General features: G+C 73.9%; 47 protein-coding genes and 1 pseudogene (2 of these 48 only partly in view). 19 read left to right on the plus strand and 29 right to left on the minus strand.

Annotated features, from left to right (window positions below; all coding sequences use genetic code 11):
- Positions 1–58, minus strand: partial view of an SAV_915 family protein gene (locus ACF1AK_RS09085; RefSeq protein WP_391498104.1) — the 5' portion only. 269 nt of this gene lie to the left of the window's left edge; only the first 58 of its 327 coding nucleotides appear in the window; the start codon lies at positions 56–58; its stop codon lies beyond the left edge, outside the window.
- A gap of 407 nt (positions 59–465) precedes the next feature.
- Between ACF1AK_RS09085 and ACF1AK_RS09090 the strand changes: the two genes are divergently transcribed.
- Positions 466–2,691, plus strand: coding sequence for an NADP-dependent isocitrate dehydrogenase (locus tag ACF1AK_RS09090; RefSeq protein WP_391498105.1), 2,226 nt, complete (start codon positions 466–468; stop codon positions 2,689–2,691).
- A gap of 99 nt (positions 2,692–2,790) precedes the next feature.
- Here ACF1AK_RS09090 and ACF1AK_RS09095 read toward each other — a convergent pair whose 3' ends face one another.
- Complete coding sequence (locus tag ACF1AK_RS09095) at positions 2,791–4,251, minus strand: MFS transporter (protein WP_391498106.1); 1,461 nt, start codon at positions 4,249–4,251, stop codon at positions 2,791–2,793.
- Between the two features lie 141 nt (positions 4,252–4,392).
- Between ACF1AK_RS09095 and ACF1AK_RS09100 the strand changes: the two genes are divergently transcribed.
- Entirely contained in the window at positions 4,393–5,106 is a 714-nt protein-coding gene (locus ACF1AK_RS09100; RefSeq protein WP_391498107.1) for a TetR/AcrR family transcriptional regulator, read from the plus strand.
- Positions 5,107–5,217: 111 nt separating this feature from the next.
- Here ACF1AK_RS09100 and ACF1AK_RS09105 read toward each other — a convergent pair whose 3' ends face one another.
- The 8 genes from ACF1AK_RS09105 to ACF1AK_RS09140 all read right to left on the minus strand — a co-directional run bounded on the left by ACF1AK_RS09105 (position 5,218) and on the right by ACF1AK_RS09140 (position 15,152).
- Positions 5,218–6,186 carry a cytochrome c oxidase assembly protein gene (locus ACF1AK_RS09105; protein ID WP_391498108.1) on the minus strand — a complete coding sequence of 323 codons (969 nt, stop codon included), beginning with the start codon at positions 6,184–6,186 and terminating at the stop codon, positions 5,218–5,220.
- Between the two features lie 188 nt (positions 6,187–6,374).
- Positions 6,375–8,219: an FAD-dependent monooxygenase gene (locus ACF1AK_RS09110; protein ID WP_391498109.1), complete on the minus strand. Its 1,845-nt coding sequence runs from the start codon at positions 8,217–8,219 to the stop codon at positions 6,375–6,377.
- Positions 8,216–9,769, minus strand: a complete 1,554-nt coding sequence (locus ACF1AK_RS09115; RefSeq protein WP_391498110.1) for a class I adenylate-forming enzyme family protein — start codon at positions 9,767–9,769, stop codon at positions 8,216–8,218. The genes ACF1AK_RS09110 and ACF1AK_RS09115 overlap by 4 nt, the downstream gene beginning before the upstream one ends.
- Positions 9,770–9,819: 50 nt before the next feature.
- Positions 9,820–11,019, minus strand: coding sequence for a kynureninase (locus ACF1AK_RS09120; protein ID WP_391498111.1), 1,200 nt, complete (start codon positions 11,017–11,019; stop codon positions 9,820–9,822).
- Positions 11,016–11,567 carry a flavin reductase family protein gene (locus tag ACF1AK_RS09125; RefSeq protein WP_391498112.1) on the minus strand — a complete coding sequence of 184 codons (552 nt, stop codon included), beginning with the start codon at positions 11,565–11,567 and terminating at the stop codon, positions 11,016–11,018. Before ACF1AK_RS09125 ends, ACF1AK_RS09120 begins: the two co-directional genes overlap by 4 nt.
- Before the next feature lie 124 nt (positions 11,568–11,691).
- Entirely contained in the window at positions 11,692–13,287 is a 1,596-nt protein-coding gene (locus ACF1AK_RS09130; protein ID WP_391498113.1) for a tryptophan halogenase family protein, read from the minus strand.
- A gap of 21 nt (positions 13,288–13,308) precedes the next feature.
- Entirely contained in the window at positions 13,309–14,220 is a 912-nt protein-coding gene (locus tag ACF1AK_RS09135) for an alpha/beta hydrolase (protein WP_391498114.1), read from the minus strand.
- A 20-nt stretch (positions 14,221–14,240) separates the two neighbouring features.
- On the minus strand, positions 14,241–15,152 hold the full coding sequence (locus tag ACF1AK_RS09140) for a tryptophan 2,3-dioxygenase (RefSeq protein WP_391498115.1): 912 nt from the start codon (positions 15,150–15,152) through the stop codon (positions 14,241–14,243).
- A gap of 395 nt (positions 15,153–15,547) precedes the next feature.
- Between ACF1AK_RS09140 and ACF1AK_RS09145 the strand changes: the two genes are divergently transcribed.
- From ACF1AK_RS09145 to ACF1AK_RS09205, 13 genes are all read left to right on the plus strand, one after another.
- A complete protein-coding gene (locus ACF1AK_RS09145) occupies positions 15,548–16,030 on the plus strand; it encodes an RrF2 family transcriptional regulator (protein WP_387675919.1) in 483 nt (160 codons plus the stop codon).
- Between the two features lie 163 nt (positions 16,031–16,193).
- A complete protein-coding gene (locus ACF1AK_RS09150; protein WP_391498116.1) occupies positions 16,194–17,816 on the plus strand; it encodes an MFS transporter in 1,623 nt (540 codons plus the stop codon).
- 37 nt (positions 17,817–17,853) lie between these two features.
- Positions 17,854–19,509 carry an AMP-binding protein gene (locus ACF1AK_RS09155; protein ID WP_391498117.1) on the plus strand — a complete coding sequence of 552 codons (1,656 nt, stop codon included), beginning with the start codon at positions 17,854–17,856 and terminating at the stop codon, positions 19,507–19,509.
- A 37-nt stretch (positions 19,510–19,546) separates the two neighbouring features.
- Positions 19,547–19,831 (plus strand): acyl carrier protein, encoded by a 285-nt coding sequence (locus tag ACF1AK_RS09160; protein ID WP_391498118.1) that lies wholly within the window; start codon positions 19,547–19,549, stop codon positions 19,829–19,831.
- Positions 19,828–20,862, plus strand: coding sequence for a hypothetical protein (locus tag ACF1AK_RS09165; protein ID WP_391498119.1), 1,035 nt, complete (start codon positions 19,828–19,830; stop codon positions 20,860–20,862). The genes ACF1AK_RS09160 and ACF1AK_RS09165 overlap by 4 nt, the downstream gene beginning before the upstream one ends.
- Entirely contained in the window at positions 20,859–21,113 is a 255-nt protein-coding gene (locus ACF1AK_RS09170; RefSeq protein WP_391498120.1) for a phosphopantetheine-binding protein, read from the plus strand. Before ACF1AK_RS09165 ends, ACF1AK_RS09170 begins: the two co-directional genes overlap by 4 nt.
- A complete protein-coding gene (locus ACF1AK_RS09175) occupies positions 21,103–21,810 on the plus strand; it encodes a 4'-phosphopantetheinyl transferase (RefSeq protein WP_391498121.1) in 708 nt (235 codons plus the stop codon). Before ACF1AK_RS09170 ends, ACF1AK_RS09175 begins: the two co-directional genes overlap by 11 nt.
- A gap of 15 nt (positions 21,811–21,825) precedes the next feature.
- Positions 21,826–22,275: a PaaI family thioesterase gene (locus ACF1AK_RS09180; RefSeq protein ID WP_391498122.1), complete on the plus strand. Its 450-nt coding sequence runs from the start codon at positions 21,826–21,828 to the stop codon at positions 22,273–22,275.
- Between the two features lie 57 nt (positions 22,276–22,332).
- Complete coding sequence (locus ACF1AK_RS09185; RefSeq protein ID WP_391498123.1) at positions 22,333–23,940, plus strand: class I adenylate-forming enzyme family protein; 1,608 nt, start codon at positions 22,333–22,335, stop codon at positions 23,938–23,940.
- Entirely contained in the window at positions 23,937–25,247 is a 1,311-nt protein-coding gene (locus ACF1AK_RS09190) for a cytochrome P450 (RefSeq protein WP_391498124.1), read from the plus strand. The genes ACF1AK_RS09185 and ACF1AK_RS09190 overlap by 4 nt, the downstream gene beginning before the upstream one ends.
- The gene (thyX, locus tag ACF1AK_RS09195) at positions 25,234–26,031 is read left to right on the plus strand and encodes an FAD-dependent thymidylate synthase (RefSeq protein ID WP_391498125.1); all 798 of its coding nucleotides are present in this window, start codon (positions 25,234–25,236) and stop codon (positions 26,029–26,031) included. Before ACF1AK_RS09190 ends, thyX begins: the two co-directional genes overlap by 14 nt.
- A gap of 2 nt (positions 26,032–26,033) precedes the next feature.
- Positions 26,034–27,068, plus strand: a complete 1,035-nt coding sequence (locus ACF1AK_RS09200; protein ID WP_391498126.1) for a beta-ketoacyl-ACP synthase III — start codon at positions 26,034–26,036, stop codon at positions 27,066–27,068.
- Between the two features lie 283 nt (positions 27,069–27,351).
- The gene (locus tag ACF1AK_RS09205) at positions 27,352–29,052 is read left to right on the plus strand and encodes a TROVE domain-containing protein (protein ID WP_391498127.1); all 1,701 of its coding nucleotides are present in this window, start codon (positions 27,352–27,354) and stop codon (positions 29,050–29,052) included.
- Positions 29,053–29,379: 327 nt separating this feature from the next.
- Here the strand turns inward: ACF1AK_RS09205 and ACF1AK_RS09210 are convergent, their stop codons facing one another.
- The 8 genes from ACF1AK_RS09210 to asnB all read right to left on the minus strand — a co-directional run bounded on the left by ACF1AK_RS09210 (position 29,380) and on the right by asnB (position 40,698).
- Positions 29,380–30,375, minus strand: coding sequence for a 2-hydroxyacid dehydrogenase (locus tag ACF1AK_RS09210; RefSeq protein WP_391498128.1), 996 nt, complete (start codon positions 30,373–30,375; stop codon positions 29,380–29,382).
- A 146-nt stretch (positions 30,376–30,521) separates the two neighbouring features.
- Positions 30,522–31,547, minus strand: coding sequence for a 6-phosphofructokinase (locus ACF1AK_RS09215; RefSeq protein WP_380294113.1), 1,026 nt, complete (start codon positions 31,545–31,547; stop codon positions 30,522–30,524).
- A gap of 369 nt (positions 31,548–31,916) precedes the next feature.
- Positions 31,917–32,645 (minus strand): type 1 glutamine amidotransferase, encoded by a 729-nt coding sequence (locus tag ACF1AK_RS09220; RefSeq protein WP_380294112.1) that lies wholly within the window; start codon positions 32,643–32,645, stop codon positions 31,917–31,919.
- Positions 32,646–32,709: 64 nt separating this feature from the next.
- Positions 32,710–33,972 carry a MurT ligase domain-containing protein gene (locus ACF1AK_RS09225; protein WP_355371978.1) on the minus strand — a complete coding sequence of 421 codons (1,263 nt, stop codon included), beginning with the start codon at positions 33,970–33,972 and terminating at the stop codon, positions 32,710–32,712.
- A gap of 317 nt (positions 33,973–34,289) precedes the next feature.
- A complete protein-coding gene (locus ACF1AK_RS09230) occupies positions 34,290–35,780 on the minus strand; it encodes a GNAT family N-acetyltransferase (protein WP_391498129.1) in 1,491 nt (496 codons plus the stop codon).
- Between the two features lie 56 nt (positions 35,781–35,836).
- Positions 35,837–37,363, minus strand: a complete 1,527-nt coding sequence (locus ACF1AK_RS09235; RefSeq protein WP_391498130.1) for a pyridoxal phosphate-dependent decarboxylase family protein — start codon at positions 37,361–37,363, stop codon at positions 35,837–35,839.
- Positions 37,364–37,485: 122 nt separating this feature from the next.
- On the minus strand, positions 37,486–38,613 hold the full coding sequence (locus tag ACF1AK_RS09240; protein WP_391498131.1) for a hypothetical protein: 1,128 nt from the start codon (positions 38,611–38,613) through the stop codon (positions 37,486–37,488).
- Positions 38,614–38,847: 234 nt separating this feature from the next.
- A complete protein-coding gene (asnB, locus tag ACF1AK_RS09245; RefSeq protein WP_391498132.1) occupies positions 38,848–40,698 on the minus strand; it encodes an asparagine synthase (glutamine-hydrolyzing) in 1,851 nt (616 codons plus the stop codon).
- A gap of 200 nt (positions 40,699–40,898) precedes the next feature.
- Here asnB and ACF1AK_RS09250 point away from each other — a divergent pair, with 200 nt between their 5' ends.
- Together ACF1AK_RS09250 and glmS are read left to right on the plus strand one after the other, a co-directional pair.
- Positions 40,899–41,183: a hypothetical protein gene (locus tag ACF1AK_RS09250; RefSeq protein ID WP_350561504.1), complete on the plus strand. Its 285-nt coding sequence runs from the start codon at positions 40,899–40,901 to the stop codon at positions 41,181–41,183.
- Between the two features lie 115 nt (positions 41,184–41,298).
- Entirely contained in the window at positions 41,299–43,125 is a 1,827-nt protein-coding gene (gene glmS, locus ACF1AK_RS09255) for a glutamine--fructose-6-phosphate transaminase (isomerizing) (protein WP_391498133.1), read from the plus strand.
- Between the two features lie 53 nt (positions 43,126–43,178).
- On the opposite strand, the gene ACF1AK_RS09260 is transcribed toward glmS, so the two are convergent.
- A complete protein-coding gene (locus ACF1AK_RS09260; RefSeq protein WP_391498606.1) occupies positions 43,179–43,841 on the minus strand; it encodes a hypothetical protein in 663 nt (220 codons plus the stop codon).
- 204 nt (positions 43,842–44,045) lie between these two features.
- Positions 44,046–45,153 (minus strand): annotated as a pseudogene (locus ACF1AK_RS09265) (beta-galactosidase family protein); the annotation flags it as partial.
- Positions 45,154–45,219: 66 nt separating this feature from the next.
- Between ACF1AK_RS09265 and ACF1AK_RS09270 the strand changes: the two are divergent.
- Entirely contained in the window at positions 45,220–46,698 is a 1,479-nt protein-coding gene (locus tag ACF1AK_RS09270) for an amidase (protein WP_391498134.1), read from the plus strand.
- 97 nt (positions 46,699–46,795) lie between these two features.
- On the opposite strand, the gene ACF1AK_RS09275 is transcribed toward ACF1AK_RS09270, so the two are convergent.
- The 5 genes from ACF1AK_RS09275 to ACF1AK_RS09295 form a co-directional block, all read right to left on the minus strand.
- On the minus strand, positions 46,796–48,781 hold the full coding sequence (locus ACF1AK_RS09275; RefSeq protein WP_391498135.1) for an FUSC family protein: 1,986 nt from the start codon (positions 48,779–48,781) through the stop codon (positions 46,796–46,798).
- Positions 48,782–49,331: 550 nt separating this feature from the next.
- Positions 49,332–50,627, minus strand: coding sequence for an MFS transporter (locus tag ACF1AK_RS09280; RefSeq protein WP_391498136.1), 1,296 nt, complete (start codon positions 50,625–50,627; stop codon positions 49,332–49,334).
- Positions 50,624–51,370, minus strand: a complete 747-nt coding sequence (locus ACF1AK_RS09285; RefSeq protein WP_391498137.1) for an ArsR/SmtB family transcription factor — start codon at positions 51,368–51,370, stop codon at positions 50,624–50,626. Before ACF1AK_RS09285 ends, ACF1AK_RS09280 begins: the two co-directional genes overlap by 4 nt.
- A gap of 89 nt (positions 51,371–51,459) precedes the next feature.
- The gene (locus ACF1AK_RS09290) at positions 51,460–51,840 is read right to left on the minus strand and encodes a MerR family transcriptional regulator (protein WP_391498607.1); all 381 of its coding nucleotides are present in this window, start codon (positions 51,838–51,840) and stop codon (positions 51,460–51,462) included.
- A gap of 111 nt (positions 51,841–51,951) precedes the next feature.
- Positions 51,952–52,971 (minus strand): MDR family NADP-dependent oxidoreductase, encoded by a 1,020-nt coding sequence (locus ACF1AK_RS09295; protein WP_391498138.1) that lies wholly within the window; start codon positions 52,969–52,971, stop codon positions 51,952–51,954.
- A 290-nt stretch (positions 52,972–53,261) separates the two neighbouring features.
- On the opposite strand from ACF1AK_RS09295, the gene ACF1AK_RS09300 reads away from it, so the two are divergent.
- The gene (locus ACF1AK_RS09300; RefSeq protein ID WP_391498139.1) at positions 53,262–54,005 is read left to right on the plus strand and encodes a PIG-L deacetylase family protein; all 744 of its coding nucleotides are present in this window, start codon (positions 53,262–53,264) and stop codon (positions 54,003–54,005) included.
- On the opposite strand, the gene ACF1AK_RS09305 is transcribed toward ACF1AK_RS09300, so the two are convergent.
- The 4 genes from ACF1AK_RS09305 to ACF1AK_RS09320 all read right to left on the minus strand — a co-directional run.
- Positions 54,002–55,126 (minus strand): PP2C family protein-serine/threonine phosphatase, encoded by a 1,125-nt coding sequence (locus ACF1AK_RS09305; RefSeq protein ID WP_391498140.1) that lies wholly within the window; start codon positions 55,124–55,126, stop codon positions 54,002–54,004. The two genes, ACF1AK_RS09300 and ACF1AK_RS09305, sit on opposite strands and share 4 nt — an antisense overlap.
- A 29-nt stretch (positions 55,127–55,155) precedes the next feature.
- On the minus strand, positions 55,156–55,959 hold the full coding sequence (locus tag ACF1AK_RS09310; protein WP_391498141.1) for a DedA family protein: 804 nt from the start codon (positions 55,957–55,959) through the stop codon (positions 55,156–55,158).
- Positions 55,960–56,013: 54 nt separating this feature from the next.
- Positions 56,014–56,208 (minus strand): DUF1918 domain-containing protein, encoded by a 195-nt coding sequence (locus ACF1AK_RS09315; protein ID WP_380228568.1) that lies wholly within the window; start codon positions 56,206–56,208, stop codon positions 56,014–56,016.
- 146 nt (positions 56,209–56,354) lie between these two features.
- A protein-coding gene (locus tag ACF1AK_RS09320; protein ID WP_391498142.1) for a TetR/AcrR family transcriptional regulator crosses the window boundary here: on the minus strand, positions 56,355–56,403 show its end. The gene runs 665 nt beyond the window's last position; only the last 49 of its 714 coding nucleotides appear in the window; its start codon lies beyond the right edge, outside the window — the gene reads right to left on this strand; its stop codon occupies positions 56,355–56,357.

Consider the following 56,403-nt stretch of genomic DNA (forward strand, 5'->3'; position numbering starts at 1 on the left):
GGGAGGTGGTCCGTCCGGTGACGGTGACCGGAACGTGCCAGACGACGACGCGGGCCATGCGGGTGCTCCCGGGTGATGGAAGGGGGACCTGCCGGAACTGCTCGGTGCTGCTCGTACTGCTCGTGCTGCTCGGTGCTGTTCGGTGCTGCGCGGAACGCGAGGAACGCGCTCGGAACGCGCGTAATCCCCGGTGCTGCTCGGAACCTCTGCCCATGACGCTAGGGCGGCCACGGGCGCACGGTGAACAGTCCTGACGCAGCGTTGACCGAATGCCGCACCGCGTTGACGGAGTCCTGACGGTCGGGTGCACCGCTCACCGGACGGCGCTTCCCGGCCCGCTCCGCTTGCCCCGCGGCGGCCCCGGGACGACGGTGGAGCTGATCCGATTCCGGGGGGAGGTGGAGCGAAGGGGCGGTCACGAGATATCTTGACGTCAAGACGTTGGAGACGTGAAGCGGAGTACCGATGACTGACTCGACCATCATCTATACGCACACCGACGAGGCGCCGGCCCTGGCAACGTACTCGTTCCTGCCGGTGGTCCAGGCGTACGCCTCGACGGCGGGCGTGAAGGTGGAGACTCGCGACATCTCCCTCGCCGGGCGGATCATCGCGAGCTTCCCGGAGCGTCTCACCGAGGACCAGCGGATCGGCGACGCCCTCGCCGAGCTGGGCGCGCTCGCCAAGACCCCGGGTGCCAACATCATCAAGCTGCCGAACATCTCGGCTTCCATCCCGCAGCTGAAGGCCGCCATCGCCGAGCTGCAGGCGCAGGGCTACGCGCTGCCGGACTACCCGGACGACCCGCAGACCGACGAGGACAAGGACGTCCGCGCCCGGTACGACAAGGTCAAGGGCAGCGCCGTCAACCCGGTCCTGCGCGAGGGCAACTCGGACCGCCGCGCCCCCGCGTCGGTCAAGAACTACGCCAAGACCCACCCGCACCGCATGGGCGCCTGGTCGGCCGACTCCAAGACCAATGTCGCCACCATGGGCGAGAACGACTTCCGCTCCACCGAGAAGTCGGCCGTCATCGCCGAGGACGGCGCGCTGCGCATCGAGCTGGTCGCCGAGGACGGCGCCACCACCGTGCTGCGCGAGTCGGTCCCGGTGCTGGCCGGCGAGGTCGTGGACGCCTCGGTCATGCGCGCCGCCGCGCTGAACGAGTTCCTGGCCGCGCAGGTCGCCAAGGCCAAGGCCGAGGGCGTGCTGTTCTCGGTCCACCTCAAGGCCACCATGATGAAGGTCTCCGACCCGATCATCTTCGGCCACGTGGTCCGCGCCTTCTTCCCGCAGACCTTCGCCAAGTACGGCGAGGTGCTCGTCGCGGCGGGCCTGAACCCGAACAACGGCCTCGGCGGCATCCTGGCCGGGCTGGAGAAGGTCCCGCACCTGGGCGAGGAGATCAAGGCCTCGTTCGAGGCCGAGCTGGCCGAGGGCCCGGCCCTGGCCATGGTCGACTCCGACAAGGGCATCACCAACCTGCACGTGCCGAGCGACGTCATCGTCGACGCCTCGATGCCGGCCATGATCCGCACCTCCGGCCACATGTGGGGCCCGGACGGCCAGGAGGCCGACACCCTCGCCGTGCTGCCGGACAGCAGCTACGCGGGCGTCTACCAGGCCGTCATCGACGACTGCCGCGCCCACGGCGCCCTGGACCCGGCCACCATCGGCTCGGTCCCGAACGTCGGCCTGATGGCCCAGGCCGCCGAGGAGTACGGCAGCCACGACAAGACCTTCGAGATCGCCGCCGCCGGCACCGTGCGCCTGGTCGACGCCGCCACCGGCGCGGTCGTCCTGGAGCAGGCCGTCCAGCCGGGCGACATCTTCCGCTCCTGCCAGACCAAGGACCTGCCGATCCGCGACTGGGTGAAGCTGGCCGTCACCCGCGCCCGGGTCACCGGCAACCCGGCCGTCTTCTGGCTGGACGAGAGCCGCGCCCACGACGCCGTGCTGATCGAGAAGGTCAAGGCGTACCTGGCGGAGCACGACACCGCCGGCCTGCAGATCGAGATCAAGTCCCCGGTCGAGGCCACCAAGTTCTCGCTGGAGCGCATCCGCCGCGGCGAGGACACCATCTCGGTCACCGGCAACGTGCTGCGCGACTACCTGACCGACCTGTTCCCGATCCTGGAGCTGGGCACCAGCGCCAAGATGCTGTCGGTCGTCCCGCTGATCAACGGCGGCGGCCTGTTCGAGACCGGCGCCGGCGGCTCCGCCCCGAAGCACGTCCAGCAGCTGGTCAAGGAGAACTACCTGCGCTGGGACAGCCTGGGCGAGTTCTTCGCGCTGGCCGCGAGCTTCGAGCACCTGGCCCGCACCACCGGCAACGCCCGCGCCCAGGTGCTGGCCGACACGCTGGACCGCGCCACCGGCACCTTCCTCAACGAGGACAAGTCGCCGAGCCGTCGCCTCGGCGGCATCGACAACCGCGGCAGCCACTACTACCTGGCCACCTACTGGGCCCAGGAGCTGGCGAAGCAGACCGAGGACGCCGCGCTCGCGCAGGCCTTCGAGGGTCTGGCCAAGACGCTCACCGAGCAGGAGCAGACCATCGTCGAGGAGCTCATCGCGGTGCAGGGCTCCCCGGTCGACCTGGGCGGCTACTACCAGCCGGACCCGGCCAAGGCCGCGGCCGTGATGCGCCCGTCGAAGACCCTCAACGAGGCGCTCGCCAACCTCGGCTGACCCGACCGGTCACCGCTCACCGCTGAACCCGGCAGGCCCCGGGGATCCGTCGCGACGGATCCCCGGGGCCTGCCGGCCTTCCCGGCCCCGGCGGACCGCTCAGTGCCCCTCGCCCTCCGGCCGGGCGTACCGGGGGAGCAGGAAGGCGGTCAGGAAGGCCGCGGCGAGCAGTGCGGCGACGAGCCCGTACGTCCAGCCGGCCGCGTGCCGGAAGCCGTCGGTGCCGGCCCGGCCGAAGAAGGCGGTGCCGAGCAGGGCCACGCCCACCGAGCCGCCGAGCTGCTGCTGGGCGTTGAGGACGCCGGAGGCCGAACCGGTCTCGGACTCCTCGACCCCGGCCAGCGCGATGTCGAAGAACGGCGCCATGATCAGGCCGAGGCCCAGCCCGGTCAGGGCGAGCGCCGGGGCCAGCTGCCAGCTGCCGAGACCCGCGTCCCCGTGCTCGACGGTGAACCGCAGGCCGAGCGTGCCCGCCACGGCGACGGCGAGACCGGCGTGCAGCACCCGCCGGCCGTACCGGGGTGCCAGCAGGCCGCCGGAGAGGACGGCGCCGACGACCACGCCGACCGACAGCGGGATCATCGAGAGCCCGGCGTGCAGCGGCGTCCAGCCGAGGCCGAGCTGCAGGTGGAGGGTGAAGACCAGCAGGAGCCCGGAGAGCGCGGCGAAGAACACCAGGCCGGTGGCGAGCGCCGAGACGAAGGCCCGCTTGCCGAGCAGCGAGGGCTCGACCAGCGGGGTGCCGCCGCGCCGGAGCACGCCGCGCTGGTGCCGGGTGAACAGCCACAGGACCGGCACCGAGGCGGCCATCGAGAGGACGCTCCACAGCGGCCAGTCCAGCTCGCGGCCCTGGACCAGCGGGTGGACCAGCAGCAGGACGGCGAGGCCGAGCACCAGCACGCCGACCGGGTCGAGCCGCCCGGCGCCGGCGGTGCGGGTGACGCGGTCGGCGGGCAGGAGCCGGGGGGCGGCGAGCACCGCGATCAGGCCGAGCGGCAGGTTGACCAGGAAGACGGTCCGCCAGCCGAGGCCGAACAGGTCGGCGTCGGTGAGGTAGCCGCCGAGGGTGGGCCCCAGCACCGAGGACAGGCCCAGCACGGGGCCGAACAGCCCGAACGCGGCGCCGAGCTCCCCGGGCGGGAACATCGCCTTGATGAGGCCGAGCCCCTGCGGGATCAGCAGCGCCGCGAACAGGCCCTGCACGGTGCGGGCGGCGATCAGGGTGCCGGCGCCGGGCGCCGCCGCGCAGAGCAGCGAGGCGAGGGTGAAGCCGGCCGCGCCGAGGACGAACAGGCGCCGGCGGCCGAAGAGGTCGCCGAGCCGGCCGCCGGTGATCAGCAGGACGGCGAAGGAGAGCGTGTAGGACGCGGTGATCCACTGGATCTGGGCGTCGCTGCCGCCGAGGTCCTGCCGGACGGAGGGGGCGGCGACGCCGACGATCGTGGTGTCGAGGAGGTCCATCACCTCGGCGGCGAGGACGACGGCGAGGCCTGCCCAGCGCAGCCGGTGACCGGCGGTCGGGGGCGCGGGGGCCTGGGGCGGGGCGGTCTGACCGGTCATGCGGGGCCTCCGGAACCAGAGCTGTCGACGAACGCTGTTCGTCGCTACGAACACTGTTTGGTTGGACGAACAGTGTTCTCCCATGGAACGGTGTTCGTGTCAAGTAATCTGGGATCCGTCGCCGACCCCGAAGGAGCCCCCATGAGCAGTGCCGCCCCGCGTTCCGGCTGGCCCGAGCACTGGCAGGGGAGGGCGAAGGCCGCCCCCCGGCGGCAGCCGCTCAGCCGGGAGCGGATCGTCGAGGCGGCGCTGCGGATCGTCGACACCGAGGGCATGGACGCGCTCAGCATGCGCCGGGTCGGCCAGGAGCTCGGCACCGGCGCCGCCAGCCTCTACGCCCACGTCGGCTCCAAGGAGGAGCTCGTCGAGCTGGTCCTGGACCTCGCCTACGCCGGCATCGAGCTGGAGCCGGCCGACCCGGCACGGTGGCAGCAGCAGATCAAGGACCTGCTGCGCCGCTCCCGGGAGGCGCTGCTGTCGCACCGCGACCTGGCCAGGGCCGCGGTGGTCGCCAACGTCCCGGTCACCCCGCACGCGATGGACATCGCCGAGGCCATGCTCGCCATGCTGCGGGCCGGCGGCCTGGACGAGCAGACCGCCGCCTACGGGGTCGACCTGCTCGGCCTGTACACCACCGCGACCGCCTTCGAGGCCTCCAGCCGGGGCGGAGCCGACACCCAGGAGTTCACCGACCGGATCCGCGGCTACTTCGCGACCGTCCCGCACGAGCGCTATCCGATGATCACCTCGATGGCCGCCGCGCTCACCCGTAACGTCGGCGAGGAACGCTTCGAGTTCGGCCTGGACATCCTGGTCGCCGGCCTCGCCCGGCAGGCCCCGGGCGGCGCGGCCTGAGGGCCGCCCCGGGAACGCCGGCCCGGGAAGGACCCGCCACGGGAGCCGTCCCGGACGCGCAGGAGCCCCCGTCCGCGATCGGACGGGGGCTCCCGGGGGAACGGGCCGGGCTCAGCCGGCGTCGGCCGCGGGGCGCCGGCTGCGCTGGTCCAGCGAGGCCAGGTAGGCGTTGTACGCCGCCAGCTCGGCGTCACCGCTGCGGTCCTCGGCGCGGTCCCGGCGGCGCGAGAGCCGCTGCTCCGAGCCCATCCACTGGTAGACCAGCGCGATCAGCACGATCGCGGTCGGGATCTCGCCGAACGCCCAGGTGATGCCGCCCGCGAGCTTCTGGTCGGCCAGCAGGTCCGTCCCGGACGGCGCGCCCGCGGTGGTGAAGGTGTTCACCAGCTGGTGGTTGGCCATCATCACCGCGACGCCGAAGAACGCGTGGAACGGCATGCCCATGAACAGCTCGATGATCCGCATCACATGGCCGGGCCGGTGCGGGCCCGGGTCCACGCCCATGATCGGCCAGAAGAAGACCAGCCCGGTCGCCAGGAAGTGCACCATCATGAAGATGTGCCCGAGCCGGTACTGCATCAGGAAGTCGAACAGCGGGGTGAAGTAGACCCCGTACAGGCTCGCGATGAACAGCGGGATGGTGAAGGCCGGGTGCGAGATCACCTTGACGTACGTCGAGTGCAGCAGCGCCACCAGCAGCTCGCGCGGCCCGCGCGGGCGCCCCTTGCCGGCCGGCCGCAGCGCGCGCAGCGCCAGGGTGATCGGCCCGCCGAGCAGCAGCAGGATCGGCGACAGCATGGAGAGCACCATGTGCTGCATCATGTGCGCGCTGAACAGCACCATGCCGTAGTCGTTCAGCCCCGTGCAGGTGACCAGGATCACCGAGCCGACACCCAGCACCCAGGCCACCGTGCGCCCGACCGGCCAGCCGTCGCCGCGCCGCCGCAGCCGGACCACGCCGGTGACGTACAGCGCGAGCGCGGCCAGGCTGCCGATCAGGAACACCCAGTCGGGGGACCAGGTGAGCACGTTGGAGAGCGAGAACGGGCCGAGCTCGGTCATCCCGCCGTGGTGGTGCATGCCTGACATTCCGTCGCCCATCGGCGGGTCCCGCTTTCCCTCGTCACGGCCCCTGGGTGGGTCCGGTTCGCCCGTTTTGCTTCGGCATACAGCCTAGGCGGGCCTTACCCCGGGCCGCGCCCCGGCCCCCGTCGCACCCGCGGCGTCCGTGATCCGCGCCGCGCTCGCCCCGCCCCCGGCGGGCCGCGTCAGGCCCCGCCCTCCGCCCGGGCGGCGCCGCGCACGCACCAGGCGTCGATCCGGCCCGCCAGGATGTGCGGCTCCGCCTGGTCCGGACGCGCCCGGAAGCCACTGAGCATCACCGGGATCCCGAGCGCCGAGCGGACGGCGTCGGCCCATTCGAGCGCGTCGAGGACCGCCTCCGGGCCGGTGTCCCCGCCGGGCCCGGCGTCGAGGTCGGCCAGCTCGCACAGGCCCGCCGCACGCATCGCGCGCAGCCGGGCGAGCAGCGCCTCCACGGCCTCGCCGGACGCCGGGCCGCCCGCGGGGGCGACCGTGCTGCGCACCGCGACCACCGCGCCCGGGGCCCGGCCGCCGCTGCGGCCGGCGACCGCGGCGGACAGGGCCGCCGCCTCACCACCCGCCCGGACCGGGTCCGGCGGGCAGGCGCCCATGTCGACGACGACCAGCGGCGGCGGGTCGGCGGGGTGCCGGGAGGCCGGACCGGCCAGGTGGTCCGCCAGCCGGTCCGCCGTGACGACGGCGCCGCCGCCCGCCGGGCGGCCGGCCGGCGCGAGCACCCAGCCGTACGGCGCGTCCCGCGGCACCGTGTCCTGCGGGGTGCCGTCGCCGAGGTCGAGCACGAGGCGCCCCGGGAGCCGGAGCCCGCCGACGTCCAGCGGCAGCCCCAGCGCGCCGTCCGGGGTGGGCCGGTAGTCGCCCCCGGCGACCACCCGGGTGGCCTCCTCCACGAGTTCCGGGGCCTCGGCCCGCACCTTCGCGGCGACGGGCAGGACGGCCCGGCTGAGCAGGTGCACGGAGAACTGCGCGCCCGGCCGCTCCAGGTGGGCCGGAGCGTTCTCGAACCACCGCATGCTGCGCTCGCCGGCGTCCTGGAGGGCGCGGACGCTGGGCAGCCGCCGGCGCTCGTACTCCGCCAGCGCGTCGGCGACGGCCTCGTGGCGGTGCAGTGCGCGGGCCAGGTAGTAGCCGTCCTCCAGGGCCATCCGGGTACCTGACCCCACCGAGTAGTGCACGGTGTGGGAGGCGTCGCCGATGACCACCACGTTGCCGTGCACGCAGCGGTCGAGCCGCACCGCGGGGAAGTTCGCCCAGCGCAGCTCCTTCGCCTGGAGGGGGTGTCCGGCGAGGTGCTCGCCGAAGACGTCCGACCAGTGGCCGAGGTCCTGCTCCAGCCGCCCGCGTTCCGCCGCGGCCGCGGGGTCGCCGGTGGCGGGCAGCTCGACCACGAAGGTGCTCACGCCGTCCCCGTGCGGGTATCCGTGGGCGACGACCGGCCCGTGGGCGGTCTCCTCGAAGATGAAGGTCATGGCGTCGAACTCGGCCGTGGTGCCGAGCCAGGCGAACCGCGACCGGCCCAGGCCGGTCCGCGCGCCCAGCTCCCCGGCCAGCGCCCGCCGGGTCCGGCTGGCCGCGCCGTCGGCGGCCACCACCACGTCGTACTCGGTGCTCAGCACCTCCGCGTCGGCGGCGAGCCCGTAGTGCAGGGCGACCCCCGCCCCGGCCGCCCGGCCCGCCAGCTCCGCGAGCAGCCGGTGCCGGGAGAGGGCCACGTAGCCGTGGCCGGCGCTGCGGTGGCGCCGGCCACGGGCCCGCACCTCGACGGCGTCCCAGGTGACCTGGGCGGCCAGCAGCCGGCCGAGGGAGGGCGCGATGAAGTCGATGGTGCGGACGGCGGTGTCCGAGAACACCACGCCGTACCCGTAGGTCTCGCCCTCGGGCGCGCGTTCGTACACGTCGACGGTCCAGCCGGGGCGGGCCGCCTTGATCTGGGCCGCGGCGAGCAGGCCGGCCGGCCCGGCCCCGAGGCAGGCCACCCGCTTGGGCCGGCCCTGCGGCGGCGTGCGGGTCATCCGCGCGCCCCGGGCTGCCCGGCGGCCTGCCCGGCGGTCCGCGCGGAGGCCTGCGCGGCGGTCCGCCCGGCGATCTGCTCGGCGAGGACCCGGCGGAGGATCTTCCCCGCCCCGTTGCGCGGGATCTCCGGGACGATCACGACCTCCCGGGGAAGCTTGTACGAGGCCAGCCGGCCGTGCAGGTGGGCCAGGAGCCGGGCGGTGGCGAAGGAGGGGTCCTCGGTGACCACGAAGGCCAGCGGCACCTCGCCCCAGACCTCGTCCGGGACGCCGATCACCGCGGTGTCGCGCACCCCCTCGAAGCCCGCGACGGCGTTCTCCACCTCGGCCGGGAAGACGTTCTGGCCGCCGCGCTTGATGACGTCCTTGATGCGGTCCTTCAGGTGGACGAAGCCGTTGGCGTCCATCACGCCGAGGTCACCGGTGCGGACCCAGCCGTCCACGACGGTCCGGCCGGTCTCGACGGGGTCGCCGACGTAGCCCGACATCCGCCCGGGGGCCAGCACGCACACCTCGCCGATCTCGCCGACGGGCAGCGGGCGGTTGTCCTCGTCGTGGATCTCCACCGTGATGCCCGGCACGCTGCGGCCGCTGGACTCCCGCGGCACGGTGTCCGTCCCCGGCGCCGCCCCCGGGCCCACCGCCCAGGTGCAGAAGGTGCCGCCGGCCTCCGTCATGCCGTAGACGTTGCGGAAGCCGCAGCCGAAGGCGCGCGCGGCGTCGCGCAGCAGGTCCTGGCTCATCGGGGAGGCGCCGAACATGATCTCGCGCAGCCGGTTCTCGACGACGGCGTCGGGCCCCACGGTCATCATCAGGAAGCGGAGCATCTGCGGGACCATCCACAGGTGGGTGATCTCCTGCTCGGCGATGGTGCGCAGCACGGCGCGCGGCTGGAACTCGCGCATCAGGTGGAGGGTCGCCCCGGCGGCGAGGTAGTGGAAGGTCACGGTGACGCCGCCGTGCGCCAGCGAGTTGAGGTTGAGCAGCCGGACGCTGTCGTCCGCCCGCGCCTCGGCGAGCCAGGAGAGGGTCATCTGCCGCAGCGCCTCGGAGGTCTGCAGCACCCCCTTCGGCTTCCCGGTGGTGCCCGAGGTCAGCAGGAAGGCCAGCGGGTCGGAGGGGGAGGCGGCCGACGCGGTGAGCGGGACCTCGGTGGCCAGGGCCCGCTGGAACTCCTCCGACTCGAAGACGGTCGTGCGGCGGGCGTCGAGCCCGAGCCGGTCGGTCAGCCGGCGCTCGCCGATCACGTGCCGCACCCCGAGGCGCTCGGCGACCTCGGTGAACTCGGCCGGGGACATGGCGTGGTTGACCGGGACGAACGGGGCACCCAGGTGCGCCAGCGCGAAGTAGCCCACGATCACCTCGAACCTGTTGCGCGCGTGCACGGCGACCGGGTCGCCGTGCCCGACGTCCTGGTCGCGGAGGAGGGCCGCCACCGACTGGGCGGCCGCCCTGAGCCGGCGCCAGGTGAGACTGTTCGCCCCTTCGACGACGGCCGGGGCGTCGCCGCGCTGCTGGCAGTGCCGGTCGAGGATGTCACTGAACCACATTGATCTCTCCGATGAACTCGTACGGTGCCGGGACCGGTCGGCCGTCCGCGTCAGGCGTCGGCGGGCTCCGTCAGGAGGCGCAGCGCCATGACCGCCCGGTGGATGTCCGTGTAGGAGACGTAGAGGCTGTTGAAGCCGAACCGCAGCAGCGCCGGGGGACGGACGTCGCCGATGACGCCGTGGGCGGCGAGGCCGTCCATGAGCGCGGCCGCCCGGGGGTGGCTCAGGGTGACCTGGCTGCCGCGCCGGTGCCCCTCGCGCGGGGTGACCAGGTCGAAGCCCCGGCCGGCCAGGTGCGCGTCGGCGCAGGCGATGAAGAACGCGCCCAGTGCGGTGTTCTTCGCCTGGACGTCCGCCATGGAGATGCCGTCGAAGGCGTCGAGCGCCGCGTCGAGCGCCGTCAGGGACAGCATGTGCGGCGCACCGATCCGGAACCGTGACATGCCGGCGGCCGGGCGGTAGCGGGCCGCCATGTCGAAGGGCGCGGCATGGCTGAGCCAGCCGGTCAGCGGCTGGTCGGTGGCCGCGCGGTGGCGTTCGGCCACGTAGACGTACGCCGGGGCGCCCGGGCCCCCGGAGAGGAACTTGTAGGAGCAGCCGACGGCGAGGTCCACCCCGGCGGTGTCCACCGAGATGTCGAGCGCGCCGGCCGCGTGGCACAGGTCCCAGACGGTCACCGCGCCGGCCGCGTGGGCGGCGGCGGTGACCTCCGCGATGTCCAGGCGTTCGCCGGTGCGGAAGTCGACCGGGCTCGCGGCGACCACGGCGACCCGCCCGCCGAGCTCGGCCAGCGCGGCGCCGAAGCGTCCCGCCGGGACGGCGCGGACCTCCAGGCCGAGGAGCCGGGCGACCGAGTCGGTGAGGTAGCGGTCGGTGGGGAAGGCATCGGTGTCGGCGAGCACGATCCGGCGGTCCGGCCGGAGCCGGGCCGCCGTGGTCAGCGCGTTGAACCACTGGACGGAGGTGGAGTCGCCGGTGACCGTCTGGCCGGGCGCGGCGCCGATCAGCCGGCCGATCCGGTCGCCGACCCGCATCGGCGCGGCCAGCCAGCCGTCGTCGGTCCACCCCTTGATCAGGTGGTCGCGCCACTGCCGGTGGATCGCGGTGAGGGCGTCGGCCACTCCCACGGGCGCGGCGCCGAGCGAGTTGCCGTCCAGGTAGACGACGCCCGGCGGCAGGTCGAAGCGTTTGCGCGCGCCGCCGAGCGGGTCCGCCCGGTCGAGCTCCAGGGCGTGGCTGCGGCTGGTCATCCGAGAGCTCTCCGATCCGGCGAGGGGGTCGCGGCCGCCTGCGCTCCGGTCCAACTGCCGTACTGGCGGCGGCCGTAGAGCAGCGGCAGGTGCCCGTCCGTGGTGGTGACGCCGAACACCCGCCCGAAGACGACCAGGTGGGTTCCGCCGTCCACGGTCCGGTCGACCCGGCAGTCCGCGATGGCATGGGTGTGGCGGGACAGGTGGGGGCCGCCCTCGCCGACGGCCCAGGGCAGCCGGTCGAAGCGGTCCGCGTCCCCGGAGCTGAAGAGTTCGCCGACCTGCCGCGCCCCGCCGTGCAGGAGGTTGACGGCGAAGGCGCCGCTCTCCAGCAGGGCGGCCAGCGTCGGGCTCTCGGAGCGCAGGCAGAGCAGCAGGGTCGGCGGTGAGGTGCTGACGCTGCAGAGCGACGAGCAGGTCATGCCCCACGGCCTGCCGTCCGCGTCGCGGGTCGTGACGACGGCCACTCCGGTCGGGAACTCCGCCATGAGCCCGCGGAAGGCCTCCGGGGACACCGGCTCGGGCTCGGCCGCAGAGGTGGCGTTCACGGCCGGACGCCTCCGTCGGCCCTCGGCTCGGCGGCCGGCGCCGGCCGGCGGCGGAATGTCATGCGGACCCCCGGGAGGTCGGAGCGGGGCGGCGGCCCGGGTGGCTCCGGGCCGCCGCGGACGGTCATTTGCCGTGCAGTTGGCGCAGGAACTCGTGGGTCGTCGGCAGCGTGGCGACCAGTTCGTCGCGCTGCCGGCGGACGTCGGCGAACTTCGCCTCGGCGGCGGCGATGGCGTCCGGCCGGTGGGCCAGCGCGGGCATCGGGCGGTCCGGCAGGTAGTCGAGACCGGCGAAGACGCAGTAGTAGTTCGCGTTGCTCCAGAAGTTGCGGAACTCGGCCTCGAAGTTGCCGTAGTAGTTGCTCTCGTCGGTCACCGGGAGGTTCACCCCGAGACCGGACTTGTAGAGGGCGACCTTCTCCCGGAAGCCCTCGGCGAGTTCGAGGTCCTTGCAGGCGCGCCAGAACGGCGTGTCATTGCGCGGGGCGAAGCTGAAGTGCCCCTGGATGAAGTCCCGGGTGTCGTCGAACATCGTCTCGATCTCGCGGTTGAACCGGTTGACGAGAACGGGGTCGAAGCTCCTGTCGGGGAAGTTCTTGACCAGCTGGTAGAGCGCCGCGTAGACGAAGTAGATGCCGGTGGACTCCAGCGGCTCCAGGAAGCAGGAGGAGAGGCCGATGCCGACGCAGTTCTTCACCCAGGCACGCCGGTTGCGCCCGACCCGGAACCTGATGTGGTTGAGCGGCTGGGTCTCCGGGTCGAGGCCCCACATCCGGCAGAACTCCTCGGTGGCCTCGTCCTGGGTGGCGAACCGGCTGGAGTAGACGTAGCCGGTGCCGAAGCGGCCGAGCATGGGGATCTTCCAGGACCAGCCGGAGGACATCGCGATGGCCGAGGTGAAGGGCTCGACGCCGTGGCGCTCGTCGTCGTGCGGCACCTGGGTGGCCACCGCGCGGTCGTTGAGCAGGTGGTCGCCCATGTCCAGGAAGGGCTCGCGCATGACCTGGTTGATGAGCAGGCTGCGGAAGCCCGAGCAGTCGACGAAGAGATCGGCCTCCAGGGTGCGGCCGGACGCGGTGGTGATCGAGGTGATGTGGCCGCGCTGGTCGAGCGCGGCGCTGACGTAGGTGTCCTCGATGTGGACGGCGCCCTGCTTCTCGGTGGCGAAGCGGCGCAGGAACTTCGCGACCAGGTTGGCGTCGAAGTGCCAGGCGTAGCTGGCCACCTTGGTGCCGTCCAGGCGGCGCGGCGAGAGCTTGCGGTCGAAGATCTCCGGCTGCACGTAGCACGCCCGGTCGAACGGCTCGTCCGTCTCGCCGTTGAGCCGCTTGCGGGTCCAGTAGTGGGACAGCGGCAGGTTGTCGTGCTCCGGCAGCAGCCCGAAGAGGTGGTCGAAGTGGTCCTTGCCGCCGGCGTGCGGGCGGCCCTCGGCCTCGCCGACGCCTGGGGTGCGCCAGTTGACGAACCGGATGCCCATCTTGAAGCTCGCGTTGCATTCCGGCATCCAGTCCTCCTCACGCAGGCCGAGGAAGTCGAAGAAGACCTTCTGCAGGTTGGCGATGGTGGCCTCGCCGACGCCGATCCTGGGGACCTCGGGGGCCTCCAGCACCGTGATCTTGACGGTCTGCCCGAGAGCCCGGCCCAGGTAGGCGGCGGACATCCAGCCGGCCGTGCCACCGCCGAGCACGACGACGCTCTGAATCCGGTTGTCGCTGGTCATGAGGAGAAAGCCCCCTAAAGGTCAGGTCGTGGTCCGAGCGGGCCCGGCGGGTCCGGCGGGTCCGGAGTCCGGTGCGCCCGCCCGCAGCGGCCGGAGTACCGACGCCCCCAGCGCGGTGGCCGGATCGGTCAGGTCGAAGGTGATGTCGAAGTGGTTGCGGTGGTGGACGACGAGGTCGCGGATCCCGGGCGAGCGCCGACCGAGCGCCTCGACCGCGTCGCCGTGCTGCCGGCAGAACTCGTCCGTCTCGGCGCCGCCGCGGGCCACCACGAGCGGCGGGAGCCGGTCGGGCAGGTGGTGCAGCGGGCTCAGCCGACGGGCCGTCACCTCCGTCAGCCCCAGCGGCTTGTTCACATAGGTGAGCCGGAGCGGTTCGAGGTCGTAGACCCCGCTGACCAGGACGGCCCCGGCGAAGACGTCGGCCGGATGCCGCCCGTCGGGCCGCCAGTCGTCCAGGAGTGCGGACAGCACCAGGTGGGCTCCGGCGCAGTGCCCGGCGAGGTGGATGCGCCGGCGGTCCACGCCCAGTTCGTCCGCGTGCTGCACCAGCCAGGCGAGGCCGCGGCGGGCCTGGCCGACGATCTGCTCCAGGGAGTACTGCGGGGCGAGCCCGTAGCCGAGCGCCGCGAACGCGGCACCGGCCGCCACCGCCCCCGGCGCTGGGAAGGCCGAGTCGTCCTTGCTCAGCTCCTGCCAGTACCCGCCGTGGACGAAGACCAGGAGCGGGGCGCCGGGGCCGTCGGCGGGGAAGAAGTCCAGCGTCTCGCAGGCCTCGGGGCCGTACGGGATCCCGCGGCGCACCGCGAGCTCCTCCCGGGTCCGCCGGCTGCGCACGGCGTACTCGGTGAGGAAGGGCTTGATGTCGTCGACCTTCGAACTGGGGGAGTACTGGATGTCCAGGGCTTCCTGGTCGTACTTTCCGTAGACATTCATGAAAGTCGCGCCTCTTCCGTTCAGAGTCGGGTGCGGACGCTCCACAATTCGGGGAAGAAACGGTGTTCGGCGACCCGGCGGAGCCATTCCACGCCGAGTGTTCCGCCGGTTCCGGGTTTGTAGCCCATGATGCGTTCGACGGCCAGCAGATGTGTCGTTCGCCAGCGGGAGTAGTGGTAATTCAGATCGGCCAGGGCCTCGGCGAACACATAGAGTTCGTGGTGCTGCCGCGGTGAGCCGTAGACCGCCGCCCAGGCGTCCTCCACCAGGACGTCCGGCGCGTACGGTTCGGCGTAGCGCTCGTTCAGGCACTTCCGGGGCACCAGACCGCGGCGGTGCAGGACGGAGAGGACCGCGTCGTAGAGGCTGGGCGCCCGCAGGACCTCCGTCATCCGCTCGTGCAGCCACGGCACGGCGTGGTACGCCTCGGCCATCCGCGGGTCCTTGTTCCCGAGGGAGAACTCCAGCTGCCGGTACATGTACGACTGGAACCCGGAGGCGGCGCCCAGCGAGTCGCGGAACCCGAGGAACTCGGCCGGCGTCAGCGTGCTGACCGGCTCCCAGCAGGCGGTGAGCGTGCGCTCGACCGACGCCACCCGGCGCAGGAAGCGCATCGCCTCGGGGAGGTCGTCCTCGAACAGCAGGTCCCGGACGCGGTTGACCTCGGTGAACATCAGCTTGAACAGCAACTCCTGGACCTGGCCGACGATGTAGAAGGTCAGCTCGGCGGGTTCGCCGGTCCGGGGGTGCTGGAGGCTCAGGAGCGTGTCGACGCTGTGGTAGTCGATGTAGGGCGTGCTGTTCTCGTTGACCCGGCCGATGCTGAAGTCGAGCACCGGCTCCCCGCCGCTCTCCGCGGCCCGGGCCCGGCGGTCCTGCTCCGTCAACGGCGTGTAGGCGCGGGGACCGGATCCGGTGTGATCGCTGGACATGAAAAGTGCAACCCCCGTCAATTCTCCTGCGGAATGCCGGAATGTGCTCGCTGCCGACCGGAAATCGGAAATCCCGGCGCCCGGGCGGTGCCACTCCAGCGGCACCGGCCGACGCCCGATTCATCCGATCATGCATCTCATGCATCTCATGCATCAGGAGACCCTGCACGGCAGGGCTCCGAGTGACAGTACGGGCTGGATTTCGCCGCGTCAACGAACAAATGGAAGAGGTGCGTCGCGCATGAATTTGCCGTTATGGATATTCGAGCCGGAATGTCCCGACATGTACATGTAGGGAACGAATCCGGCAAGGCGGGCGAAGGGTGCACGGGTGCCGGTTCCGGGCCTGCGGAACGCGGCTTGTCTGAACCAAGACATCCGCTATCCTCGATGTCATGAAGATGGGAGCGGGCGTCGAGTGGATGGTTCATGCCTGCATCACGCTGGCGTGCGCCCCCGCCGGAGCCCCCGTCCAGGCCGGTGCGTTGGCCGAGTTCCACGGCCTGCCGAAGGCCTACCTCGCCAAGCAGCTCCAGTCGCTGGTGCGGGCCGGTATCCTGCGCTCTACTCCAGGAGTGCAGGGTGGCTTCTCGCTCGCCCGTGCCGCGGGTGAGATCTCCCTGATGGACATCGTGGTGGCCGTCGAAGGGCCGGCCGACCTGTTCCAGTGCACCGGGATCCGCGACAACGGCGTCGGCGCCCAGCTGGGCATGACCAGTGGCCGGCTCCCGTGCATCGTTCAGATCGAGATGTCCAAGGCCGAGATGGCCATGCGGAAGGCCCTGGCCGCACGGACGATCGCGCACTTGATCGAGAGCCTCGACAGTGGTGCCCCCAAGGTCCTGGGCGTCACCCGGGAGTGGCTCCAGGCCCTCTGAGTCGTCGGCCGCCACCTTTTCTCCCCCGGCGTTCCCTCTCTCCGCACGGTGCGGAAGGGGGGGTCTCGGGGTGCCGTGACGCGGGTGCCGGGCGTCACGGCGCAGCGGACCGGCACGCCTGTTCAGACCGTGAAGCACAGAGAAAGACCACCGAGGGGGAGTCTTGACCGACAGCATGCTCGCGCCGGCACAGACGGGGGTGGCCCGGTCGCGACCGCCGGGCCTCTCCGTCGCCATCGTCCTGGTTGCGGCCTTCCTCGTGCTCGCCGACTCCTCCGTGGTCAACGTCGCGGCCCCGGTCCTCCAGAGCGAGCTGAACGCCAGCTTCTCCGAGGTGCAGTGGGTCGTCGCCATCTACCAGCTCACCTACGCGGTCCTGCTGATCACCGGCGGCAGGCTGGGCGACCTCTACGGGCGCAAGCGGCTGTTCGTGATCGGCCTGGCGGGGTTCATCCTGACCTCGGCCGCCTGCGGACTCGCGCAGAGCCCGGGCATGCTGATCGCCTCCCGGGCGCTGCAGGGGCTCACCGCCGCCCTGATGTACCCTCAGACCCTCACCGTCATCCAGGTCGTGGTGCCGCCGGAGCGCCGCCCCAAGGCGTTCGCCGCGCTGGGCATGGTCGTCAGCGCCGCCACCATCGTGGGCCCGATGCTCTCCGGCGTGCTCATCCAGCTCGACCTGTTCGGCAGCAGCTGGCGGCCGGCCTTCCTGGTGAACCTCCCGATCGGCATCGTCGCGCTCGTCGCCGCGCTGCTCTACCTGCCCGAGTCCCGTTCGGAACAGGCCCGCAAGCTCGACCTGCCGGCGGTGCTCACCATCGTCACGGCCCTCGCCTGCCTGTGCTTCCCGCTGATCGAGGGCCACGAGCGCGGCTGGCCGTGGTGGAGCTTCGCGCTGATGGTCGTCTCCGTCCCGCTGTTCGCGCTGTTCGCGCTGCGCTGCGCCAAGGTCCACCGTAGGACGCAGTCGGCGCTGATCCCCCCGTCGCTGTGGCGGGACCGGGCGTTCACCGTCGGTCTGCTGATGTACATGCTCGCCTACTCGGCCATCACCTCCTTCTTCCTCTACCAGTCGCTGTTGCTCCAGTTCGCCTACGGGTACAGCGCGTTGACGGTGGCTGCGGTGATGGCCCCCTTCGCGGTCGGGTCCCTCGTCGGCTACTATTCCTCGACCCCGTTCGCACGCCGCAAGAGCGGCCGGGTCTCCGTCACCGTGGGCGCCCTGGTGTGGTCCCTCGGTGTGCTCGCCGTCGGCCTGACGACGCTGCTGGCCGGCAACGGACTCAAGGGCTGGTACTTCATCCCCTCGTTCGTCGTCGCGGGCTTCGGCCTCGGCCTCGCGCTCGCCCCGCTGCTCGGACTGGTCCTCGGTTCGATCCGCAGTTCGGACGCCGGGTCCGCCTCCGGGACGCTGAGCACCGGTCAGCAGGTCGGCGCGGTCCTGGGCGTCGCCCTGATCGGGGTGGTGTTCTTCGGAACCCTGGGCTCCTCCGCCCGGAACTCCGCGGACCACCTGCCCGCGACCACCAGTGCGAGCGTCGCCGCGAGCCTGCGGGAGTGCGTGATCGCCCAGGGCGAGGGCGACCCCGCCGCGGCTGCCGAGTCCGCGGCCTGCCGGGAGGCCCTGGCCGCACCCGGTCCCGAGGCGAGGGAGGCGCTCGCCGACGCGGACCACCACGGCTACCGCATGGCCTACGGGGTGAGCGTGCTCGTCCTCGCCGGGGCCGCGGCCGCGGTGGCGCTCGGCGTCAGGTTCCTGCCCAGGCCGGCGGGTGCCGCCACATAGCAGTGAGCCCCCCAGACAGGTGGAAGGGACAACGGCAATGACCGCAACGCTGCTCCAACTGCTGGAAAGCCGGGGTGGAACGGCCACCCTCACCCTGGTCGAGGAGGACCGCAGGGTCCCTCTCGCCGACCTGCTCGCGCAGTCCCGCGTCACCGCGGCCGGGCTGGCCTCCCTGGGCATCGCCCCGGGGGACCGGGTCGCCTTCGTCATGCACAACGGCAGCGGCTTCCTGCGGCTGCTCTTCGGAGCCCAGTACCTCGGGGCGGTGCCGCTGTCGATCGCCCTGCCGTTCGGGTACGGGGGCGTGGACGGCTACGTCCAGCACGTGGCCGGCATCCTCGCCGACTCCGGGGCCGGCGTCCTGGTCGTCGATCCGGAGCTGAAGCGGGTGCGCGGTGCGCTGGAACGCGCGATCCCCGGCGTCACGGTGCTGTCGGCGGACGCGCTGCCGGCCGGCGACCCGGGCCTGGTGCCCGCGGCGCCGGCCGACCCGGAGCAGCTGGCCTACATCCAGTACACCTCCGGCAGCACCGCCAGCCCCAAGGGCGTGCCGGTGACCCACGGCAACATCGTGACCGCGGTGCACGCCCTGGCGAGTGCCTCGGGCTCGACCAGCGACGACACCTGGGGCCTGTGGGTACCGCTCTTCCACGACATGGGGATCTTCTGCCTGCTGACGGCGCTGGGCACCGGCTGCGACGCGGTGCTCTGGCGGCCCCGCGGCGGCGTCAAGCGCCCGCTCGACTGGCTCCGCCGCTTCGCCGCCGAGGGCTGCACCCACACCGCGGCGCCCAACTTCTTCGTGGACGCCCTGGTCAGCGCGGTGCGCGCGGAGGAGTCGCCGCCGGAGCCGGCCGACCTGTCCGCGTGGCGGGTCTGGTGCAACGGCGCCGAGCAGGTCAACGCCCGCTCCATCGAGGAGTTCCAGAAGACCTTCGGGAGCTGGGGCTTCCGGCCGCAGACCATGTGCCCGGTGTACGGCATGGCCGAGGCCACGCTCACGGTGACGTTCTCCTCCGCCGGGCTGGAGCCCCGGCTGCGCTGGGTCGACCGCGAGGCCCTGGCCGACGGGCGCTTCGCGCTCAGCACGGAGGGCGCGCCGAACGCCCGTGCCCTGGTGAGCGTGGGCACCCCCGTCCCGGACATCGCGATCCGCGTCTGCGCCGACGGGGCCCCGGTCCCGGAGGGGCACCCGGGCGAGATCGAGATCTCCGGGCCGTCGGTGATGAGCGGCTACTACCGCCGGCCGGCCGGGGACGAGCGCTCGCCGGACGGCTGGCACCGGACCGGGGACATGGGCGTGATCGCCGACGGCGAGTTGTACGTCTTCGGCCGCAAGAAGGACATGATCATCGTCCGGGGCGTCAACTACTACGCGGAGGACGCCGAGGCCGTCGTCCGCGACCTCCCCGGGGTGGCCCGCAAGGCGTGCGCCGCCATCGCCGGGGAGGACCACATGGCGCTCGTGGTGGAGACCGCCCTGACCGCCGAGGACGAGCGCGCCGCGCTGATCGCCGCCTGCCACCGGCAGCTGCGGTCCCGGATGGGCCTGAGCGCGGTCACGGTCCACCTCGCCCCGACCAGGTTCCTGCCGCAGACCAGCAGCGGCAAGGTGCAGCGCGGCAAGCTCCGGTCGCTGCTGGCCGAACTCGGCGACGGCCGCTCCGCCGCGGACCCGGTCGGTGCCGCATGAACGTTTCACCGGCCCACACCCCGAAGGGAGTCTCCGGATGAGGGAGACCGCGTCCGACAGCATCGTGTCCTCCGTCATCGCGGCCCTCACCGCGGAGCTGGACCTCGACGCCACCGCACTGCCGGGGGACGCCGAGCTGTCCCTGCTGCCCGGCATGGAGTCCGTGAAGCTGCTGCGCATCGTCAACACGTTGGAACAGGTGCACGGCGTCAGCCTCGACGACGACGCGCTGTTCTCGATCGAGACCGTCGACGACCTGATCGGCGCGTTGACGGAGCAGGTGCAGTCCGCCGAGCCCGCCGCGCAGGAGTCCGGCAGATGACCCCGGCGACCGGCCCGCTCACCGCCGCGGCGCCGGAGGCCGCCGGCTGGGTCAGCGCGCTGCGACAGATCGTACCCACACCGGAGGCCTACGCACGGTTCGACCTGGACCGCGAGGCCGCCCTGACGGTCATGCGCTGCCCCGGCGAGGTCCTCGACCTGCTGGTGCGCGAGGGGCTGCGCTCCCGCGGCGACGGTGACCGGGCGCGCTTCGAGGACAGCGACATCCGCAACGTGGCGGCCGCCTCCGGCTCCGGCGGCTCCTTCATGGAACTGGTGCAGCGCTACCTGTTCCGCTTCGCGGCCTCACCGCCCGCCGAGTGGGTCGGTCCGCGCACCTGGGCGATGCGCAACCTGGCGGCCTGCGTCGAGTCCGACGACTGCGGCGGCGCATGGGAGTTCGCGCCCCTGGCCTGCGCCGAGTTCGGCGGCGAGGCCCGGGACGAACGCATCGCGAAGGGCACCGGTCCGGAGGCCCGCGGCGCGAGCGTCGAGGGCCGCCCGCCCGCGGCCGGCTTCGCGGCGACGGTGCGAACGGCCGGCAGCGTCCGGCGGGTCCGCGACCCCCTGGTCCGCGAGGCGTTCCACGAGTCGCTGGAGGAGATGCGCAGCGGGCGGATGCGCTACCAGGACATGCCGGTGGCCATGCGCAACGACCCGGCGGCGGCCCGCGCGAACGGCACGGCGAACTGCATCAGCGTCAGCCTGCACCTGCGGGAGGTCTTCGCCGCGGCCGGCCTGCGGGCCCGCACCCGCAAGGGCTACCTGATGGGCCTGCTCGGGAGCGACCACTCCTGGGCGGAGGTCCACGAGGACGGCGAGTGGAAGATCATCGACCCGGTCTTCGCCCTCCTCGGACTGCGCCAGGGCGCGGGCGAGGAGTTCGTCGAGTTCTGCCTCGGCTCGGTGCCCAACCGGCTCGTCCCGTGCGACTGTCCCGCCGACCGGGAGACCGTGCGCCACACCCACGGCGGGACGCCGGCGGCGGCCCGCAACGTGATCCTGGTGAACCCACTGAAGGAGAACGCATGATGAACGCCCGTGAGCTGCTCGCCCGGAGCATTGCGGCGCCGGCGATCCTCGACGACATCGCCGACGGTGACGACCTGCGCGAGTCCGGGCTGAACTCGGGGGAGATGGTCCTGGTGGTGATGCACCTGGAGGAGGAGATCCGGCGGGCCCTCGACGACGAGGAGATCACCTCGGTGACCACGATCGCCGCCATCGACGACCTGCTGCGGACGGCCGGGCCGGCGGACGCCACCACCGGCAGTGGAGGCTGACACCGCGCTGACGGAGCCGTCCCCGGCGGCGTGCGCGCCGGAGACGGTGTCCGCCCTGGAAGCCGCCGTCGCCCGCCACGGCGGTCCGCCCGCCGGGACCGCGCTGGCCTTCGCCCACGCCGGAGCGGACCGGACCCCGGCACTGCACCCGGCGGAGGAGGATCTGCTCCGGCGGCTGCCCGCCACCCGGCACGCGGACTTCCGGCTCGGCCGCGCGGCCGCCGCCCGGTGCCTGGACGGTCTGGGCGTGTCCGGGCCGGTGCGGGCCGAGGGCCGGCTGCCGCTGTTCCCGGACGGGGTCGCCGGGTCGATCAGCCACCGTGCGGGCGTGGGCGTCTGCCTGGCCGCCCCGCACGCGCGGGCCCGGGCGGTCGGCGTCGACCTCGAACTGCTGGACGCGCTCCCGCTGCGGGCGGCCCGGCTCGTCTGCACGGAGCGGGAACGGGCGTGGCTGGAACTCGGCCCCGACCCCGTCGCCCGGCTGAACACCCTGTTCTCCCTGAAGGAATCGGTCTACAAGGCCGTCTGCTCCCGGGGCGCCGCGATCAGCGGCTTCCAGCAGATCGACCTGCCCCCGGAGGCCTGCGGGGACCGGCCCGCACCCGCGGCCGCCGTTGTCGTCGCGGGAGTCCTGCTGGAGACCGGCCGGATCCGGTCCGGTCGGTCCGTACTGACCTGGGCGGTCGTCCGCCCCTGACCGCAAGGACGTCTGATGCACGGGTACCACCAGCTCCTGGACAGGATCGTGGCCGGCACGGCCAGTCCTCCGGCCGTGATGGACGCCCTGCGCCTGCCGCGCATCGAGGGCTGGAAGGACCGCCGGGTGTGGGGCAGCTGGGAGGTCGACCCGGTCGTGGTCGGTCCCGGCGGGGTGTTCGGCGGATACCTGGCCGCCGTGGCCGACAGCTTCGCCGGGGTGTGCATGTACACCGTCCTGGAGGACGACCAGTGGCTCGCGACCCGCGAGCTGTCCATGCGCTTCCTGCTCCCGCTGACCGGCGGGCGCGTGCGCACCGAGGCGACGGTCGTCCGGGCGGACCGGCGCCGGGTGTGGGTGGACACGGTGTTCACCACCGAATCGGGCACGACGGTGTGCACCGCCCAGGCCGTCCAGGTGGTCGTCCCGAGGAAGCCGGCCGCCCCGGAGGGAGCGAGGAGCTGACCGGCGCGCCACCGCACGTCAATCGAGCCACCAGCGAACCACGGAGGAGAACGCCGCATGTCCGCAGCACAGAACGAGGCACTCTACATCGGTGACCTGTTCGCCATGGGGGCGTCCGAGCACCCGAACAGCCGCATGACCCTCGACCACCGGCTGGCGCTCTTCCCCGAGTCGGGAACCAGCGTGACGTACCGCCGGCTCGCCGACCACGTCGAGGAGGTGTCCGCCCGGCTGGCGGCGGCGGAGATCAGAGCGGGCGAGCAGGTGTTCCTCTTCGCGTCGAACACCTTCGACCTCGTGCTGACGGCCTGTGCGCTCAGCCGGCTCGGCGCCGTCCCGCTGCTGCTGTCCCCGAAGCTCGACGGCGACGTCGTCGCGCAGCTCCTGACGAAGACGGACGAACCGGCGGTGCTGCTCACCGACCCGGCGACGCTGCGCGGCGCGCTCGACGGGGTCGACGTCACCGCCGCCACCAGCAGGGTGCTGCTGCTCACCGGCGAGGCCGACGGCCACGAGAGCCTGGACCGGCACGCCGGGGCACCGCGCCGCGCCGCGGTGCGCACCGAGCCCGACGCGCCGTGCCTGGCCACGCACACCTCGGGCACCACCGGGCTGCCCAAGCTCGTCCTCCAGTCCGCGCGCAGCCTGTGGTGGCACCTGAAGCCGCAGCTGCGGACCGCGAAGATCATGCGCGCCCGGGAGGCCCGGGCGATCTGCGTCTCGCTGGTGCACGCCCGGATATGGCCGCTGCTGTACATCGTCATCTCCCGGGGCCAGCACACGGTCGTGCTGACCGACCCGGACCCGCGCAAGGCCGCCGACCTGCTGAGCGAGACCCGCCCCGGACTGCTGGAGGCCCACCCCAACATCCTCATCCAGTGGGAGGCGCTGGCCGACGACCCGCGCGGCCCGCTGGCGAACGTCCGCTACTTCATCAACACCTTCGACGCGATGCACCCGCGCACCATCCGCATCCTGCTCGGCGCCAGCAGGCGCAGGATGCCGGTCTACGTGCAGGGCTACGGACAGTCCGAGACCGGGCCGGTCTGCCTCCGGCCCTACACCCGCAGGCTGGCCAGGACGGCGGACGGCCGCTGCCTCGGCTTCCCCTTCAAGGGCGTCACCGAGGTGAGGATCGGCGAGCCGCTGGCCGACGCCTCCGGCCCGGAGAAGGTCGGCCCCCTCCTGGTGCGCACGCACGGCCACTCGGTGGGCATCATCGGCGGCGCGGAGCAGTTCGCGCAGCGGTTCGCCGGCGGCTGGTGGCGGATGGGCGACCTCGGCTACCGCAGCAGGTGGGGGTGCGTGCACCTGCTCGACCGGGAGATCGACCACATCGACGGCGTGACCAGCAGCCTCCAGGTGGAGGACGTGCTCATGGAACGGCTGCCGGAGCTGACCGAGGTCGTCCTGGTCGAGGGCAAGGACGGCAACCCCGTCCCGGTCGTGGCGACCCACGGCGACCGGCCGCTCGGCACCGCGGCGTGGCAGCGCGCGGTCGCCGGCCTGCCCGGCATGGCCGAACCGCTGCACAGCCCGTGGCACGCCCTGCCGATGACCTCGACCTGGAAGGTCCGCCGCCAGCTCCTGGGCGCCATGGTCGCCGACGGCAGCCTTCCCCTGGTCGGCTCGCCCGACCAGGGCCGGGCGGAGCGGCTGACGTGACTGCCGAGGCCGGCGCCCCCGCCCTCGTGCGCGCGGCGGCGCCCGAAGTCGACCTGTTCGCGGAGGAGTTCGCCGCCGACCCGTTCCCCGTCTTCGCGCGGCTGCGGGACACCGCGCCCGTCCACCACGACCCGGCGACCGGCCTGTGGCTGGTGAGCCGGGACGAGGACGTGCGGCGGGTCCTCCTGGACACCGTCACCTACCGCAACGACAACACCCTGCGCTCCGTCGTCCCGCTGCGGCTCCCCGCACTGCGGATCATGGACCGGGTGGGCTTCAAGACCCTGCCCCCGGCGCTGTTCAACAACAGCGGGGACAGCCACCCGGCGCTGCGCGCCATCGTCCTGAGGCTCCTCAGCGCCCAGCAGGTCCGCCTCGCCACCCCGCGGATCGAGCGGATCACCGCCGAGGAACTCGACGTCATGGCCGCCGACCTGCGCACCACCGGCCGCCACGACCTGGCCCGCGGCGCGGCCAGGACCGTGCCGGTCCGGGTCATGCTGGACCTGCTCGGGCTGACCGGCCTGGCCCGGGTCGACGTGCACACCGTGGCGGACTGGACCGACGCGTTCATCACGCTGTTCTGGGGGCGCACCGAGAAGGACCGGCAACGGGAACTCGCCCACCAGGTGGCCGCCTTCTACACCTGGCTGTGCGAGCTGGCCGAGATCCGCGACGCCCCCGAGGACTCCCTGCTCGCCGCGCTGGCCCGGCAGCGGACCCCCGACGGCGGCCCGCTGAGCCGCGAGGTGGCCGTCGCCGTCTGCTCCAACCTGCTGGTCGCCGGACACGTGACGACCACCCAGATGATCACCACCGCGGCCCACCGGGCCCTGGAGAGCCGCGTCCACTGGCCGGAGCTGGCCGGCGATCCCACGGCCGCCGGGCGGTGGCTGGAGGAGATCCTGCGCCGCGAGCCCTCGCTGACGGCCTGGCGGCGGGTCACCAGCCGGGAGACCCGCCTCGGTGGGATCGACCTGCCGGCCGGGGCGGAACTGCTCCTGATGCTGTCGAGCGCCGGGAACGATCCCGAGGCCCACCCGGCCCCGGAGAGGCTCTGCCCGATGCGGGACGCCGGCCACCGGCACCTGGGCTTCGGGCTCGGCCGACACCGCTGCCCGGGCGCCGAACTCGCGCGCGTCGAGGGCCGGGTGTTCCTGAGCGCGTGCGCCGACCGGTTCCCCGGACTGCGGCCGGCCAGCCCGGAACCACCCCCGTTCCTGCGGCTGGTCTCCTTCCGGGCACCGGCCCGCCTGGACGTCGCCGACCCCCACCCGCACCGGGAAGGACACCATGAAACTCGTTGAACCCGAGATCACCGTGATCGCGCGTCCGTCCCTCGACCTGCGGGAGGTCGCCGCCTACCTGCGGGAGATCGGGGGCGAGCAGTGGCTGGCCAGGTTCGACCGGGGAACCCTCGACGACCCGCCGAACGACGCCGAGACCCTGGCCGAGATCGCGGGCCGGATGTGCTACCGGTCCTGGGAACCGGGGCTCAACCCCAATGTGACCCGGGTGCGCACGGACCAGGCCGCCTACCTGCGCAACGTGCTGTCCAGCGCGCACGGATCGGTGCTGGAGCACGCCAACTTCACCTTCCTGCTGAAGAACGTGAGCCGGGTGCTCACCCATGAGCTCGTCCGCCACCGGGCGGGCACGGCGGTCTCCCAGGAGTCGCTGCGCTTCCTGCGGCTGGAGGAACTGCCGTTCTGGTTCCCCGACTGGGCCAAGGACGACCCGGAGCTCATGGAACGGACCGGGAAGGCCCTTCAGGACCTGGAGGAGCTCCAGCTCTGGATGGCCCGGCACTTCGGCCTCGACCGCGAGGACGTCCCGTTCGCCGAGAAGAAGCACCGGACCTCCTTCATGCGGCGCTTCGCCCCCGAGGGCGTCGGCACCAGCCTGGTCTGGACGGCGAACGTCCGGACGCTGCGCCACGTCATCGAGTCCCGGACGGCCCCCGAGGCGGAGGAGGAGATCCGGCTCGTCTTCCACCGGGTCGGCGAGCTCATGCGGGCCGAGGCGCCGGCGCTCTTCGGCGACTACGAGGTGACCGACGGCTCCTGGACGCCGGCGTGGCGGAAGGTCTGACGATGGGAGCGAGGATTTCCGTGCCGGCCGCGGAGGGGAACGCGGCCGTTCTGGGACTCGGGACCTACCGGCCCCGCAGGCTGGTCGACAACGAGGAGGCCTGCCGGTTCATCGACTCCTCGGACGCCTGGATCCGGCGCCGGACGGGCATCGTCACCCGGCACTGGGCCGCCGAGGACGAGACCCTGGAGATGATGGGGGAGGCGGCGGCGAGCAAGGCGGTCGCGGCGGCGGGCATCGATCCGGCGCGGATCGACTGCGTCATCGCCGCCACCTTCACCCACATGCTCCAGACGCCCTCGGCCTCGGCGTCGATCGCCCACCGCCTGGGCGCCCGGCGGGCCGCCGCCTTCGACCTGTCGGCGGGCTGTGCGGGCTTCGTCCACGGCGTGGCGGTCGCCGCGGACGCCGTCCGCAGCAGGGGCGGCCACGTCCTGGTGGTCGGGGTGGAGCGGATGACCGACCTGATCAGCCCGCGGGACCGCTCGACCGCCTTCATCTTCGGCGACGGCGCGGGAGCCGTCGTCGTCGGCCCCTCCGCGGAGCCCGGCATCGGCCCGGTGGTGTGGGGTGCGGACGGCTCCCAGGCCGCCCTGATCACGCAGACCAGGCCGTGGACCGCGCTCAGGGACACCGTCGAGGACCCTTCCGGGCACCCCGTGGGGAGCGAGTTCCCCCACATGGTCCAGGAGGGCCAGAGCGTCTTCCGCTGGGCCGTGACCGAGATGCCCGAGGTCGGGCGGCGGGCGCTCGCCGCCTCCGGCCTCACGGTCGAGGAACTGGACGCCTTCGTCCCGCACCAGGCCAACGTGCGCATCATCGACGCCATCGCGGCCCGCATCGGGCTGCCCGGGACGGTGGCCGTGGCCCGGGACGTGGCCCGTTCCGGGAACACCTCGGGCGCGTCCGTCCCGCTCGCCATGGACCGGCTGCTCGCCTCGGGCGAGGCCGAGGCCGGGGACACCGCGCTGCTGCTCGGCTACGGCGCGGGGCTCTCCTACGCCGGGCTGGTCGTCACCCTCCCGGGCGTCGGCTGACGCCCCGGTCCGCGGAACGCGGCGGCCCCGGCGGGGCTCCCGGGAGAGGGCTCCGCCGGTGGTCCGGAGTCCCGGGAATCCGCCGGGGCCGCCCGGCTGGAGAGAAAATCGAGTGACAACGCCTCCGGGCCGGTCTACGTTGTGCACCAACGCCTCCCGATGCGCTGGGTCTTCCGGTTACTTCTCTGACCACCTCACCGGCACCCACTTCTGATCACGGGGGGCGTTTCTCGACGTGCCGTCGTTCGGCCTCTTCCGCATGCCCGCCAGGGGGACTTCCTGTATGACCCGGTTCAACCGCCAGCGCATCAAAGCCGGCACCAGGGCGGAGATCCGCACCGAGGTACCGGAACTCTTCGCCGACGGCGCGAGCGGGCAGCTGGCGGTCCACGGCAGGTGGGCGACCGCCCCGCGGCCGGCGCACACGCATGCGACCTCCCCCGGGCCCCCGGCTCCGACCGGCACCCGGCTCACCAACCACCAGGGCGGCGCCGGGTGGCAGCGCGACCCGCGTACCGACCTCTTGGTGCTGGCCGTGACGCACTTCTCCGGGCAACGCAGCTTCTACGAGAGCGCCACCGATCGCGAGGAGCGCTTCACCACGCTGGTGCGCCGCTTCGCTCTGGAGGATCCGCTCTGGACGCTCGGCCTGCTGCGCTGGCTGCGCGGCGAGGCGCAGATCCGCTCCGCCGCCGTGGCCGGCGCCGTTGAGTTCGCCCGGGCCCGGGCCGCGGCGAAGGCTCCCGGCTACTCCCGGGAGGTCGTCGACGCGGTGCTCCAACGCGCGGACGAGCCGGGCGAGTTCCTCGCGCTCTGGACGGCCCGGCACGGTCGCCGGCTGCCCCAGCCGGTCCGCCGCGGCCTCGGCGACGCGGTCCGCCGGCTCTACACCTCGCGCGCCGTGCTGAAGTACGACACGCCGTCCCACGCCTTCCGGTTCGCCGACGTACTGGAGCTCACCCACCCCGCCCCGGCCCGCGACCGCCCCTGGCAGGGCGAGTTGTTCCGGTACGTCCTGGACAGGCGGCACCGCCCGCAGCAGGCCGTACCGCCCGGTGACGAATCCGTCCTGGTGGCCCGGCAGCGGCTGGCCCTGCTTCCGGTCGCCGAACGCCGGGCCGTGCTCGCCGCCCCCGACGCGGCCGACCAGCTGGCTGCCGCCGGGATGACCTGGGAGGCGCTCTCGGGCTGGCTGCAGGGTCCGCTGGACGCTGCAGCCTGGGAGGCGGTGATCCCGTCCATGGGGGCGATGGCGCTGGTGCGCAACCTCCGGAACTTCGACCGCGCCCGGATCGGCGACACGTCGGCGGCGCTGGTCGCGGCCCGGATCGCCGATCCGACGCAGGTCGCCCGCTCCCGCCAGTTCCCGTTCCGCTTCCTTGCCGCACACCGGGCCGCGCCCGGCTCGCGCTGGACGGCCGCCCTGGAGGCGGCGCTCGGTCACTCGCTCGCCAACGTCCCCCGCCTGCCCGGTCGTACGCTGGTTCTGGTGGACCGCTCGGGCTCGATGTTCGGCGTGCCGGAGGGCCGTACCGAACTGACCCGGGCCGACGCCGCGGCGGTGTTCGGCAGCGCGCTCGCGCTGCGCGCCGAACAGGCCGACCTGGTCGAGTTCGGCACCGGCAGCCGGCCGGTCGAGGTGGCGCCGGAGGATTCGCTGCTCGCTGCCGTGGGGCGCTTCCACGGCCTGGGCGGCACCGACACGGCCGGTGCCGTCGCCCGGCACTTCGACGGCCACCACCGCGTCGTGGTGATCACCGACGAGCAGCCCGGCGGCTTCGGGCCGTTCGACCCCTTCGCCCCCGTCCCGCCCGGCGTCCCGGTCTACACCTGGAACCTGTGCGGCTACCGCACGGGCCACGCACCGCCCGCCCCGGACCGGCACGTCTTCGGCGGCCTGTCCGACGCCGCCTTCCGACTGGTACCGCTGCTCGAAGCGGGCGGGACCGAGCAATGGCCCTGGGAACCACCGCCCGTCGGCTGAGGCCCTCGGCCGTCCCCCTGCTCCCGGCCACCCACCACCTCATCCACGCCGCCGCCCCGGGACGAAGGCGAACCTCATCGTGCTAAGACTCTCCGACAGCATGGGGAATGGATGGCCGGTTCGTCGCGTGTTGATGAACTCACCCGCGCCGCGACAAGGCGCTGGCTGGACAGCGGTCCGTAGGGCCGGTCTACAAGGAGGACGGCAAAAACGGGACGGCCTGTTCCAGGGCGGACTTGAGCACGGAGTGGACTGTGCCGGCATTCCGCTCGGGCGAAGGCTCGCCGGGTGTGGTGACCGGGGTAACGACCCGGCTCGTGGGCGGGGTCAGTTCTTGGGAACCAGGGTGTTCTCGTTGGTGCGGCCGGCGGCGAAGTCGTCGATGTTGCGGACGGTGGTGTCGATGATCTGGCCGACGGCGGTGTGGGTGAAGTAGGCCTGGTGGCTGGTGACGAGGACCTGGGGGAAGGTGACGAGGCGGGCGAGGGTGTCGTCGGTGATGCCGTGGATGGAGCGGTCGGTGAAGAAGACGCCGGTCTCCTCCTCGTAGACGTCGAGGCCGACGCCGGAGAGGCGGCCGGCGCGCAGGGTCTCGACGAGGGCGGCGCTGTCGACGAGGCCGCCGCGGCTGGAGTTGACGAGGATGGCGTCGTCCTTCATCCGGGCGAGGGCGGCGGCGTCGATGAGGTGGTGGGTGGCGGGGAGCAGGGGGACGTGGAGGCTGATGAGGTCGGCGCGGGTGAGGAGTTCGGGCAGTTCGGTGTAGGTCATGCCGAGGTCGAGGCAGGCGGGGTTGGGGGCGATGTCCCAGCCGAGGAGGCGGGTGCCGAATCCGGCGGCGATGCGGGCGAAGCATTCGCCGATCTTGCCGGTGCCGATGACGCCGACGGTCATGCCGTGGATGTCGCGGCCGAGCAGGCCGTCGAGGCGGAAGTCGAACTCGCGGGAGCGGTTGGCGGCGCGGGTGAGCCGGCGGTTGACGGCCAGGGCGAGCGCCCAGGCGTGTTCGGCGACGGCGTACGGGCTGTAGTGGGAGACCCGGGCGATGGTGAGGCCGAGACCGGCGGCGGCCTCCAGGTCGATGTTGTTGAAGCCGGTGGAGCGCTGGGCGATCAGCCTGGTGCCGCCGGCGGCGAGGACGGCGAGGGTCCCGGCGTCCAGGACGTCGTTGACGCTGCTGCTGACGGCCGGGTGGCCGGCGGCGAGCGGCGCGGTGTCGCGATCGAGGAACACGGCCAGGGTCCGCAGGGAGTGCCGGCCGGCGAAGGCCTTCTCCAGGAGCGGCTGTTCGTCTGCTTGGACGCCGTAGGCGAGGATCTCCATCCCCGTCACGCTACCCAAAGCGCCGCCGGATTGCGCGCACTGACCCACACCGTCCCGGCGATCTCCGGGGTGCCCCCGGGAACGACGCCGGCCCCCGGCGCTCGCGCGCTCGGGGGCCGGGGCCGCGGTCCGTCCGGGAAGGGCGGTCAGATGACCGTCTCGGCCTCCAGGTAGCGGTCGGCCGGCACGGTCTTCAGCTCGGCCACCGCCTCGCCCAGCGGCACCAGGTTGATGCTGGTGCCCTGCAGCGCGGTGATGTGCCCGAAGGCGCCCTTGTGGACGGCCTCCACGGCGTGCCAGCCGAACCGGGTGGCGAGCACCCGGTCGTAGGCGGTCGGGGTGCCGCCGCGCTGGGTGTGGCCGAGGATCACCGGGCGGGCCTCCTTGCCGAGCCGGTGCTCCAGCTCGCGGGAGAGCTGGGTGGCGATGCCGGTGAACCGCTCGTGGCCGTAGATGTCCTTGGTGCCCTCCTCCCAGTGCATGGTGCCGGGCTCGGGCTTGGCGCCCTCGGCGCAGACCACGATGGCGAACTTCTTCTGCCGGTCGAAGCGTTCGCGGACGACGGCGGTGAGCTTCTCGATGTGGAACGGGCGCTCCGGGACGACGATCGCGTGCGCGCCGGCCGCCATGCCCGCGTTCAGGGCGATCCAGCCGGTGTGCCGGCCCATGACCTCGACGACCATGACCCGCTGGTGCGACTCGGCGGTGGTCTTCAGCCGGTCCAGCGCCTCGGTGGCGACCGACACGGCGGTGTCGAAGCCGAAGGTGACGTCGGTGCAGGCGATGTCGTTGTCGATGGTCTTCGGCACGCCGACGATCGGCAGGCCCGCGTCGCTCATCAGCTTGGCGGCCTTCAGGGTGCCCTCGCCGCCGATCGGGATCACCGCGTCCAGGCCGAGGTCCGCGCAGTACTGCTTGGCGCGCTCGACACCGTCGCGCAGGTGGCTGGGCTGCACCCGGGAGGAGCCGAGGATCGTGCCGCCCTGGGCGAGGATGCCGCTCACCGAGTCGAGGGTCAGGGGCCGGTGGTGCCCCTCCAGGAAACCGCGCCAGCCGTCCTCGAACCCGATGATCTCGTCGCCGTGGTCGACCACCCCCCGGTGGACCACGGAGCGGATCACCGCGTTCAGGCCGGGGCAGTCACCGCCGCTGGTCAGCACTCCAATACGCATTGCTTTGCAACTCCCGAGCAGAACCGAGGAACGGCCGGACTACAGGCTGGGACGACGGACCGCCACCGTAGCGAGCCCTTCCCGCGCCGGAGTGGCGCGGAGATGGCCGCCGGGTGAAGGACCGGCCGATCCGGACAGAACGTCCGAAACCGGCGGTGGGTTCCGAGCATACGGCCCCTGCGTCCGGCCGGGCAGGAGCCGACGCGGGAGCGGCGCCGTCGGCGCCCCCGCGTGGAAGTGCAGCCTGCTGCCGAGGAGGGTGTGCAGCCGGCAGCCCCGGGGAGGGGCAGCCCCATTGTCGTACGTTCCGACCCGTCCGTGGACCGGGTGACCGCATGGCGGGCACCCGGCCGGACGGGCGCGGACGTGCTACGCGGGGCGCGTCGTGGCCGCGATGCGCTCCGCGCGCAGCGCGTCGTACCAGGTGGTGTCGGCCGGCGGCAGGGCGTTCACGTCCAGCGCCAGCTTGATCAGCATGTCCGCGACGGCGGGGTTGCGCGCCATCACCGGGCCGTGCAGGTAGGTGCCGAAGACGGTGTCCCGCCAGGCGCCCTCGGTGCCGTCGCCGGTGCCGTTGCCCCGGCCGGCGGTGACCCGGGCGAGCGGGCTGACGCCCTGGCCGAGGTGGGTCACGCCCTGGTGGTTCTCGAACCCGGTCAGCTGCGGCAGGCCGAGGTGCGGGTCCACGTCGGCCAGCACGTCGCCGACGCAGCGCTCGCCCTCGCCGCGGGTGGTCCACACGTCCAGCAGGCCGAGGCCCGGCTCGCGCTGGCCGAGGTCGTTGACGAACTCGTGGCCGAGGATCTGGTAGCCGGCGCAGACCGCGAAGATGATCGCGCCGTTCTCCGACGCCCGCACCAGGCCGGAGTCGTTGCGCAGCCGCTCGGCGGCGAGCCGCTGCGGACGGTCCTCGCCGCCGCCGATCAGGTAGATGTCGCCGCTGGTGGGCACCGCCTGGTCGGAGCGGACGTCGATCCGGGTCACGTTGAGATGGCGCTGACGGGCCCGGCGCTCCACGACCAGGGCGTTGCCCCGGTCGCCGTAGGTGCTGAGCAGGTCGGGGTAGACCCAGACCACGCGCAGGCTGCTCTCACTCATCCTCGAAGGCCTTCCATGACGTACGTGCGGTGGGCTGCTGGGGCTGCTCGGTGCGGGTCCGGCATCAGCCGGCCACGACCTTCCGCAGCTGCTGGAAGGCGGTGTAGTTGGCGATCGCCTCGATCCGGCCGGGCGGGGCCATCCGCACCGCCTGCTCCAGCGAGTCCACGACGTGGAACTGCAGCCCGGCGACCTCCAGGCGCACCGCGAGGTCCAGCTTGCGCTGGCCCAGCACGAACACCGGGTGCCCGGCGAGCCGCTCGTAGTCCACGTCCCACAGCCAGGAGGTGTCGGTGCCGTCGGCGTCGAGCGCGTTGACCGAGAGCACCACCGGGGTCGGCGGGCCGTCGATCAGCGAGAAGGTCTCCAGCCAGCCGGCCGGGTTCTTGGCCAGTAGCAGCCGGATGTCGCGGCCCTGGTACTGGACGACGTCGTAGCGGCCGGCCACCGCGGTGACCGAGCGCATCCGCTCCAGCGCGACCTGCGGGGAGACACCGAACACGGCGGCGACGGCGGCCGAGCTGGTGGCGTTGGCCAGGTTGGCCCGGCCGGGCAGCTGGAGCTGGATCGGCCAGGCGCCGCGCTGCGGGTCGATCACGTGGGTGCCCTGCAGGGCCCAGTGCGGGTTGGGGCGCCGGAAGCCGCACTCCTGGCAGAACCAGTCGTCGCCGGGGCGCTGCATCACGCCGCCGCAGGCGGGGCAGGACCAGGCGTCCTCCTTCCACGCCTGTCCGGCGGCCACCCAGACCACCTTCTTGCAGGAGGACGCGGCCCAGGTCACCAGCGGGTCGTCGGCGTTGGCGATCACCACGGCCTCGGTGTCCTGGAGGCCCTCGCGCCACTTCTCCGCCATCATGCGGGTCTCGGCGGCGCGGTCCAGCTGGTCGCGCGAGAGGTTGAGCAGGGCGATCGCCTTGGGGCGGGTGTCCCGGGCCACCATCGCCAGGTACTTCTCGTCGACCTCGATGACGCCGAAGCGGGCCTCCGAGCCGCCGGCCAGGGCGGAGGTGATGCCGGCCGGCATGTTGGCGCCCAGCGCGTTGGAGACCACCGGGCCGGCGGCGCGCAGCGCCTCGGCGATCAGGCGGGTGGTCGTGGTCTTGCCGTTGGTGGCGCTGACCAGCACCACGTCGAGGTTCTCGGCGAGGGTGGCGAGCAGATCGGGGTCGAGCCTCAGGGCGACCTTGCCGCCGATCACCGAGCCGCTGCCGCGCCCGGCCTTGCGGGAGACGGCGGCGGCCACCTTGCCGGCGGTCACCGCGATCTTCGCGCGCGCCGGCAGCGAGGCGTCGCGTGCGCCTGTGGGCTCCGATTCGGTGCCTGCCATGCTCAGTGGTTCCTCCTTGCTGCGGCACCGCCCGGGGGCCGGACTACGGGCCGTCGGGCGGCGGGGACGGGATCAGCCTACCGACTCCGCCGCCCGACCCGTCGCCCCGGACCCCGCGCCGCCTGCTGCGACGTGCCGGGGACGCCCTTCCGGGCGGTCCTGGCGCGGCGTCAGGACGGGCGGTGTACGGAGGGGCCGTTCGCCGTCGGGGACGCGCGGGCGGGGTGCGGCGGTTCCGTGCGCCGGCGCGGGAGGGACCCTTGGTGAGGGTGTGGTGAAGAAATGACCGGATGATTACCCGACGCGCCCGGTACGGCTCACCGGCCCGGCCGGGTCTGCCAGGGCACCGGGAGCTCCTCGGCCGCCTCCGCCAGGTGCGCGGTGATGACCAGCGTGCCGTCCTCCATCTGGTAGTCCAGCGGCGCCCCCAGCCGGCGCATGGTGGCGATCAGCCCGGAGTTGGACGACTGGGTGACCGCGTACACCGTGTCCACCCCGGCCTCCAGGGCCAGCGCCGACATCCGCCGCATGAGGTCCAGGCCCAGCCCGCGCCGCTGCCAGGCGTCCTCGACCAGCACCGCCACCTCGGCGCTGTCGTCGTCCCACATCAGGTGCCCGAGGGCGACGATCCGCCCGTCCGCCGCCTCCACCGCCAGGGTCTGGCCGTGCCGGGCGTCCAGCAGGTGGTCCAGGTAGCGGTCGGCGTCCCGCACCGGCCCGTGGTAGCGCTTGCGCAGCGCGTCGGGGGAGCAGCGGTGGTGCATCGCCAGCGCGGCCGGCTTGTCGGCCGCGTCCGCGCGCCGCACGGTCAGGTCGGCGCCGGCCGGCTGGCTCAGCCGGGCCCGGACGTCCGGCACCCGGGGGCCGAGCAGGGTGTCCAGCTCGACCAGCGCCTGCGCCCGGGCGAACTCGGTCGGGGTGAACGGCAGCTGCGGGCGGGTGAGCTCGATGAGGTCCCCGGAGGGCAGCGGGAGCCGCAGCACGTGGCCGTCCGCCCCGGCGGCGGTGCGCGCGGCCGCGCCCGGGTACTGCCGGATGCTGCACTGCCCGAACAGCTGGCGCAGCGCGACCGGCAGCTCGGCGGCGTCCAGCGCGGTCCGGGTGGCCAGCGCCAGGACGTGGGTCGGTACGTCCACCAGGTCGTGGGCGTCGGCCGGGCCGGTCCAGATGTCGTGCCCGCCGGCCCCGGCGACCAGCGCGGCGAGGTCGGCCCGGGCCAGCGAACGCGGCGCGCGCACGAAGAACTCGTCCACGGCGCCGGACGGCAGCGGGTGGGACTGCATCGAGACGATGTTCACCTGCCGCGCGGCGAAGGCCGCGCAGACCCGGGCCAGGCTGCCGGGGGAGTCCCGCACCGTGGTGCGGACCCGCCACAGCGCGGTCTCCTCGAAGTCGTGCAGCGGGCCCTTCAACGGCTCGGCCTGTGCACCGGCCCGCGCACCGGCCCGCGCACCGGCGTGCGCCCCGGCCCGCTCCCCGGTCGGCGCCCCGGCCCCGGACCGCGTCCCGTCCGGTGGCTCGGCCGCGTCCGGGCCGGGCGGTCCGTGCAGCTGATGGCGGTGCGACCACCAGGTGTGGAACAGCGCCGTGGCGAGCAGTGCGGTGGCGGACGCGGCGAGCACCACCGGCCCGTCCGGTCCGTGCACCACGAGCTTGGCCACCAGGTCGGCGGTGGTCACCGAGAGGAAGACGGCGGCGAGTTCCACCGCGTCGCGCCGCCACCGCTGGGCACGGACGCCGCGGCGCTGGGCACGGGAGGGGTTCGGGGTGTGGACGGTCTCGGGCTTCGGCTTCTCCAGGTGCTCCATGCCATCAATCTGCCGCTTCGGTGTTTCACGATCACGAATCCCCCGTGACCTGACGGTTAATGGTGCCGTGCATCGGCCGTTCCGCGCCCGGCCGCCTTCACTTCTTCGAGCAGGATCCGCAGGTCCGTCTCGGTGGTGGCCGGGTTGAGGAGGCAGGCGCGGAGCATCTCGCGGCCGGCCAGGCGGGCGCCGGTGACGAAGGCGCGGCCGCGGCGCTGGACGGCGGCGGGCAGCTCGCGGTTGAGGGCGTCCAGCGCCTCCTCGGTGTACCCGGCCGGGCGGAGGCGGAACGCCGCGATGGACGTCCTGACCTCGGCGAGCAGCTCCAACTCGGGCTCTTCGGTGATGAGTTCGCCGAGCCGGCGGGCGAGTGCGGTGGTCCGGGCGATGTCCCGGGCGAGGCCGTCGCGGCCGCGGTGGGCGATGGTGGCCCACACCTTGAGGGCGCGGAACGGACGGGTCTGCTCGGTGCCGTACTCGGAGAACCAGCCCAGCTCCCCGGCCGCCTCGTCGCGCAGGTAGGAGGGGACGAGGCTGAAGGTCGCGCGCAGCCCCTCGGGGTCGCGGACCAGCGCGCAGCCGCAGTCGACCGGGACGCCGAGCCACTTGTGCGGGTCGAGGGCCAGCGAGTCCGCGCGCTCCATCCCGGCGTAGCGGTGGGCGATCACCGGGTCGAGCACGCCGAACGCGCCGTAGGCGCCGTCCACGTGCAGCCACAGGCCCTCCTCGGCGCAGAGGTCGGCGATCGGGTCGAAGGCGTCCACCGCGCCGGTGCCGACCGTGCCGGCCGAGGCCACCACCAGGAACGGCAGCAGCCCCGCCGCCCGGTCGCGGGTGACCGCGGCGCGCAGGTCGGCGAGGTCGAGGCCCCCGTCGGGGCCGGTGGCCACGGTGCGCAGGTGCCTGCTGCCGAGGCCCAGCAGCTCGGCGGCCTTGCGGACGCAGGAGTGGGTCTCGCCGGTGACGTAGCCGACCAGCGGCGGCATCCCGGCGAGGCCGTCCTCGCGGACGTCCCGGCCGGCGGCGCGGGCGGCCCGGTCACGGGCGGCGGACAGGCAGACGATGGTCGCCATCGAGGTGCCGGAGGTGAGCAGCCCGCCGCCGGGCGGGTGGGGGAAGCCGACCAGCTCGGCGATCCAGCGGACCACGGCCCGCTCCAGGTGGACGTCGGCGTGGTCGCCGCCGGCCGAGCTGGGGTTCATCGCGGCGGCGGCGAGGGTGGCGAGCACGCCGGCCGGGGCCGGGGCGGAGTTCACCCAGCCGAAGAACCGCGGGTGGCCGTTGCCCATCGGGTACGGCAGCACGTCGTGGCCGACCGCGTCCAGCAGCTCGGCGAGCGGGCGGCCGGCCGTGGGCAGCGGGGCGTCCAGCAGGGTGCGGCGGGCGTCGTCGTCCATCGGCTGCCAGACCGGGCGGGCGGCCAGCCCGGCGAGGTGGTCGGCGGCCAGGTCGGCGGCGGTGTGCGCGGCGGCGCGGAAGTCGTCGTCGGCGGTGTGCGCGGCGGCCCGGACGCCGTCGTCGGCCGGGAGGTGCCCGCCGGCGGCGCGGGGGGCGGGGGCGGTGCGGAAGACGTCGGAGGTCATGTGCGGCTCCGGAGAGGGTACGGGCCTGGTGGCGCGGCGTCCTCGGCGCACCCGGATCCCGCGATCCTACGGAAACGGGCCCGCGCCGTGCGGCGCGGGCCCGGCAGCCGGGACGGCCGGTGTCAGTCCAGCGAGGTGGAGAGCCCGCCCGCCGAGCGGCAGTAGCCCTGCATCTCCTTGTCGGTGAACTTGGCGCAGAGCCGCCCGGCGGCCCCCGCGTCGGTGTAGTTCACCGTGTAGTAGCTGACCAGGCCCTCGGCACAGGCCTTGCGCTGCCAGCCGTCGGCGGCGGTCGCGCACTGCTGGGCGGCCCAGTCCTCGCGGTCCAGGTTGTACTTCATGGTGCGCGAGCCCACGCCCCGGCTGCAGTCCACCGCCCCGCCGGAGGCCTTGCCGTTCAGGCACCACTTCAGGGCCTCGGCGTACACCTCGGGGTGGTTCGGGTAGTCGTGCGAGGAGAGGTAGAAGGTCGGCGCGTAGAAGAAGCAGGCGGACTGGAACAGCGCCGGCTGGTCCTTGCACGGGTAGAGCGGGTCCTGGGCGAGCTTGTCGGCGGGGAGGTTGGCCTTGGCCGTCTCGTCCTCCTCGTCCGGGCCGAAGAGCTGCATGAACAGGCCCTCGGAGCAGCGGATCCGGTTCTGGTCGGAGGTGAACCTGTTGCACAGCTCGCGGGCCTTGGCGACGTCCTGCTTGGCGACGAACATCGTGCCGTGGCCGACGCCGTGGATGCAGGGGCCGCTGTTCTTGGGCGCGCAGAGCTTGACCAGGTCGGTCTCGGGCTGGGTGGAGGCGTTGAGCATCTCCTCGACGGCGCCGTGCAGGTAGCCGGCCGCGCAGGTCTCGTGCGGGAAGGAGATGACCTTCTGGAAGTCGGCCTGGAAGCGGGTGACCGCCGCGTGCCCGAGCTCGTGGGCGATCGGGTGGCAGAACCGGACGGTGTACGGCAGCTGCTTGGTGATCCTGTCGAGGTCGGCCAGCGCGACGCCGGGGTCGGTGGCCTCCATCTCGGCCATCAGCTTGTTGCGCAGCGTCGAGCGGGTCCACACCGCCGGGTCCCCGGTCGCGGTGGCGCTCGCGGCCGGCTGTCCGGTGCCGGGGCCGCCCGCGCCGGCGCCGGCGGCCCCGGGGGAGGCGGGTCCGGCCACCGCGGCGGTGACCGGCTCGGGCGTCCAGTCGGTGACGGCCACCGACCCCAGGCCGAGCACCCCGAGCAGCAGGGCGGTGAGGATCGCGAAGGCTCGCGGTTGCATGACGGAGATCCCCCGGCGGATCGAGACGGACGGGACTCTCCCCATCCTGACGGCACGGGCTTCGGATTCCGTGTTATCGACCGCCATTCGGGAGGTGTCGGCGACGCTACCGCACGTCCCGCCCGGTCAACGAGGCGGGCCGGTCGCTGGTCACGGACGGTGCCGGTCCCGGGCGCGGGGGCCGGGCACGGGGCCGGGCGGCGCGGGGCGGAGCGCCGCCCGGGGGCGGGGCGCTCACAGCTCCAGGCGGACCTGGTACTCCGTCAGCCACGCGTCCAGGTCCAGGGCCAGATCGGTCGCCAGCCGGACGGTCTGCGGGTCGGTGTCCGGGGCGAGCGCGTCGGACAGCGCCCGCCGGTCCAGCAGGGCGAGGCCGGGGGAGCGGGGGTCGGCGGCCAGTGCGGCGAGCTCGCCGCGCAGCAGCTGCGGATAGCGGGGGTCCTGGACGACCGGGTACGGGCTCTTCATCCGGTCGGCGATCTCGGCGGGCAGCACGTCCCGCACGGCGGCGCGCAGCAGGCTCTTCTCCCGGCCGTCGAAGTGCTTCATCGCCCACGGCGTGTTGAAGACGTACTGCACCAGCCGGTGGTCGCAGAACGGCACCCGCACCTCCAGCCCGGTGGCCATGCTCATCCGGTCCTTGCGGTCCAGCAGGATGCGCACGAAACGGGTCAGGTTGAGGTACGACACCTCCCGCATCCGCCGTTCGAACGGGTCGGCGTGCGGCAGGTGCGGGACCTCGGCGAGCGCCTCCCGGTAGCGGGCCTGCCGGTAGCCGGGCAGGTCGAGCTTGCCGAGCAGCTCCCGGTCGAGCAGCTGTTCGCGCGGTCCGCTGCCGCTGCCGCCGAGGCTGCTCAGCACCGCCGCCCACGGGAAGTCCTCGGTGCGGACGGTCTGCGGGTCGTGGAACCACCGGTAGCCGCCGAACAGCTCGTCCGCGGACTCGCCGGACAGCGCCACCGTGGAGCGCTCGCGCACCCCGCGGAAGAACAGCAGCAGCGAGGAGTCCATGTCGCCGACACCGCCCGGCAGGTCCCGGGCGCGCAGGGTGGCGAGCCGCTGCGCCGGGTCGCCGACGGCGGCGCTGTCCAGTTCGATCACCTGGTGGTCGGCGCCCACGTGCCGGGCGAGCATCCGCGCGTACGGGCCGTCCGGCGTGGTGCGGACGGCGTCCGGGGCGAAGTGTTCGGACTGGCCGGTGAAGTCGACCGCGAAGGAGCGCACCGGGCCGGCGCCGGCGGCGCGCAGCGTCCGGGCGGCCAGGGCGGTGACCGCGCTGGAGTCGAGGCCGCCGGAGAGCAGCGAGCAGAGCGGCACGTCGGACTCCAGCTGGCGGTGGACGATGTCCTCCAGCAGGGCGCGGACGGTGCCGATCGTGGTGGGGAGGTCCTGGGTGTGCTCGCGGGCCTCCAGCGCCCAGTAGCGCCGTGCGGTCAGGCCCTGGCGCCGCACCCGCACCACGTGGCCCGGCCGGACCTCGGCGATGCCCCGGTACGGGGTGAGTCCCGGGGTGCGGGTCAGTGCGAGCAGTTCGCGCAGCCCGTCGAGGTCGACCACCGGGCGCACCGCGGGGTGGGCGAGCAGCGCCTTCGGTTCGGAGCCGAAGACCACGCCGTCCGGTGTCGGGTGGTAGTGCAGCGGTTTGACGCCCATCCGGTCGCGGACCAGCAGCAGTTCCTCGGCGCGGGCGTCCCAGACGGCGAAGGCGAACATGCCGTTGAGCCGTTCGGCCAGGTGTTCGCCCCACTCCAGGTAGGCGCGCAGCACCACCTCGGTGTCGCTGCGGGTGCGGAAGCGGTGCCCGGCGGCCTCCAGCTCGGCGCGCAGTTCGCGGTGGTTGTACACCTCCCCGCTGTAGCTGAGCGCGGCCAGCAGCCGGCCGTCGTGCTCGGCCGTCATCGGCTGGACGCCGCCCTGCGGGTCGATCACGGCGAGGCGCCGGTGGCCCAGTGCGGCGTGCCGCTCCAGGTGGACGCCCCCGGCGTCCGGACCGCGGCAGAGCTGGGTCGCCGTCATGGCGTCGAGCACCGCTCGTTCGAGGGTCAGGTCGCGGTCGTAGGCGACCCATCCGGTGATCCCGCACATCAGCAAGCCTCCGGTTCTTCCGACACTCTTCCGACGCTCCCGTCCTCCCCCGGCCCCCGGTGTGTGAGCAAGTCATCACGCTACGTGGTCACCCGTGCGGCTACAAGACCCCCGTTCATGCTTCGAACACAGCGGAATCCTGCCCGAAATCGGGCAGGATCTTTGATCTTCTGCCACGGAGGCGCCTAGGCTCCCCACTCGTGTCCAGCTCGCCCGGTCCTTCGCACCCTCACGACGACCTGCTCGCCCACCTCACCCGGACCAGCCCGCTCGGGCCCCGGGAGGCGGCGCGGGTGGTGGCGGAGGTGCTGGCGTACTTCTCCGAGACCACCGAGGAGTACGTCCGGCGCCGCCACGGCGAACTGCAGGCACGCGGCCTGACCAACGAACGGATCTTCGCCCGGCTCGCCGAGGAACTCCCGGCCCGCCGGGTCGCCGCGCCCGGGCTCTCGGCCCGCCAGCTGCGCCGGATCGTCTACGGCTGACCGGCGGCCCCTCCCCGCCGTCCCTCCCCGCCGGCCGTCCCTCCCCGCCGCGTTCAGGTCTTGTCGGCACGGGCCGCCCGGCCGCCCCCGTACGCACGGAACCAAGGAGCCCACCATGTGCGGAATCGTGGCCTACATCGGCCCCAAGGACGCGACCCCCTTCCTGCTGGAGGGCCTCGCCCGGCTGGAGTACCGCGGCTACGACTCGGCCGGCGTCGCCGTCGCCGGGCGCACCGGCGGCCTCAAGGTCCGCAAGGTCAAGGGCCGGGTGGCCGACCTCGCCGCCGACGTCCCCGCCCGCTTCAAGGGCACCACCGGCATCGGCCACACCCGCTGGGCCACCCACGGCGTCCCCAGCGACGCCAACGCCCACCCGCACCTGGACAACGACGGGCGGATCGCCGTCGTCCACAACGGCATCATCGAGAACGCCGACGAGCTGCGCGTCCGGCTCGCCGCCGACGGCGCCGTGTTCCGCTCCGAGACCGACACCGAGGTGCTCGCCCACCTCGTCGCCGCCCACGCCGCCGAGGGCGGCGAGCTGGAGGACGCCGTGCGCGCCGCCCTCGGCAAGGTCGTCGGCACCTACGGCATCGCCGTCCTCGACGCCGGGCAGCCCGACCGCATCGTGGTCGCCCGCAACGGCAGCCCGATCGTGCTCGGCCTCGGCGAGAAGGAGATGTTCGTCGCCTCCGACGTCTCCGCCCTCGTCCGCTACACCCGCCAGGTCGTCCACCTGGAGGACGGCGAGCTGGCCACCGTGCGCGCCGACGGCTTCCGCACCTTCACCGAGGACGCCCGCACCACCCACCGCCAGCCGTCCACCGTCGACTGGGACATCGACTCCTACGACACCGGCGGCTACGAGCACTTCCTGCTCAAGGAGATCCACGAGCAGCCCGGCTCCGTCGAGCGCACCCTCGGCGGCCGCCTCGACGAGCGCTTCGCCACCGCCCACCTCGGCGGCCTCAACCTGGACGCCCGCGAACTGCGCGAGATCCGCCGGGTCAAGATCCTCGGCTGCGGCTCCGCCTACTACGCCGGCGAGATGGGCGCCCAGCTCATCGAGGAGCTCGCCCGGATCCCCGCGCACAGCGAGCCCGCCTCGGAGTTCCGCTACCGCAACCCGGTCATCGAGGCCGACACCCTCTACGTGGCGGTCAGCCAGTCCGGCGAGACCTACGACACCCTGGCCGCCGTCCAGGAGGTCAAGCGCAAGGGCGGCCGCGTCCTCGGCGTCGTCAACACCGTCGGCAGTGCCATCGCCCGCGAGTGCGACGGCGGCATCTACCTGCACGCCGGCCCGGAGATCTCGGTCGCCTCCACCAAGGCGTTCACCTCCACCGTCGTCGCCTTCGCCCTGATCGCCCTGCACTTCGGCCGGATCCACGACCTCTCGCCCGCCGACGGCCGCCGGATCGTCTCCGCCCTCAAGGCCCTGCCCGGCCAGATCCGCGAGATCCTCGCCCAGAGCGACGAGATCGCCGCCCTGGCCGCCGAGTACGCCGACGCCGCCGGCATGATGTTCATCGGCCGGGTGCGCGGCTACCCCGTCGCCCGCGAGGGCGCGCAGAAGCTCAAGGAGATCTCCTACGTGCACGCCGAGGCCTATCCGGCGAGCGAGCTGAAGCACGGCCCGCTGGCCCTGATCAGCCCCGAACTGCCCACCGTCGCCCTCGTCCCGGACGACGAGCTGCTCGACAAGAACCTCACCACCCTCGGCGAGATCAAGGCCCGCTCCGGCCGCGTCCTCGCCGTCGCCCACCGCCGCCCCGACCCCAGGCTCGCCGACCACTGCGTGCTGGTCCCCAAGAGCGAACCCGAGCTCGACCCGCTGCTCCTCAACATCCCGCTCCAGCTGCTCGCCTACCACGCCGCCGTCGCCCTCAAGCGCGACGTCGACAAGCCCCGCAACCTCGCCAAGAGCGTCACCGTCGAGTGACCCGCGCCCCCCGGGGGCCGGCCGTGAACCGCACGGCCGGCCCCCGGCGCGGCTCAGTAGTCGGCGCTGGGGGCGCGGGTGGTGGGGCCGAGGTCGGGCTCGTCGCGGAGTTCCAGGGAGGCGCCGTGGCGGGTGAGTTCGAGGACGAGGAGGGTGTTGCGGCCGGCGTGCCAGAGCGGGGCCGGGGCGTAGAGGGTGCGCTGCGGGCCCTCGTCGGTGTAGCGGCCGAGCAGGAAGCCGTTCAGCCAGAGCAGGCCGCGGCCCCAGCCGGGGAGGGCGACGAAGGCGTCGGCCGGGGCGTCGAGGTCGGTCTCGAAGCGGTGGAAGGCGGGGTCGCCGTCGGCGGTGTCGAGGGTGTCGTGGAGGACGAGCGCGTCGAGGTCGGTGAGCGGCAGCGGGCGGATCTCCCAGGTGTGCAGGCGCTGGCGTTCGTGCGAGACGCCGCGCCGGATGCCCTTGCGGTCGTCCAGCTGGGGGCCGTAGTTGGCGCGGCCGAGGGCCTCCACGAGGATGTCCAGGGTGGCGCCGGCGGGGCCGGTGGCCAGGGGGAGGGTCTGCTCCGGGCGGTTGCGGTCGAGGACGCCGAGCGGGCGGCCGTCGGCGAAGACCTGGGCGCGGTCGCCGATGCCGTCGACGCGCAGGGGCAGTTCGGGGCGCGGGCCGGGGACGTGGGTGCGGTAGTGGATGAGGCCGAACGACTGGCCCAGGCGTTCCATCGGCTCGGGGACGGGGCGGTGGACGGGCGTGGAGAGCGCGTCGAGGGAGTCCAGGAGGCGGGCCCGGCCGCTCGCGCGGTCGAGCCGGCGCGGCGTCAGCCGGGGCGGCAGGGGCGGGAGTTCGACGTCAGCGAGCGGGACGTACCTGCCGATGACGGTCCGCAGGGTGTGGAACTTCTCGGTCAGCTCGCCCGCCTCGCCGATCGGCGCGTCGTAGTCGTAGCTGGTGGAGGTCGGCTCGAAGCCGGCGGTGTCCGGGCCGGTGCCGGAGTGGTTGGCGCCCGCCCAGAAGCCGAAGCTGGTACCGCCGTGCGCCATGTAGAGGTTCACCGAGGCGCCGGTGGCGAGCAGTTCGTCGAGTGAGGCGGCGGTCTCCTTGGCGTCCCGGACGTGGTGCGGGTCGCCGACCCGGTCGAACCAGCCGATCCAGAACTCCATCGCGGCCAGCGGCCCCCGGGGCTGCCGGCGGCGCAGCACCTCGAAGCGCTCGGGGGGCGCGGGAGCCGAAGGTGGCGGTGGCCAGCAGGCCCGGGATCGCGCCGCCCTGCTGCATGAAGTCCTCGGAGCCGTCGGCGGTGAACAGCAGGCAGTCCACCCCGCGCGCGACCAGGCCGTCGCGCAGGTGCGTCAGGTAGGCGGCGTCGGTGCCGTAGCTGCCGTACTCGTTCTCCACCTGGACGGCGACCACCGGACCGCCCCGGCTGCCCAGCAGCGGCAGCAGCTGCGGCACCAGGGCGTCGAACCAGCCGTCCACCGCGGCGAGGAAGGCGGGATCGGAGCTGCGCAGCCGGATCCCGTCCACGGCCAGCAGCCGCGCCGGCAGCCCGCCGAACTCCCACTCGGCGCAGATGTACGGACCGGGGCGGAGGATGACGTCCAGGCCGTGCCGCTCGGCGAGGCGGACGAACCCGGCGACGTCCCGCCAGCCGGTGAAGTCCACCTCGCCGGTCGGCAGTTCGTGGAAGTTCCAGGGGATGTAGGTGTCGACCGTGTTGACGCCCAGCGCCCGCAGGCGGGCCAGCCGGTCGTCCCACAGCGCGGGGTGGACGCGGAAGTAGTGCAGCGCGCCGGAGACGATCCGGTGCGGCGCGCCGTTGCGGCGGAATCCGGTGCCGTCGAAGTCGAGCTCGATCATGCGGGCCAGCTTTCGGTGGTGACGGGGTGACGCGGGCCGCCGGGGGGTCGGGCCCGGCGGTCGGGATCCCAGAAGCGTCGCAGGACCGAACGGGCGGTGCGGCCCGATCGTGCCCGCGCCACGCGGGGCTGTTCGGTACGGCCGCGCCCGCCCTAGACTGCTCAGCTCGCGCGGCATTACCGACGGGTAGGTGGCGAGCCGGGCCCGGATGCCGTCACCGACTGGCAGGGATGGGGAGTCCGGATGGCCGACGAGCGGGTGCACGCCTACGGGGACGACGCGCTGGGGGAGCACGACGCGGTGGCGCTGGCCGCCCTGGTGCGGGCCGGCGAGGTGAGCCCCGCCGAGCTGGCGGCGGCGGCCGTGGCCCGCGCCGAACGCGTGGACGCGGCGCTCGCCCCGGTCGCCTTCGCCGCGCACGGGCGGGCGCTTGCCGGCCACGGCGGCGGTGGCGGTGCCGGGCACGGCGGGCACGGCGGCGGGCCCGGCCTGGACGGGGCGCACGGCGCGCACGGCGCCGGGCCGGACGCGCCGCTGTACGGGGTGCCGAGCTTCCTCAAGGACAACACCGACCTGCGCGGCATGCCCACCGGCCAGGGCAGTGCGGCGTTCCGCGCCAGACCGGCCCGCCGCAGCGCCGCCTTCGCCGAGCAGTTCCTCGGCACCGGCCTGTCCGTCCTCGGGAAGACCCGGCTGCCGGAGTTCGGCCTCAACGCCTCCACCGAGTACGCCACCGCCCGGCCCGTGCGCAACCCGTGGCTGACCTCGCACTCCCCGGGCGCCTCCTCCGGCGGCGCCGCCGCGCTGGTGGCCTCCGGCGTCGTCCCCGTGGCACACGCCAACGACGGCGGCGGCTCGATCCGGATCCCCGCCGCCTGCTGCGGGCTGGTCGGCCTCAAGCCCACCCGCGGCCGGATGGTGCCCAACGCCCAGGGCCGCCGGCTCCCGGTCGACCTGGTCACCGACGGCGTGCTGACCCGCTCCGTCCGCGACACCGCCGCGTTCCTCGCCGCCGCCGAACACCACTACCGCAACCCCGCCCTGCCCCCGCTCGGCCTGGTCGAGGGCCCCGGCGGGCGCCGGCTGCGGATCGGGCTGGTGGTGGACTCCCCGACGGCGCCCACCGACGGGCCGACCCGGGCGGCCGTCGAGGAGACGGCCGCCCGGCTGGCCGCCCTGGGCCACGACGTGACGCCGGCGCAGCTGCCGTTCGGGGAGGAGTTCTCCCGCGACTTCATCCTCTACTGGGGCTACATCGCCTTCCTGATCGCCACCACCGGCCGGCTGACCGTCGACCCCGGCTTCCGGGCGGCCCGGCTGGACGGGTTCACCACCGGTCTGCGGCGGGTCTTCCACCGCGAGTTCGCCCGGGTGCCCGGCGTGGTGCGGCGGCTGCGCGCCTCCGAGCGGACGTACGCGGGCCTGTTCCGCACGTACGACGCGGTTCTGTCGCCGGTGCTGGCGCACGTCGCGCCGCCGATCGGCCACCTGAGCCCGAACGTCGCCTTCGGCGAACTGCTGGAGCGGCTCACCCGCTACGTCGCCTTCACCCCGGTCAACAACGTCACCGGCGGCCCCGGCATCGCCCTGCCGGTCGGCGCGAGCCCCGAGGGGCTGCCGGTGGGCGTCCACCTGTCGGCCGCCCACGGGGAGGAACGGCTGCTCCTGGAGCTGGCGTTCGCGCTGGAGGCGGACCGGCCCTGGCGGCGGATCCAGGACTGAGCCGCCGCCGGGCGCCGAGCGCCGAGTGTGCCGCTGAGCGCTGAGCGCTGAGCGCGTCACCGGGCGTGCCCGGCACCGGCCGGCCTGTCGCGCGGCGTCAGCCGAGGACCGGGGACGCGGTGGCGCAGGCCGCGCGGACCTCGCGCCGCAGCGGCCCGAGGACGTCGTCCGCGGCGCCGTGGGCGGCGGCGGGCCCCTCCGCCGGGGCCGGCAGCGGCCTGCCCGTGCGCAGCGCCTCGGCCAGGGCGGCGAGGTCGGCGGCGATGGCGGCGACCTCCTGCGGCGGCGGCGCCGGTACCCCGTGCTCGACCCGGACCCGCGTCGCGGTGGTCGCCTCCACCACCCGCTCCACCGCGATCACCAGCGGCCACCACGCCGCTGCCCGGGTGCCGACCGGCGGCGGCTCGGTCAGCGCGCGCTGGAACTCGGAGCGGACCGCCGAGAGGTCCCGGTAGAGCCGCCGCCGGCGCCGCGGCCGGGACGGCTGATCGCGCCCGGGGGCGGCGGCGAAGGCCAGTGCCACGTACGCGGAGGCGTCCGCGACGGCGTCGGCCAGCCGGTCGCCGATCCGGGTATGCCAGGACTCCGGCCAGCACAGGTAGCCGGCCAGCAGCGCGATCCCGCAGCCGATCAGCGAGTCGTACAGCCGGGGCAGTACCAGTGCGAAGCCCTGGTGGTTGAGCAGGTCGGAGAGCAGCAGGATGACCGGGGTGATGGCCGCCGTCTGGAACGCGTACCCCTTGGCCGAGAACGCCGGGATCAGGGTGGCCAGTACCGCGACGGTCGGCACGTCCCACCAGCCCCGGGGGACCTCGGCGAGCACCGGGATGGCGATCACCAGCCCGAGCGCCGTGCCGAAGGCGCGCAGCACGGCGCGCGAGAACACCGAGCCGAAGTCCGGTTTGAGGACGAAGGTGACGGTCAGTGCGACCCAGTAGGAGCGGGGCACCGGCAGCACCGAGACCAGCACCTGGGCGAGGCCGATGCAGAGCGCCAGCCGCAGGCCGTAACGCCAGGACGCGCCGGAGAGCAGCGCCGCCCGGGCCGCTCGCCGGGCCCGCTCGCCGGGGGCGGCGGGGCTGCCGAGCCGGTCGGGGACGTCCGCGCGCCCGGGCTCGGCGCCGACCGCGGCCGCGTACCGCAGGGCCTGGTCCAGCGCGCGTTCGGACGGTCCGGTGGGCGCGGGCAGGTCGAGGAAGGCGGCGGGGTCCTCGCCGGGCGCCGGGGCGGTGCGGCCGCGTTCGACGGCGTCGGCGAGCGCCAGCACGGCGGCCGGGTAGGCCTCCGGCAGCGGGCCGAGCCTGGCCACCGGACGCAGTTTGGCGGCGGAGGCCGCCTCGACGACCGGCATCAGCGCGTTGAGCCGGGCGATCAGCCGGGCCAGCCCGGGGGAGCGGCCGTGCCGGCGGGTGCGGTGGGCGAGCAGCAGGTCGTAGGAGGAGTTGAGCGACTGGGTGACGGCCAGCCGCCGTTCGTCGTGCTCCGGGGTGCCGGCGGCGCGGACGAACGCGGCGACCTCCCGGTAGCTGCCGGCCACCGCCGCCCGCTCCGGCACGCCGCCGCGCAGCGGCCAGGCGAACAGGGTGAGCAGCAGCACCACCGCCCCGCCGGCGAGCAGCAGCAGCGGTGCCTTCCACCACGGGTGCGGCATCGGCAGACCGGCCCCGACGACGGCGTTGAGCAGGAGCAGCAGACCGGAGACGGAGGCGACCGAGCCGATCGAGGAGATCATCCCGGAGACCAGCGCGACCAGCGTCAGGACGGCGACGGCCGTCCAGTCGCGCCCGAACACCAGCGTGCCGAGGGCGACGCCGGCGGCACCGAACAGCTGGGGGACGGCGATGTTGAAGACCCGCATCCGGTAGGCGTCGGCGGTGTCCCCGATGACGGCGGACAGCGCCCCCATCGACGCCAGCGCCCCGTACGCCGGCCGCCCCGCCGCCAGCCCCACGGCCAGCGGCGCCGCCAGCCCCGCCGCGGCCCGGGCCACGGCCGCCCACGGCACCGCCGCCGGCTGCGGCCGCATTCCGGCGGTCAGCCACTTCGGAGGGGAGAGCCGGCCGCCGGGCGTGTCCTGTGCCATGCCGTCAACCTACGGCGCCTGCCCGTTCCCGTCCGGTCGCGGCGCGCGCGGCTGTCCTGCTGCGGGTGTGGCGGAGGCCCGGCGGGGCAGCGCTGTTGGCGGGGAGAGCCGGCCGCTGGGCGTGTCGTGTGCGGTGCTGCCAACCTGCCGGGCCCGCGGTGGCACCGCTGCGGCGGCGGTCAGCCTTCCGGAGAGGAGAGCCGATCGCCCGGCGTGTCCTGTGCGGTGCCGTCACCCTACGGCGCCCGCCCGCCGGCCCGGAGCCGCCGACCGCCTGGCGGCCGGGCCGGCGGGAGGGCACGGTCGGCACCACGGACGTCGGGCGGTTGCCGTTCCGCGTCGCTGTGGGAAGGGCTTCGGGCTGCGGGACCCCCCGGGGCCCCGGCGTGCGAGCGCGCCTGCGGTGGCCGTCGGCTTGGCCCGGAGGCGTCGGTGGCCCGGTGATCATCATGGTGATGACCGGGCCGTGGGCGGTGGCGGCGGCTCGGCGGCAGGTGCCGGGGGCTGCCCTGGAGACGCCTGCGGGCGTGCCCCCCCGCCCGGCGGGCCGTCAGGCGGTGGCGGGTTCGGTGGCCGGGGCCGGGGAGTCGGCGGAGCGTGGCGTGGTGGGCAGGTCGCGGGTGCGGCCGACGGGGGAGAGGAGCAGGACGAGTGCCGCCAGCGGCACCCCGGCGGTGGTGATCCACAGCGCCGGGCGCAGACCGATCGCGGTGCCCAGGACACCGGCCAGCAGGGCGCCGAGCGGGATGGTGCCGAAGCTGAGGACGGCCCCGCTCGCGCTGATGCGGCCGAGCAGCTCGGGCGGGCAGTAGCGCTGCTGGAAACCCGCCTTGATGATGTTTCCGGCCACCACGCCCACCGAGATCGCGAACCCGCCCGCGGCGAAGCAGAGCACGCCCGCGCCGGGGCCGGTGAGCGGGATCAGCAGGGCGAGTGAGGGAATGCCCAGCTCGAAGAGGATCATCGCGCGGGCCGTGCCGATCCGCGCGGCGACCCGGCGGGCCACGAAGGCGCCGAGGACGCCGCCGCTGCCGACCGTCGCGATCAGCGCGCCGACGGTGCCCGGCGCGAGTCCGACCTCGCGGACCAGGAAGGCGACCTGGATCGACTGGTAGCCCATCAGTGCCAGGTTGGACGCCCCGCCGAACAGGGTGAAGGTGCGCATCCACGGGTCCCCGGCGAGCAGCCGCAGCCCCTCGCCGACCTCGCGGCGCAGCGACCGGTCGGCGGCCGGCCGGGGCGGCGTCTCGCGGTGCCGGATGCGGCCCAGGCAGAGCAGCGAGACCAGGAAGGTGGCGGCGTTGGCGAACATGCCGTTGGCGGCGCCCGCGAGTTGGGCGATCAGACCGCCGGAGCCGAGGCCGGCGATCTGGGCGGCGGAGGCGCTGCCGTGCAGTTTGGCGTTGCCCTCGGGCTGGTCGGCGGGGGAGAGCAGGTCGGGCAGGTAGGCGGTGTAGGCGGTCTGGAAGAAGACGGCCGCGGTGCCGGTGAGCAGGGCGACGGCCAGCAGCAGTCCGACGCTGAGCCGGCCCGCCCACCCGGCGACCGGGACGGCGGCGAACAGCGCGAGCGAGACGCCGGCTGCCGTCAGCATGACCGGACGGCGCCGTAAGCGGTCCACCCAGACGCCGACCGGCAGGCCCATGATCAGCCAGGGTGCCCAGGAGGCGGCGCTCAGCAGGCCGATCTCGAAGGTGGAGGCGTGCAGTTCGGAGACGGCGATCAGCGGCATGGCGACGCCGGTGACGGAGGAGCCGAACTTGCCGGCCGTCTCGCCGCACCAGAGCAGCCGGAAGTCGCGGTGGCGGCGCAGCAGGCTGCGGGGGCCGGTGGCGTCGGCGCTCATTCGGCGCTGCCCTGCTGCTCGTCGGCGTTCCCGGCGTCGGCGTTCCCGGCCCCGGTGCTCCCGGCGTCGGCGTTCCCGGCCTCGGCGGGGCGGGCGGGGTAGCGGCGCCGGGGGAAGGACTGGAGTTGGACGACGACCGGCAGCGCCGCCGGGTCCGGCTCGGTGTTCTCGTCCGGAAGGTGGCGCCGGATGACGGCGAACAGCTCGTCGTTGAGCGCCGCGAGCTGGTCCGGTGTCAGCCACATCCGGCTCCAGTCCGAGATGGTGCCGGCGTTGCGCCACTCGTCCGGCCAGTCCTCGGCGAGGTAGGTGTTGATCCGGTCGAAGTACTGCGCGAGGAGCTCGTGGAGATAGACCGAGACCGCGCCGCGGGTGTCCGGGTCGTCCCGGAAGTCGGTGGTCTCCAGCCGGTTGGGGACGGGGACGCGCCGCCACCAGCGTTCCCGCTTGGTGCCGCGGCCGGTCTCCTCCTCGATGAACCCGTGTTCGGCGAGGTGGCGAAGGTGCCAGCTGACGGTGCCGGTGTTCTCGCCGAGCCGTTCGGCCAGCCGGGTGGCGGTCGCCGGGCCGTCGAGGTTCAGCAGTTCGAAGATCTTCATCCGCAGCGGGTGGGCGAGCCCGCGCAGGCTGCGCGCGTCGATCCGGCGCGCGGGCCGCTCGGGCCGCTCGGGCCGCTCGGGTGCGAGGGGTTCCGCGAGCGGCGCTCCGGCGGTGGGTTCTTCGGACGGTTCGTCAGTGGGCATGCCTCGCATCGTAGGGTGCAGAGAGTTCTCTGCATAGGGATCTCTGCAGAGAACTCTCTGGAAGTTGCCCCACGTCCGACGGCCTCCGGCTACGGCGTGGCGACCCCGGTGTGGCGGGCCAGGCTCTCGCGCAGCCGGGTCAGCCGGTCGATCTCCGCGTCCAGGGCGGCGAGGCGCTGCTCGATCACCGGGGCGAAGGTGTCCGGCCCGAACTCGCCGGTGGACGCGCAGCTGCGCGGCGGGTCCTCGGCGAGCATGTCCAGCCGGTGCACCCGGCTGGCGAGGTCGTCGACGGTCAGCCCGAGCGCCAGCAACGCCCGGATCACCCGCACCCGGCTGACCGTCTCCGGCCCGTACTCGCGCTGGCCGGCCACCGTGCGGGCGGGCGGCGGCAGCAGGCCCCGCTGTTCGTAGAAGCGCAGCGCCCGCGGTGTGGTGCCGGCGGCGGCCGCCGCGTCGCCGATCCTCATCCGTCCTGTCATCCGCCCCTCCCCGAGCGTCCCGCCGGCTCGCCACCCCGCCCACCGGCGCTCCGGCTCCTCCGGTCGTCCGGCGTCCGGTCGTCGGACCGTCCGGGCGGTCTACAGTTCGACGACCGTGGTGCCGAAGACGTCCCCGTCGATCAGCCGTGACAACGCCCCGGGAGCCTGCTCGATGCCCGGGAGGACGGTCAGGGGGACGGTCAGTGCGCCGGTGCGCAGCCATCCGGCCAGGCGCTCGCGCCACTCCGGTTCGAGCTCCGCGTACCGCTGCCCGCTCACGCCGTGCACGGTGACGTTGCGGACGAGCAGCCGGAAGCTGTCCACCACGGTCGGCGCGTCGGCGCCGGTGCGGGCCGGGTCCATCTGCCCGGCGAGCGCCCCGATCAGCGCGAACCGCGCGTCCGTGCGGGCGGCGTCGACGGCCGCCGTCAGCTGCTCGCCGCCGACCATGTCCAGCAGCACGTCGATGCCGTCCGGGGCGGCCGAGGCGAGCTGGTCGGCGATCGGGCCCGCCCCGCGCACCAGCACGGCGTCGTAGCCGAACTCCTCGGTCAGCCGCTTCGCCTTGGCGGCCGAGCCGGTGGTGCCGATCACCCGGGCCGCCCCGAGCAACCGGGCCACCTGCCCGGACACCGTGCCGACCGCCCCCGCCGCGCCGGTGACCAGGACGACGTCCCCCGGCCGTACCGCCGTCGCGCGGGTCAGCGCGCCGTAGCCCACGAGGCCGGGGGAGAGCAGGGTGAGCGGTTCGGGGAACCCGTCGTCCACCCGGGTGAACGCGGCGGCCCCGGCGACCGCGTGGTCGCGCCAGCCGAGCAGATGGGTGACGAGGTCGCCGGGGCGCAGCGGCCCGTCGGCCGGCGCGGCCAGCACCTCGCCGAGCGCGGGCCCGAGCAGCGCGTCGCCCGGCCGGATCGTGAGGGGCGCGTCGGCCAGCCCGCCGCCGATCAGGGTGCGCAGGGCGGGGAACACCACGAAGGCCCGGTTGCGGACGAGGACCTGGTCCGGGGCCGGGGAGGGCAGCGGGGCCTCGGTCAGGGCGAAGCTGTCGGGCGTGGGCAGGCCGTCGGGCGCGGCGACGAACCGGACCTCGCGGACGGTGCTGGGCAAGGACGGCATGAGCGGACTCCAAGGTGTGAGGAGGCGGGACGTGCGGGTGCGAGGACGTGTGAGCGGCGGTGCTCCGTGCGGCCGCGCGGTGCGGGGACGCTAACCCCTGCCCCGCGCGTCAGGGTCAAGCCCGCCGCCCCGCCGCCCCGCCGCCCCGCCGCCTCGTCGCCCCGTCGCTCCGTGCGACGTGATCACCCGGCGGACGGTCCGGTGATCTTCTAGAGTCGCGTGCGGCACGGCCGAACGACCGAACGACCGAACGACGGCACCCGCCGGCACCACGGAGAGGCAGCACCACCATGACCGAGCACCAGGCACCCGCGCCCTTCGAGCCCGTCGACGAGGACTGGCAGACCGCCCTGGTCGTCGTCGCCCACCCCGACGACATGGAGTACGGCGGGGCCGCCGCCGTCGCCCGCTGGACGGACCAGGGCAAGAAGGTCGTCTATGTGATGGTCACCAGCGGCGAGGCCGGCATCGACGGCATGGACCCCGAACGGTGCGGCCCGCTGCGCGAGGCCGAGCAGATCGCCTCCGCCGCCGTCGTCGGCGTCGACACCGTCGAGTTCCTCGGCCACCCGGACGGCGTCGTCGAGTACGGCCTGCCGCTGCGCCGTGACATCGCCCGGGTGGTGCGCCGGCACCGCCCGGACATCGTCATCACCAGCAACTTCCGCGACACCTGGGGCGGGGTCTTCCTCAACCAGGCCGACCACATCGCCGTCGGCCGGGCCACCCTGGACGCGGTGCGGGACGCGGGCAACCGCTGGGTCTTCCGCGAGCTGGTCGACGAGGGCCTTGAGCCGTGGAACGGCGTGCGGCAGATCTGGGCGGCGTCCTCGCCGGATTCGGCGCACGCGGTGGACACCACCGACCACTTCGACCGGGGCGTGGCCTCGCTGGAGGCCCACAAGGCGTACCTCGCCGGTCTCGGCGGCGCGATGGCGGACGCCCGCGGCTTCCTGGAGAGCGCCGGCCGCGGCGCGGGCACCCGGCTGGGCACGCGCTTCGCCGTCGCCTTCGAGGTCTTCCCGCTGCGCTAGGTCACCGGTCCGGCGCCGGGGTTGCGGCGCAGTGCGAGGATCGTGAGGTCGTCCCGCCGGCGGCCGTGGCTGTGGCGGTGGACGTCCTCGTCGAGGGCCTCGGGGAGCTGGTCCGGGGTGCGGTCGCCCAGGGCGAGGAGCCGCCGCTCGACCGGGTAGAAGACGCCGGCGCGGTCGGCGGCCTCGGTGACCCCGTCGGTGAGCAGCAGCAGCGTCCCGTCGTCGGGGAGGTCGAACCACTGGACGGTCCGCACCTCCCCGGCGAGGTCGGCGAGCCCGAGCGGCACGCCGGCCGTCAGCGGGACGGCCTCCACGTGCCCGCCGAGGAGCAGGTACGGGGCGAGGTGGCCGCAGTTGACGGCCTGCACGCCGGTGCGGCGGTCCAGGCCGTACACGGTGGCGGTGACGAAGCGCTCGGCCTCGCCGCTCTGCGCCGCGTACGCGTTGTGGCGGGTGACCGCGTCCTCCAGGGCGAGGGCGACGTCGGTGAGCGCGGGTTCGCGGAAGGCGGCTTCGCGGAAGGCGCCGAGCACGGCGAAGCCGGTGCCGATCGCGGGCAGCCCCTTGCCCTGGACGTCGCCGATGACGACCCGGGTGCCGTAGGGGGTGTCGGCGATGTCGTAGAGGTCGCCGCCGACCATGGCGTCCTCCTCGATCGGCCGGTAGCGGCCGTGGAGCAGGACGTCGGAGGTCAGCGCGGGCAGCGGGCGCAGGAGTTGGCGCTGGAGGGCGACGGCGCTCTGCCGCATCCGGTGCAGCTCGCGCTCGCGCCGGACCCGGCGCGAGCAGAGCAGCACGGCGACGGCGGAGGCGCCGACGACGGTGGCCAGCGTCAGCGCCCGGCCGTTGATCGACTCCGGTGGGAAGAACACCGAGCTGACGAGGATGACGGCGGTGACCCAGATCGCGGCGCCGACGGTCTGGGCGAGCGTGCCCAGTCCGGCCAGCAGCGCGGGGACGAACACCAGCAGCAGGACGAGCCGGGCACTGGTGCCGCCCGCCGCCTGCGCGCCCAGGGCCACGGCGGTGGCGCCGAGGACGGCGAGGACGACGGTCCGGTTGGCGGGTGCCCGGTGCGTCTCCCCGCTCCCGGGGCCGGTGCGCGTCCCGACGTCGGCCATCCTCGCCTCCCAGGTGATCGTTTCCAGGCTCACCGGCCGGGACGGCCGTCGCAACCGCGGCCGTCCGCCCCGCCCTCCCCCTCGCCGTCTCCTTCTCCTTCTCCTCCGCCCCGCGAGTCCGCGCCCGCGCCCGCGTCCGGCGCCCGCCCCCGGCGGCCGCGCAGCAGGTGGCGGACGGCGAACAGGACGGCCAGGGCGCCCAGGCCGGTCAACAGCCACAGCTGGTACCGCACGGCCGTCCGCCAGACCGTGCCCACGTGCGCGCCGGCCAGGTACCCGACGGTGGACCACACGCCCACCCAGAGTGCGGCGCCCAGCACGTTGAACACCTGGAACCGCGGCCAGGGCATGCCGGTCGTCCCGGCGATGATGCCGTTGGTCTGCCGCAGTCCGTCGAAGAACCGGGCGACGGTCACCACCTTGCCGCCGTGCCGGGCGAAGAACACCTCCCCGCGGGCCGTCCGCTCCGGTGTGAGCAGCACGTACCGGCCCCAGCGGTGCACGAAGGCGCGGCCGCCGGTGACGCCGATCAGGTGGCCCAGGGTGTTGCCGAGCACGGCGGCCGCGAAGGCGATCGCCACCACGGCGGCGAAGTCCAGGTGGCCGGTGCCCGCGAAGACGGCGGCCAGCACCAGGATGGTCTGCCCGGGTGCGGGGATCCCGCAGTTGTCGAGCAGGACGAACAGCGCCACCGCCGGGTAGCCGTACTGCTCCAGCACCGGCGCGAGCGCCGCCAGCGGACCAGGCAGGGGCGGGGCGCCGTCACCGAGGAGCGGGCCGTCACCGAGGAGCGGCCCGTCACAGAGGGGCAGGCCGCCACCGGGGAACGGCACGGCTCACCGCCCCGGGCCGCACCGGCACGGGGCGGTGGCCGGCGGCCGATGGCGTCAGCGGATCGCCTCGCGGGGTTCGATGTTGCAGTCCGGGCCCGGGTAGACCAGACCCGTGTGGCCGTCCTCGAAGCGGACCATGTACGGCGGTTGGCCGTCCTGGCCGCGCACCTCGACGATCTCGCCCTTCTGGTCGACCATGCCCACCGCCCGGCTGTGGATGTGGAGCTGGTCACCTACCGCTGCGTGCATGGTCTTGCTCCTCGGGGTGTGTGCGGACAGCGGGGACGGCGGGCCGGCCGTTGCCGCCCTCCTCCGTCCCACCGTGCTGCTGTCTCCACTGTGCTGCCCCCGCGGCCGGCCCGCAACGGCTCGCCGGCTCCGCCCCGGGTGCTCGTTCAGGGACGGCCGGGCTGTGCGCCGGGTGGCCCGCCGGGTGGCCCGCCG

Source organism: Kitasatospora sp. NPDC015120 (genome assembly GCF_043080305.1).
In the GTDB taxonomy this organism is placed as follows: Bacteria; Actinomycetota; Actinomycetes; order Streptomycetales; family Streptomycetaceae; genus Kitasatospora.

Excerpts from the sequence above, each read along its gene's own strand:
- ACF1AK_RS09215 (WP_380294113.1), bottom strand. The coding sequence starts at position 31,547 with ATGCGTATTGGAGTGCTGACCAGCGGCGGTGACTGCCCCGGCCTGAAC.
- ACF1AK_RS09115 (WP_391498110.1), bottom strand. The coding sequence starts at position 9,769 with ATGTGGTTCAGTGACATCCTCGACCGGCACTGCCAGCAGCGCGGCGAC.
- ACF1AK_RS09220 (WP_380294112.1), bottom strand. The coding sequence starts at position 32,645 with ATGAGTGAGAGCAGCCTGCGCGTGGTCTGGGTCTACCCCGACCTGCTC.
- asnB (WP_391498132.1), bottom strand. The coding sequence starts at position 40,698 with ATGTGCGGGATCACCGGATGGGTCGCCTACGACCGCGACCTGACCCTC.
- ACF1AK_RS09165 (WP_391498119.1), top strand. The coding sequence starts at position 19,828 with ATGACCCCGGCGACCGGCCCGCTCACCGCCGCGGCGCCGGAGGCCGCC.
- ACF1AK_RS09300 (WP_391498139.1), top strand. The coding sequence starts at position 53,262 with ATGACCGAGCACCAGGCACCCGCGCCCTTCGAGCCCGTCGACGAGGAC.
- ACF1AK_RS09210 (WP_391498128.1), bottom strand. The coding sequence starts at position 30,375 with ATGGAGATCCTCGCCTACGGCGTCCAAGCAGACGAACAGCCGCTCCTG.
- ACF1AK_RS09100 (WP_391498107.1), top strand. The coding sequence starts at position 4,393 with ATGAGCAGTGCCGCCCCGCGTTCCGGCTGGCCCGAGCACTGGCAGGGG.
- ACF1AK_RS09185 (WP_391498123.1), top strand. The coding sequence starts at position 22,333 with ATGTCCGCAGCACAGAACGAGGCACTCTACATCGGTGACCTGTTCGCC.
- ACF1AK_RS09120 (WP_391498111.1), bottom strand. The coding sequence starts at position 11,019 with ATGACCAGCCGCAGCCACGCCCTGGAGCTCGACCGGGCGGACCCGCTC.
- ACF1AK_RS09135 (WP_391498114.1), bottom strand. The coding sequence starts at position 14,220 with ATGAATGTCTACGGAAAGTACGACCAGGAAGCCCTGGACATCCAGTAC.
- ACF1AK_RS09225 (WP_355371978.1), bottom strand. The coding sequence starts at position 33,972 with ATGGCAGGCACCGAATCGGAGCCCACAGGCGCACGCGACGCCTCGCTG.
- ACF1AK_RS09105 (WP_391498108.1), bottom strand. The coding sequence starts at position 6,186 with ATGCACCACCACGGCGGGATGACCGAGCTCGGCCCGTTCTCGCTCTCC.
- ACF1AK_RS09145 (WP_387675919.1), top strand. The coding sequence starts at position 15,548 with ATGAAGATGGGAGCGGGCGTCGAGTGGATGGTTCATGCCTGCATCACG.
- ACF1AK_RS09170 (WP_391498120.1), top strand. The coding sequence starts at position 20,859 with ATGATGAACGCCCGTGAGCTGCTCGCCCGGAGCATTGCGGCGCCGGCG.
- ACF1AK_RS09285 (WP_391498137.1), bottom strand. The coding sequence starts at position 51,370 with ATGCCCACTGACGAACCGTCCGAAGAACCCACCGCCGGAGCGCCGCTC.
- ACF1AK_RS09140 (WP_391498115.1), bottom strand. The coding sequence starts at position 15,152 with ATGTCCAGCGATCACACCGGATCCGGTCCCCGCGCCTACACGCCGTTG.
- ACF1AK_RS09280 (WP_391498136.1), bottom strand. The coding sequence starts at position 50,627 with ATGAGCGCCGACGCCACCGGCCCCCGCAGCCTGCTGCGCCGCCACCGC.
- ACF1AK_RS09200 (WP_391498126.1), top strand. The coding sequence starts at position 26,034 with ATGGGAGCGAGGATTTCCGTGCCGGCCGCGGAGGGGAACGCGGCCGTT.
- thyX (WP_391498125.1), top strand. The coding sequence starts at position 25,234 with ATGAAACTCGTTGAACCCGAGATCACCGTGATCGCGCGTCCGTCCCTC.
- ACF1AK_RS09275 (WP_391498135.1), bottom strand. The coding sequence starts at position 48,781 with ATGGCACAGGACACGCCCGGCGGCCGGCTCTCCCCTCCGAAGTGGCTG.
- ACF1AK_RS09095 (WP_391498106.1), bottom strand. The coding sequence starts at position 4,251 with ATGACCGGTCAGACCGCCCCGCCCCAGGCCCCCGCGCCCCCGACCGCC.
- ACF1AK_RS09315 (WP_380228568.1), bottom strand. The coding sequence starts at position 56,208 with ATGCACGCAGCGGTAGGTGACCAGCTCCACATCCACAGCCGGGCGGTG.
- ACF1AK_RS09205 (WP_391498127.1), top strand. The coding sequence starts at position 27,352 with ATGACCCGGTTCAACCGCCAGCGCATCAAAGCCGGCACCAGGGCGGAG.
- ACF1AK_RS09270 (WP_391498134.1), top strand. The coding sequence starts at position 45,220 with ATGGCCGACGAGCGGGTGCACGCCTACGGGGACGACGCGCTGGGGGAG.
- ACF1AK_RS09260 (WP_391498606.1), bottom strand. The coding sequence starts at position 43,841 with ATGGAACGCCTGGGCCAGTCGTTCGGCCTCATCCACTACCGCACCCAC.
- ACF1AK_RS09230 (WP_391498129.1), bottom strand. The coding sequence starts at position 35,780 with ATGGAGCACCTGGAGAAGCCGAAGCCCGAGACCGTCCACACCCCGAAC.
- ACF1AK_RS09110 (WP_391498109.1), bottom strand. The coding sequence starts at position 8,219 with ATGACCCGCACGCCGCCGCAGGGCCGGCCCAAGCGGGTGGCCTGCCTC.
- ACF1AK_RS09240 (WP_391498131.1), bottom strand. The coding sequence starts at position 38,613 with ATGCAACCGCGAGCCTTCGCGATCCTCACCGCCCTGCTGCTCGGGGTG.
- glmS (WP_391498133.1), top strand. The coding sequence starts at position 41,299 with ATGTGCGGAATCGTGGCCTACATCGGCCCCAAGGACGCGACCCCCTTC.
- ACF1AK_RS09090 (WP_391498105.1), top strand. The coding sequence starts at position 466 with ATGACTGACTCGACCATCATCTATACGCACACCGACGAGGCGCCGGCC.
- ACF1AK_RS09305 (WP_391498140.1), bottom strand. The coding sequence starts at position 55,126 with ATGGCCGACGTCGGGACGCGCACCGGCCCCGGGAGCGGGGAGACGCAC.
- ACF1AK_RS09160 (WP_391498118.1), top strand. The coding sequence starts at position 19,547 with ATGAGGGAGACCGCGTCCGACAGCATCGTGTCCTCCGTCATCGCGGCC.
- ACF1AK_RS09235 (WP_391498130.1), bottom strand. The coding sequence starts at position 37,363 with ATGACCTCCGACGTCTTCCGCACCGCCCCCGCCCCCCGCGCCGCCGGC.
- ACF1AK_RS09295 (WP_391498138.1), bottom strand. The coding sequence starts at position 52,971 with ATGCCGTCCTTGCCCAGCACCGTCCGCGAGGTCCGGTTCGTCGCCGCG.
- ACF1AK_RS09155 (WP_391498117.1), top strand. The coding sequence starts at position 17,854 with ATGACCGCAACGCTGCTCCAACTGCTGGAAAGCCGGGGTGGAACGGCC.
- ACF1AK_RS09130 (WP_391498113.1), bottom strand. The coding sequence starts at position 13,287 with ATGACCAGCGACAACCGGATTCAGAGCGTCGTCGTGCTCGGCGGTGGC.
- ACF1AK_RS09180 (WP_391498122.1), top strand. The coding sequence starts at position 21,826 with ATGCACGGGTACCACCAGCTCCTGGACAGGATCGTGGCCGGCACGGCC.
- ACF1AK_RS09290 (WP_391498607.1), bottom strand. The coding sequence starts at position 51,840 with ATGAGGATCGGCGACGCGGCGGCCGCCGCCGGCACCACACCGCGGGCG.